The organism is Shewanella sp. KT0246 (genome assembly GCF_019654955.1).
Lineage (GTDB): Bacteria > Pseudomonadota > Gammaproteobacteria > Enterobacterales > Shewanellaceae > Shewanella > Shewanella goraebulensis.
On the sequence record NZ_BPEV01000016.1, the window covers coordinates 1 to 57,671 of the forward strand.

The window sequence follows — 57,671 nt, forward strand, 5'->3', positions numbered from 1 at the left end:
CCTTGCATGTCCGTGGCCACGCCCGAGGCGTTGCCCGCGGCATCAATCACTTGCGCGTCCACATTCACTTGGGTATCGCCGTCAGCCACAGGGACTTCCACGGCTTGGCCATCATCAAGCATCGCTTGAGTCACCAGACCATTAAACAGCTCGTTGCCATCGGTGTCGGTGATGATCAAGGTGTCACCGACTTGGGTGCCGGCAGCTAAAGTGACGGTTGCGGTGACGGTGCCATCGGCGCCAATCTCACTGCTACTGTAAATGCCATCATCGCCCATGCCGCTGAATTCAACGCTTGGGGTTGGTGCTGTTAGATCTATATCGCCACTATCTTCCGCAAAGGCACCATTACCAGCACTATCGGAAACGCCAGCTACAGCAGTGTAATCGCCTTCGGCTAATGGTAAAGGAACCTCAACGCTGTAAGTACCATCTAGGTTTACGATGGTTTCGATAATTTGTTCTTGGCCTGCACTATCAGTAACAATAATTGTGACTGTACTGCCTGGTTCTGCATCTGTTGTACCAGAAATTATTGGCGTCGTATCAGCTGAATTATCAGGTGCACTCACGGTGATCTCTGGAGCTGTCGTGTCTATATCTCCAGTATCATTAGCACTTGCAGAGTTGCCAGCAGGATCTGTAACAACCGCGACTACGTTATATTCGCCTTCAGCTAATGGCTCAGCTACATCAACTTCATAACTACCGTCAGGGTTAACAATTGCCTCTAAGACTTGCTCATTGCCCTCGTTGTCAGTAACGGTAAGCGTAACAGTGCTTCCTGGAGCTGCATCAGTTGTACCCGTAATCGTTGGAGTAGTATCGATGTTATTATCAGGTGCATTTACAGTAATGACGGGAGCGATTGTATCTATTTGACCATCGTCGTTATCTGTAGCTGAATTGCCTGCAGGATCTGTGACTTCTGCAACAACGGAATAATCACCTTCGGCTAAAGGTTGCTCTACGTCTACTTGGTAGCTGCCATTTTCATCAACAATGGCTTCGAGTACTTGCTCATTGCCTTCATTATCAGTGACAACGATAGTGACTGTACTACCTGGTTCAGCATCTGTTGAACCAGTAATTGTTGGCGTATCATCATTACTATTATCTGGAGCAATAACGGTAATCACTGGAGGGACGGTATCTAGTAATGCACTATCAGAACCTTCAGGACTTATATTTCCGGCACTATCAACAATGGTTGCTACTACTTCAATCGTTTCACCTTCAGCAGGTGCTGGTAGTGTTAAATCTATTGAGCCATTATCAATATCTTCTTGGGTAAGAATAATTTCCTGACCGTTAACAACTAAGGTATCTCCGGGCTGTGCACCAGTGGTTGTTAGATCAATGGTTACTGAAACTTCAGTATTACCTGCTAATTCTTCTTCGCTGATAATGCCATCGTTATTGGTATCAGTATTAATAACCACACCAGGAGCACCATCAGCAACAGGTGTTACTTCAATGGTCAGTGTTGCTGTGATATTGGTATTAGTTGTGTATGTAATAACGGGAACTTGGCCATTCCAATCTGCACTGGGTGTAAATAAGTAACTGCCATCTGCGTTTAAAACTAGTATCCCTTCATCTACAGTAACGGATGTGCCAGCAGGGTAGGTTTCACCATTTATTTCAAAACTAGTAACACTCAGAGTGTCGTCATTATCAGAATCGTTAGCTAATACATTACCTTCTGCCACAGTATCTTCAGCAACAGTGATGTTGTCGTTTACTGCAATTGTAGGGATATCATAATCTTCGTTAGCTGTTGCTGTTCCTTTTGCCCCATCTGCTCCGTATCCATAAACAATACCATCAATAACTGTGTCTTCATCGTTTACAAGATCAGCAGCATTAACTTCAACGGAGAACGTACCGTCAGACTGCATAATCGCTTGATATTCCTGACCATTAATAGTCAGCATGACAATACCTGTGGTGATGGATGCATCTGCAGTTACGGTACCAGTAATAGTAACCGTGCCCGTGCTTTCATCTGGGGTGAGTAGGTTATCACCCGTCACTGGATCAATATCTAAAGTGATGGCGGTATTATCAGGTGAATCATTGTCGTAAATACGTAATGTCGCTTGGGTATCACCTAATACTGCATTGGTAACATTAGATAAGTTAATTAGCGCAAATTCAGGACTATCTTCAACGATTAAATCGTCAGTAATAGGTACAGTGATGTAGGCCGTAGTCTCACCAGGAAGGAAAGTGACTGTGCCACTGACATTGGTAAAATCTTCACCAAATAAAGCAGTCAGTTCTTCTGAGCTGTAATCAAGAGTAATAGTTTCAGTACTAGGTTCGCTCAAGGTGAGGGTGAATAAAGCAAACTCCATTCCTTCAACTACAACAGCATAATCAATATCAACAATTGGTAAATCTGAGCCTTCACCATCATTATCAAAAATGGCGAACTCTAACTCTTCATCGTAAACATTTTCACCAGATACAACCGCATTAAAATATTCAGTTGGCTCTATGAAAGCATCATCAAAAATTGGGACGCGTATAAGAATACTATTGTTACCAGCTTCAAGATTGAAACTGAATATTGGTCGCGCTAAATCACCGCTTGAGTCAATTCCACCAATAGTCATTGTTTGCCACGTTAAACCACCATCATTTGAATATTCAAGCGGTACTAAATAGTCATCGGCATATTCAGCAATAGGGTATCCAAGTTGTTCACTGAGTAGTTCACTAGTGAATGTGATGAACAGTTCTTGATCAGTTTCAAATGTGAGTTCACTGTTTAACGTAAATTGGTTAAAACCTACATCTTCGAGCACATCTGGGATTTCAGCAGATAAATGCGATTTATATTGGTCTTGAGTGGCAGAAGTGACGTCTCTGAATACTGTCCAATCTTCGACGCGATAATCAATGCTTAACCCTTCCAGATCGTATTGAGTAACGCCTTCATTCAAGATGATGACATAATTGCCATCACCCAAATCTTGCAAAGTACCAATATCTTCAAATGCAGCGCTAAGGCGGACATTACTCACTAACAAGTTTTGATCGATCACCTGCTGACCAACTGCGCCTTCAAGTAAATCATTAGCCGAAAAAGTAATCTGGCCATCTAATTCATTGTAGTTATATGTAATTAACCCACCTGGCACGTCAAGAGTATCGACTGTACGTTCATCGTGTTCATCTGGTGCTCTATCGCCAGCAATGTCATCGATCGTATCTGCGACGTGCTCCATTGCGATAGTTTCGAACAAGTTCTGTTCATTCTCTTGTCTTTCAGTTTCGCGAGTAAAAATAATTCCAAGTTCAGCAAGTACTTGAGAGATCATTTCTTTACCAGCTGTGGCGATATTAAGAGGCTGACCTGTTGTTGGGTCAATATAATTTGCTAAGGCTTCATGAACAGATAACAGGATATTGATATTGGTGGCATAGCTATCTTCAATATTTATTAAACTATTAGTGTTAAGTATTCCATCATCTACACCGTCTGTGAGGTCGTTGTCCAAGGCTTGTAAAAAAATAGCCATGTTTTCAACGTAATCCATATTAGTGTCGGACAATAAGGTTCCAGCAATATCTTGCAAGAATAAAATCTCACCTTGAATAACATCAGCACTAAATGAGGCAATGGTAACGCCACCGATCATAAAAGTAATTGTGTCACCTGGTAAGTAAGCGAAAGAACCTGGAGAACCAAAGTCACCAGTAAAACCAGATAAACCAGAAGAAGTAGTAAACGAAACACCATTGACAAAATTATCGGTAAATTGAGCAATGTTAAAATTGTTGTTATTTAATGCATTAACGCCTTCATCACCTAAAGATAGGCTGGCTGTTAATGTTTCTGTTGCCTCAAATGAAGTATCAAATCCTGCAGCTGCGATAGTTTCAGAACCTTCACGAGCAAGGGAGACATAGTCACTACCACCTTCATTACCTGATGCTTCACCAGCTGCAGTTTCAGGTAGTTGTTCAGTAGGATCTTCGCCAGATAAAATTAAAGCTTGGAGGGCTTCAATTTCAGATAACTCACCAGAAGTCATATCTGTTGAAAATTGAGCAATTGAATCGTCTGTTGTATTTGCATCTATTTGATCACTCTTTAACGTGTCACCGTTTAACACAGTACCGTCGTCAAAAGTGACAACAAAAGCTAAATCGCTCGCAAATTGGAGTTCAGCTCCTGCAGGAATTTGATTTCCTGGAAGTATACTTTTGGATTGGCCATTTAATGTGAGAGTGATCTCACCGTTAGCCGAAGTCAAAACACCATTTTTAGTTGTTACAACAGAACTCATATTTAGCTCCAAAACCCTAATTAACAATGCGTTTCACTGTTAGATAATAAAAAAAACACATTGTTGTTACTTGTTGTTGTCTGGTTAGTGGTGGGCATTAACCGCAATTTAACAATTTTAGCTTTATTTGTATCGATAGTCAATTTTTTGACCAATGTGGTTATAGTGGTTAAGACTATGAAAAGTAATATATTTGACTTTTTATGTGACAAATCAATGTAACTCAGTGATTACTATTAATTGTTAAAGTTTTAATAATAAATTGTGAGGTTAACCAATGTGAAATTTTAGTCTACTTTTAGGGTGATTCAAATGAGGCTTAAGAAAGGTAGTTATATAAAAAAACCTGCCATTGGCAGGTTATTGAATAAATGAACTATTCGCTTCACTGGAAACTATTCAGTGGAATTCGCAGCTTTACGATAACTCTGTAACGCAGGTGTATTTTCACCAAGTTGTTCTTGAGTTTGGGCTAAAGCTAACCAATATTCACGTTTAGGCATAATTTCACAGACCTGAGACCAATGACTTTTGGCTGACTTAATATCGCGCTGTTGCTGAGCTAGTTTTGCTAAACAAATTTGGTATTCGGCATTATGTTCATGAGTCTGCTTAAAGCGATACAATAGCTTTCGGATATCCTCATCTTCCGAGTCAATTAATAATGGCAATTTAGATAACATATCTGATTCCGGTTCGGATTTAAGGCTCTTAGTTATGAGCTTTAAGGCATCCTTCTTGCGATTATATTGGCATAACCCTTGAGCATATATCGCAATTAACTTAGCTTGATTACGTTCTGATTTACTCAGCCAATGCCAGCACTTTTCTAGCTCTTGCTCGCTAATTTTTGCCGCTGATGTCAGCAAGGCTGTATTGGTTGAGTGTTCAATATCACTAGATGCTTGCTCAGAAACTATTTGTCGTTTACGGATCACGGGTAATAAAATTTTCAGCGCTTGCCAGTCTTGTTGCAACTGATAAAGATCTAATGCCAGCTTGAGAACTGGAGCTTTACTTTTACTGGTTGGATTTAAGGCATCAAGTTCAACGCGAGCTTCAGTTAACTTACCTTGTTGGATCAAATAGCGAGTTTTAGAAGTATTGACTGCTGCTTTCGTTAAAGGATCTTTAGCAGCTTCAGCGAGATACTTATCACGTGCATTAGTATTTCGTTGGTGATGAGCAGCTCTTGCGGCAGCAAAAAGGTTTAAAGCTGGTAGCTCGCCTTTTGCAGCACCTTTTGCCATGGCTTTTTCTGCATTTGGCCAGTCTTCCTCTGCGAGGGCAAGCGCGCCTTGCATGGTATATTTCTTGGCGGCTTCTCTACGCCACCTTTCTGGTAAGTATCGGCTGTTAATGACGATATTAAGTAAAAAGATAATTAACCATTCAAGTAACTGTAAAGCACAATAAAACAGTACTAACCCCAGTAAACCAAAAACTAGGCTGGTTTCAATTTGGTATTCACCTGCTGCGATATAGACATAGCCTGTATTGCCAATAATAAAAGGGCTAATACAAAAACCAATTAGAATGATGATGACATAAGCTAGGATTTTAATCATAGTTGCGGTTCCTCTGCAGGAACCAATGAGCCGAAGGTAATGAGTTGCTGTAGCAACCGAGTCGACTCAAAATTGGTATGTTTTACTTGCTCAATTTTAACAGTAATGAGTGCATCCAAAGCTGTCATGGTCTCTTGAGTTTGCGCTTCATCTAAATCAAAATATTGCTGGATCCAAGTACGGGCAAACCCAATTGATTGACGGTAATTGACTTCATCGTGTTGATATAAAGCCAGCTGTGCTTGCAGTAGCTTATTACGAATATTTTCGATTAAGTACCATTGTTGATCTGGAGCCAGTAACGGCTCCAGATCTGTTGTGCGTTTTCTAATTGTGATGAAACCATCAGTAACCGAATGCCATGTTTTAGCGAGATTGCTTTGCCAATCATCTAACGAATCCGTCATCACATGCTGCTCTGCCAAGTCTTCAGCTGTTTGGGCCTTAGCGCGATTTAATGGCAAGCTATCTAATTGATTTAATATACTATCTATCGAATAGATGGTACCTGCTACATCTGTTGTTTTAATGGCATTAGTTTGGGCTAGGTCATGAGCAAGGGCGCGACGTATCGGTAATAGTGCAGGGTCTTTCATTGCTTCAATACGATCATCTGCCGAGCTCAGTAAACTTGCAGCAGTTTTAGGATCGTTTTCAAGCCATAACTTTCGACCAGCCATACGCACTAAATATTCAGCTTCTGATGCCATCCAATGGTTCGGATTACGCTGAGCAATAGTGGCTACCCGTTCTTGCAATTGTTGATGAGATTTAGCTAATTGATTTTGTTGTTGGTAAGCCAAAGTGTCATTTTGTTGCTGTACTTCTAGCTCTGCAATGCGTCTTTTAGGCTCAATTAAAGCTTCTGTTACTTCATTGCTGATGGCTTGAGTTTGTTGGTATTGAGTCTGTAGCTCAATTTTTTGGCTTTCAAGCTCAATTAGTAATAAGTAGCTAATACCAATGCCAACTAGCGCGATGATAAGACATAATAAAATACTAAGTCTTACCCACCATGAACTTTTTTGTTTCGGAGCCACTTCAGGATCACTGTCGGTGCGATGAGTCTTTTCTGAATCTTTGGCATCCGTTGTCTGGATTTTCTGATGATTTTTACTCGTGGATTTTTGAGTATTAGATGTCTTGCTTTGCTCTAATTCAGTCGAAGACTCAGCCTCATTATTCACTGATTCAACGGTTGAATCTTTCGTACTTGATTGACTTGAATCTTGCTTATTGTTTTCCATGAGCTGTCCTTGAGTGCCTAGTGTGGCTATGTACTAGTGCGACCATCTACTGCGCGACATAAATATTTGAGTGATAGGGTACAAGTCTGGCAGGATTAAACAATATCGCAAATAACGGACTTTGCTTTAATGATTAAAGAGATAACGCTTGTAAAACAGCTTGAGTGTTCGCGCCATTAGCATTGGTGACGTGACAAAATCCTGCTGTTTTCGCCCTTTGTTCCACTCGGTGACTAGGCACTATGATATGACATGATTGCAACCATGCAAATAACTCTTTTGGAACAAGATTAATTAGATTAACAAGGACTTCGCCACTGGTGACGACAATAGTGTCAATTTTAGCAGTTTGCCATTGGCTGCAAACGCTTTGTGCATCAAGCTTTGGCATCACTCTTTGGTAAACTTCCCAATAGTTAACATTGGCTTGTCTTAAGCTTAATTGTTCTGCAATGGTTTCTCTGCCGCCAACTCCTCGAACTATCATGATCCGTTGCTGTTTTACCTCTGCTAACGAAGCAAGTGATAACAATCCTTCACTATCTTGGCTGTCTGCTGGAGCAACTTCGGCGCGGATATTATATTGAGTTAAAGCATCAGCAGTAGCTTGACCAACCGCATAATAGCGACAATTGGGGAATTGACCTTTGAGTGACTGCGCTGCAAAACTTACTGCATTGGTACTGATAAAAATAATGCAGTCAGTTTGAGAAAGTTGTTGAGGTTCAATGGTGAAATGAGTTGGAGCAACAGCTAATAAAGGCGTGACAATAAAGCCGACACCTTTATCTTGGAGCTGTTGCACCATCGCTTGATTGCGCCCTTCAGGGCGCGTTAGCAAGACTTGCATATTTTGATTTTGCCTGATTACTTGTTGTAAACAGCGTCTAATATTGTTTTAGCGCCGCGGCTAAGTAAGTCATCAGCTAGCGCTTCACCTAATGCAATCGCATCAGTTTTAGGGCCAGATACAGCACCTTCAATCACTTGGCTACCATCAGGATTACCGACTAAGCCACGTAAGCTTAATGTGTCACCTTCGATTTCAGCATAAGCACCGATTGGTACCTGACAACCACCTTCAAGGCGAGTGTTCATAGCACGCTCAGCAAGTACGCGGTAACGAGTTTCTAAATGCTCAAGTGGAGCAAGTAGCGCTTTAACACGTTCGTCATTCATACGACATTCAATACCTACAGCACCTTGACCGTTAGCTGGTAGTGAATCTTCTGCTGAGATGAAGCTAGCAATACGCTCATCTAATTTAAGACGAATTAGACCAGCTGCAGCAAGGATGATGGCATCGTAATCACCGCCATCTAGCTTAGCTAAACGCGTACCGACATTACCACGTAAGTCTTTGATGACGAGATCTGGACGAGCTGCGCGAATTTGACACTGACGACGTAAGCTAGAAGTACCAACTACAGCACCTTGTGGTAGCTCTTCAATCGTTTTGTATGTGTTAGATACGAAAGCGTCACGTGGATCTTCACGCTCACAAATAACCTGTAAACCTAACCCTTCTGGGAAATCTACTGGTACATCCTTCATTGAATGAACAGCGATATCAGCGCGATCTTCAAGCATAGCAACTTCAAGTTCTTTAACGAATAAACCTTTACCACCCACTTTAGCCAGAGGCGTATCTAAAATCACGTCTCCTTTAGTGCTCATTGGAAGAAGTTCTACAGTTAAACCTGAATGAATACGTTCAAGCTCAGCTTTAACGAATTCAGCTTGCCACATAGCCAGTGGACTTTTACGAGTAGCGATACGAATAACATTTTGAGACATGCCAGAGAGTTCCATCGATAGACTTAATTGCGACAATGCTAACATTGCCCGTTGGCTTATGTAACAAACCGATAGCGATTGTTTGACCTATGCACATAATTTTTTTGTGACCTAGATCTCATTTACTGGCGTATTTCAATAAAACTGATACCATGAACAAGTTATTACTAATGAATTTAATGCTAATTAAAGTAAGTGATTTCTTTAATTTTTAGTTCGAATCAGTCGTAGAGTGATAGTACAAGGATGGAAGCCTTGATAGAGAATGTTTGTTCTTCAGCCGACATAGCCAATCAACTTAATCTTGTTCGCTACGAACGAGTTCAATCTTTGTTGTCACCAAAACAGCAAAAGCTGTTTGATCTCATTGGATACCTCATTCAACATCATCACCCACAACTTCCTGGCGGTAATTCTGCATTAACGCCTTTTGGTATTAGCCAATATCAAGATTCTAAAAATGATTACCTAGCTTGTGATGCATTCAATTTACCTAAATTGGCATCAAACACTGCAGAACCTTGTGCTTTCGAAGGTGTTTACTCAATGGGCAGTACAGCAAGCTTTGGCCAAAACCCTAAAAGTGATGTTGATGTATGGCTGGTTTATAAAGCCAATTTAAGTCTTGCCGACCTAAGCTTGATTACTGAAAAAGCCACAGCGCTAACTCAGTGGTTTGCTTCCTTTGATTTTGAAGTTAATTTTTACTTAGTTCATCCATTGCAATTTCGTGAATGTAGCGCCTTTGAAAACTGTTATAGCTCGTTAGGCGAGGAACATAGCGGCAGCACACAGCATTGGTTATTACTGGAAGAGTTTTATCGCTCGCACATTCGGCTGGCCGGTAAAACGGTGGGTTGGTGGCCAAATTCAATTCAAGATGAGTCGGTATTGTTTTTAGGTGATGTGCAATCCATGCCTGCTACAGAGTATTTTGGCGCTTCATTATGGCAATTGTATAAAGGCTTAAACAAACCCCATAAAGCCTTACTGAAAGTATTACTGTTAGAAACCTATGCCGCTGACTATCCAGAGTCGCACTTTATTACTGCACAAATTTGGCAGCAATGTGAACAGGGTGATTTTTCAGAGTCCAATGATGCTTATTTGATTTTATATCAACGTATTGAACGTTATTTATTAAGTAAGCGCGATATCAGGCGTTTAGAGATTGTACGCCGCTGTTTTTACCTAAAGTGCGGTGTAAATTTAACCAATGCGTGTGTTGGTAGTGATTGGCGTCGCAACAAAATGCAGCAGTTGGTTAATGATTGGAGTTGGCCGCCCAGCTTGCTAGAAACCCTAGACAACAGCCAACACTGGCACTCTGGTCAGCTGAAATGGTTTAATAAACAACTGAATGAGTTGTTATTAATCAGCTACCGTACCTTGTTAGAGTTTGCCTCAAAGCAAGCATTAAGCGATCGATTCAGAGTTGAAGAACTAGGCATGCTTGCGCGCAAACTTCATACCTACTTTAGTGATGATGAGCACCAGCTGTTGCCATTAAATAAGTTATGGAGCCGCTCGGTATTCGAACCGAACATGACCATTATTCATAGCATTAAAGAATCTCGCTATTATCTTTATCGCCAGCCGCTAAAGTCAGGACAACTATTAGGTGAGTCATCAATTATTAAGGCTGATACCCCCACGGCTCTGATTGCTTGGTCTGCCATGAATGGTATTTCTACTGATGACACTTCTTGGCAAGAATATGGCCGTAAAAAGCACCGTTCTAGTGTGTTAACCGCATTAGCTAGTCGCCTAGTTCCTCTACTCACCACGGCCAATAAAGTCTCAAAGGCGGAGTTATGTCAGCCTTATTTTTACAAAAAAGTCATTGTGGTGGCGAATGTTGATGGCGACCCTACTTTGAAGTGGCAAGGCCAAGAAATCATGATTGACTACATGAATGGCAATGTTTTCTCATTAGGTAAAAAGCAACAAAATATGCTGTCGACTGTTGAACTGATTTGCCTCAACAGTTGGGGCGAATGGCAATGTCATCGTTTTAAAGGAGAGCAAGGTTTATTAGAAGCGCTCGCCTTTGTAGCCTTAGGGCTAAAAGGCACACCTGATCAGGTTGATATTGAGGTTGTGGTGTGTGCTGAAAGACTTAAAAAACAAATTAATGATGCACTATTATCAGTGTTTCATCTTTGCGTTAAATATTGCCATGATGCGAGAGCATCATCAGCGCTAATGCATCCAATTGAGTTGTCAGATAAGCGTTTCGGTTTGTATTTTAATTCAATGGGTATGGTCTATAAAGAGCTTAAAGGGAGAGAAGTTAAAGTTGCTCCAATAAAAGTTGAGCGATTTAAAAAGCCTGAACTAACAGCTCCGGTCGCGGTATTGAAGCAAGATCCTTATCGCAGCATTCCCAGTGTGATTAAATTATATATTTCAAAAGGCGCTAAACAGTACTTTTTAAGACAGCGTCCCGATGCACTGGATGTTTTTATCATTGATGAGGTTAATCAGTTAAAACATCAAATCTTTGATGACCTGTCGATGAAGGAATTAGTTGAAAAAGAAAGTCACAGCTTCGCCTTCGAGCGAGATGATTCGTCGCTGCACTATTTTAATATGCCGCAATTTTTTAAACTGGAAAGAATTGATGGTGAGCTTAATGTGGTGCCATTCGGGGTGGCGATGAATGAATTGAGTTCAGATATCTAAACTCAATTCATCGTCATCCTGGCATTGATTCGATTAGGTTTAAATCAAATCTGATGCGCTAAACAAGCTCACTAGATAGAAAGTGCAATACCGCTTTGCTTAGTAATGGCATCAATAACAAAAGGCATGAATTCACTGTTATTGCGCTCATCAAACCATTTGCCGTCTACAAAAGCAAAATGGTACCCGCCGGTACGACTGGCTATCCACAACTCATGTAAAGGTTCTTGTTTGTTGATGACAATTTGCGAGCCATCTTCAAATTCTAACTGCAGTACATTACCGCTTGCGAAGATATCGACATCGGCATCTTGTTCGTCAATCGCAGCCTCAATGGCATTTTCAATCTTGCTGAACATCTCATCAGCCAACTGATGAAATTCTGTATCTGTCATAGCCATGTATTTCTATCCTTGTACTTCCTAGGTTATGAATGCGATTATAAGGCTATAACTCCCCAGATGCATAGATGTTGAGAAAAATGAGACTGTTTTTATTAGTAATGCTTGCTAGCCTATCCATTATTGGCTGCGGACAACAAGGCCCGTTATATAAATCTCCTGAAGTAGAAACCAATCAGGAAGAGCGAAAACCGCAAGAGCCTACTAGTGAAAAAACCGAACAAAAAACTCAAGAGCAGTCTCAAGAGTCGACATAAAAAATACAAAAGAATTTGAAGGAACCGCATTTTGGATCATTTTACATATCAACAAGATCAACTTTTTGCTGAAGGCTGCTCTGTTGCTGAACTTGCTCGTACCCACGGCACACCGTTATATATTTACTCACGAGCGACATTAGAGCGTCACTGGAATGCATTTGATAATGCAGTCGCTGATCACCCTCATTTGATTTGTTATGCCGTAAAAGCAAACTCAAACCTTGCTGTGTTAAATGTGCTGGCGCGTTTAGGCAGTGGTTTTGATATTGTTTCAGGTGGTGAACTTGCCCGCGTTATCGCTGCAGGCGGCGATCCTAAAAAAGTGGTGTTTTCTGGTGTGGGTAAAACCACAGCTGAAATGGAACAAGCACTGAATACTGGTATTTATTGTTTTAACGTTGAATCAAGTGCCGAACTTGAACTGTTAAACGAAGTTGCTGGTAAATTAGGTAAGGTTGCGCCAATTTCACTACGGGTAAATCCTGATGTTGATGCAGGGACACATCCTTATATTTCTACTGGCCTTAAAGAGAACAAATTTGGTATTGCCATGGATGAAGCAGAGCAAGTGTTTGCTCGCGCCCATGAATTACCTCATCTCGCCGTTAAAGGGGTTGATTGTCATATTGGTTCACAGCTGACTGAAATGCAGCCGTTTTTAGATGCCATGGATCGTATGTTGGCACTTATTGACCGTTTAGCAGCCAATGGCATTGAAATTAAACACTTTGATGTTGGTGGTGGCTTAGGTGTGCCTTATGATGATGAAACACCGCCACATCCAGATGTTTATGCAGCAGCGTTACTTGAACGCTTGGGCGAACGTCCACTTAAATTGATATTTGAACCAGGCCGTGCAATTGCGGCAAATGCAGGTATTTTTGTCACGGAAGTGTTATCACTGAAAGAAAACAGCGATAAACGCTTTGCCATTGTTGACGGCGCGATGAATGACTTAATCCGCCCAGCGCTTTACAGTGCGTGGCAAAACATTATTCCTGTGCAGCTCACCTCAGCGCCAAGCTTTGAATACGATGTGGTAGGCCCTGTATGTGAAACTGGTGACTTTTTGGGTAAAAACCGTCAGCTGAATGTGCAAGCTGGTGACTTACTTGCAGTGCGCTCAAGTGGTGCTTATGGTTTTGTGATGGCGTCAAATTACAATTCACGCCCGAAACCAGCAGAGGTCATGGTCGATAAAGATCAAAACCAAGTGATCCGTGAGCGTGAAAAGCTTGAGCAATTGTGGCAAGGTGAACATCTACTACCTTAATCGTTTGATGGCTTTAATCATTTTATTAAAGCCGATTCGGTTTATTTTTTAGTTCGATAAGGGAAACTCTTTTGATCCAATTCACCAAGATGCATGGACTGGGTAATGACTTTATGGTGGTTGATGGCGTGACACAAAATGTGTTTTTTTCGCCTGATCAAATTCGCCGTTTAGCCGACCGTAATTTCGGTATTGGCTTTGACCAACTCTTGTTAGTTGAGCCGCCGTACGATCCTGATTTAGATTTCCATTATCGAATCTTTAACGCCGATGGTGGTGAAGTCGAACAATGTGGTAATGGCGCTCGCTGTTTTGCCCGCTTCGTGCGTAATAAAGGCTTAATTAATAAGTACAAAATTCGTGTAAGTACCAGTTCAGGTAAAATGACCTTGCGACTTGAACGTGACGGCACTGTTACCGTTAATATGGGCGTACCTGTTACCGAACCCGGCAAAATTCCTTTTCGTGCTAAACGCCCTGAAAAAACCTATTTACTGCAAACGCCAAAGCAAACGTTCTTGTGTGGTGCTATTTCAATGGGCAACCCTCATTGTGTGCTTGAGGTGGACGATGTTGCGACTGCAGAGGTTGAAGATATCGGCCAAATGCTGACTAAGCATGAACGTTTCCCTAAAGGGGTGAATGTAGGCTTTATGCAAGTTGTCGATCGCGGCCATATCAAATTGAGAGTGTATGAACGTGGCGCCGCTGAAACACTAGCTTGTGGCACAGGCGCATGCGCTGCTGTAGCAATCGGAATTATGCAAAATAAATTAGACAGGCAAGTTAAAGTTGATTTACCTGGTGGCCGCTTGACCATTAATTGGGAAGGTGAAGGAAAACCATTATGGATGACTGGGCCTGCAGAACACGTTTTTGATGGACAAATCCAGTTATGAGCGATGCAATCAATACCAAAAAACTATTAGCTGAAAATGCACAATCAGCAGCTTCATTAGGCACAAATCTAGAGATGGAAGACCTTCCGCTAGATGAGTTGATGATCCGTGAATACTTGCTCGACAATCCTGAGTTTTTTAATCGCTACCCTGAGCTACTGTTAGCAATGCGACTGTCGCATCACGAACGCGGTTCAGTGTCGTTGATTGAACGTCGCCAAGAAATGCTGCGTGGGCGCGTTACCCAGCTTGAAGAAGAAATTACCTCTTTAATGAAGATAGCCACTGAAAACGAGAAGATATTCCGTTTTAACAGTGATTTATCGATGAAAATCTTAAAGTGTGAAGATCTGGGTGAACTCAGACAAGTGCTATCTGAAAAGTTAAAGACTGAATTTGGCTTTACTCATGTTCGCTTAATTACTGTCCATGATATCGACAGTGAGTTAGCCAATATCTGGCGTCAACGTATCCAACAAGGTTTTTACTTTGGCCGCCTGACACAGTCTGAATCTAAAAGACTTTTTGGTACAGAAGTCGGTTCGGTAGCATTGACTAAATTATCTGACGAAAACGGCCAAGTTATTTTTGGTGTGGCTTCAGCAGATGCTGCTCATTTTCACCCTGATATGGATCATCTCTTTTTCCAACAAATAAGAGACTTATTGGATCATATGTTGCCAAAATTCTAATTGGCTGCCTATTTAATTCTGTGGATTAAATAGGCATGACTGCAACTATTGGAGGCAGTGTCATGGGGCAACTCAGTTGGCTAGCTGCATTTGAGCGCTACCTTCGTTCAGAGAAACAACTTTCGCCACACACAGTGCGAAACTACTTGTATGAAATTCATCGTGCGGCAGAAATTATCTTTGCGATCCCAAAAGGCACATCTTCAGAGGAATATGACCGCCAGTGGTTAGCGGTCAATCGTGACCAATTGCAAGCTGTGTTATCCAAACTTCATCGCCAAGGCCTAAGTCCTCGTTCGTTATCTTTGTGCTTGTCTTCACTTAAGCAATTTTTTGAATTTCTAGTCCGTGAACAAGCCATAAAAGTAAACCCAGCTAAAACTCTCAATGCGCCGAAACAAGCTAAGCCATTACCTAAAAATATGGACTTGGATGCGGTCACGCACCTATTGGATATCGATGCCGACGATCCTTTAAGTAAACGTGACAAAGCTATTATGGAGCTGTTTTACTCCAGTGGTTTGCGTTTAGCCGAACTGGCGAGCTTAGATATTAATGACATAGACTTTAGCCAAAACGAAGTAAAAGTCATGGGTAAAGGCAGTAAACAACGAGTTGTCCCCATTGGTAAAATGGCCATAGAAGCAATAAATAGTTGGTGTGAGTGCCGTGCTGATTTAGCCAAAATCGAGGCAGGGGATGCGTTATTTATTAGCCAAAAAGGGACACGTTTATCTCATCGTAGTATTCAATTACGTATGAAGAAATGGGGCCAAGAGCAATCTTTATCTGCAAAAGTTCACCCTCATAAATTGCGACATTCCTTTGCAACGCATATGCTTGAATCAAGTGCCGATTTAAGAGCAGTGCAAGAATTATTGGGACACGCTAACTTATCCACCACCCAAATTTATACCAGTCTCGATTTTCAGCACTTAGTAAAAGTTTATGATGGTGCTCATCCTAGGGCGAAAAAAGCCAAGGGGAAATAATGAAACAGTATTTACGACTTCGACCTTTTAAGGCTATCAGTTTTGATTTAGATGATACCTTGTACCATAACGCGCCGCATATTATTAAAGCCGAGTCCAAGTTGTCTCTGTTTATGCAGGAGCAATTTAACGTACCTGATGCATGGGGGCTCACTCAATGGCGCGAATTAAAAGCGAAGGTAATTGCGGTACATGAAGAACTTGCTCATGACACTACCGCTGCGCGTTACGAGGTGCTTCGTCAGGCTTTAATCCAATGGGATTACTCAGAAGTTGAAGCCAGCCAAGGTGCTCAGCAGGGGCTAGAGTGTTTTTGCTTTCACCGCAGTGACTTCAAAGTCGATTTAAGCGTGCTTAAACTACTGACTGACTTAGGCGAACATTATCCATTAGTGGGCATAACCAATGGTAATGTTGATGCTCGCAGAATTGGGCTTGATGATGTGCTTGAGTTTGTGGTTCATCCTGGGCATGGGGTTAGAATGAAACCCTATAGCGACCTGTTTGACTTAAGTTGTCAGCATCTTGAGATTGAACATCAAGACCTATTGCACATTGGCGATCATCCAATCAGTGATGTGTTAGGTTCTCGCGCTGCGGGCTGCCAGAGTTTGTGGTTAAACCTCAACCCTGCAAATAACCAGCAAGCTCGCCATATTCTGCCTCATATTGAAGTCGATGAGCTACAAGAAATCAGTTTGCTTGCTGCGCATTAAGATATTTTAGTATAAGTCGGTTGGTAGGTTGATTTGTGGCTCAGTAGAGTATGTCATTTATAAAGAACTGTGCAGTTGTCGAGGTTTTTGAACTTATTTCATTCAGTTTTAATACTCAACAAGCGCTGCCCATAGTGTTTTATTTTTGATTGCCTTAAACTGTATGGATACAAATGTTGCTACTCTTTTAAATGCTTTTTACTGCCAAGGTAATTGCTAAATTCAGATGAATTTATATCGTGTGATCCGAACTATCATTATGACGTCTCCTGCTAAGCTGGGGCGAATGTTGTTGATCGCGATTTTAACGATGCAGTCTGTTGGTGCAATGGCGGATGATTGTTCATTTGAACATCAAGACTGTGATGATAACCCTGCTGTTAACATGACAGCTGACTTTGATCAGCACTCTGAGTATCTCGAGAAGGCTTCAACTCAAGGCTCTGAGCTGTGTGATGAACAAGTGCAAGTCATTAGTCATATTGAAAGTGATTGCAGCGAGTGCAGTAATAATTGTTGCTCTTGTTGTATGACGTTAATGCACCCTATAACAGTGATGCATGGGGTTAATTCTGCCCCCGACTCTTTTGTATTTTCATTTAACTCTACCGCTGTCGAAGCGCCGTATTTTAGTTTTTTACGCCCTCCCCAAGTTTAACCTTTAATTCAAAATTTTATCTTATGAGCAAATTTTATTAATCAATTTGCTTTGACTCGCTGTGTTTTATGCTTGTAATAGCATTCAGCTTGTCTTGTATTTTTGTATTAAATCGAGGCTAAAACTCAGATGTTTTACAATGTTAATATCGCCCGACCGGGCATTATTTTGCCCAAGCTTATCTTGTGTTGCGTATTAGTGCTGCTTGCGCCGATATCTCAAAACGTTAGTGCTGAAGAGCCTAAGTCAACTCTGTCATTAACGACGGTGCTTGAACGTGTTAAGCAGCAACATCCTTCATTAAAAGTATTCAAATTCCGTCAGCTTGCCTTAGATGGCGAAGCGCACACGCAAGCATTAACTCCTGGCTATGAAATTGGATTTGACGTCGATAATGTTGCAGGTTCAGGAGAGTACCAAGGCGTCGACAGTGCCGAATTTAGCGTGTCATTGTCTTCAGTCATTGAACTGGGTGATAAGTTAGAAGCACGCTCAGGGATGGTGAATGAAAAGCGTGCCTTACTTGAAGCTGAACAAAAAATTGCAGCCCTAAGTCTACTGGGTGAAGCAACTCGTCGTTATATTGATGTGCTAGCTGCGCAATCGCAATTAGAGCTAGCAGCTGACTCCTTAATACTTGCAGAAGAAACCTTAACGGTAGTGAAAAGCCGCGCTGAAGCAGGGGTCACACCAGATGCTGAAGTTAAACGTGCTCAAGCTGCAGTATTCAATGCCAGGCTTGTCGCCGAAACTCAGCTACATCAGCATGATTATGCCAAGTTAGCCCTCAGCATGATGTGGGGCGAGTCCAATGTTAACTTTGAATCTCTGGAAGGCAGTTTATTCGAGTTTACCGACGATGTTGCGTTAGCGCCGTTGTTTGAAAAGGTGAAATACAGCCCAGCGATTGAAGCATATTTAACCCAAGCACAATTAAAAGAGGCTGAACTTCGGTTTGCGCAAACTCAATCGAGTGCAGATGTGAGTTGGTCTGTTGGCGTTAAGCAAATGCAGCAAACTAGCGACATGGCATTAACAGCTGGATTCAGTGTGCCGTTATTTAGTGGTGACAGAAATTCAGGAGCAGTCATTTCTGCACAAGCGGCGAAAGATGAAGTACTGATTAACCGCGAAGTCGCACTGCTTGAACTCTATGCTCAGTTATATCGAGCTTATGCCAGTCGTAAACAAGCAACTGTCACCGTTAATCGTTTACAAACCAGTGTCATTCCTACCTTAACCTTAGCCTTAGAAGATACTCAAAAAGCCTATGAGCAAGGGTTATACAGCTATCTTGATTATTTAACGGCAAGGGAAGAGTTACTTTTTTCTCGACGAGCTTTAATTGATGCAGCTGCTTCAGCACTGCGTTATGGCGTGGATATAGAACAATTAATCGCCGAACCTCTATCTGCTTCTCAACATACCTTTTTTAGAGATTTCCAAGGATTCCCAAAATGAACTTAAGACCATTCAATAACTTTACTATGGTTCATCTTGCTGTAACGGCCGTCTTAATGTTAGCTGTTCCAGTTTACGCTTCAGGCGATCATGGTCATGAAGATGTGCATTCAGACAATCACGCTAATGAACAAATTCATGATGCTCATGGGCATGATGAACATAAAGATACTCACTCAGATAACCATTCAGATGCTCATTCCGATGAACAAGCGCATGATGAACACGGACATGACGAACATGGGCACGATGAACATGAAGAAGGCCAAATTCATATCAGTGCAGAACAACTATCTGTATCCGGGATTGTCACTCAATTAGCGCAGCCTGGTGATATCAAACAAACAGTGACTTTATATGGTCGAACAGTGGTACCAGAAACGGCCATAAGTCCAGTGAAAGCTAGATTTTCAGGACTCATCACCGAATTTAATTTTGCGGTAGGTGACAGCGTTAAAGCGGGACAAGTGATTGCCAAAGTTGAATCTAATGCAAGCTTAAAACATTACTCAATTTCAGCGCCGATTTCAGGTGTCGTGGTAAGTCGACATGCTAATGTCGGCGAACTAGCTACAGACAATGTGCTGCTTACAATTATGAATGACGCTGAGTTGTGGGTTGAGTATCAAATCTTCCCTGGACAGTTAGGTTCAGTATCGGTTGGTCAGCACCTTATTATCGAATCAACTCCTGCTAATGCTAATAAACTGCAAGTGCAGTCAACAATTCAACACCTTCTCAATTCAACGAACAACCAAGCTTATACATTGGCTCGTGTGCCACTAGACAATAGGCAAGGGCAATGGGCTGTAGGCGCTTTATTATCAGGTGAATTAACCTTGAGTCAGCAATCTGTGTCGATGGTTATTGATAATCGTGCTGTGCAGGTTATGGAAGGTCAACAAGTGGTTTTTGTCCGCAATGAAGAGGGCTTTGAAAAACGCATTGTTGAGTTAGGTCAAAGTGATAGGCAATTGACAGAAGTGTTATCAGGTTTAGCTATTGACGAAGAGTATGCCGTAGAGAAAAGCTTTCTTCTTAAAGCGGATCTTGAAAAATCTAGTGCTGCCCACGTCCATTAAAGGAGACGATAAATGATTGAATCAGTTTTGCGTCTTGCGATTAATCGACGCTGGATGATGATGTTTTTAGCTTTATTGCTGGTTGCTGTTGGTCTTTGGAGTTATCAGAAGTTACCGATTGATGCCGTACCAGATATTACCAATGTACAAGTGCAAATAAGCACGCGTGCTGCGGGATACTCACCACAAGAAACCGAACAACGGATTACTTATCCGATTGAAAATGCCCTAATGGGTATTCCGAATTTGTCTAACACTCGTTCATTGTCGCGCTATGGATTATCGCAGGTGACAGTCGTGTTTGATGAAGGTACGAACCTTTATTTTGCTCGTAACCTCATTAGCGAGCGTTTAAATGGCATAAAAGGAGCTTTACCTGCTGGAATTGAGCCTGAAATGGGGCCTATTTCTACTGGCCTTGGCGAAATCTTCATGTACACCATTGAAGCAAAACCGAATGCTAAACAAGCTGATGGAAGTGACTTCGATGCTACAGCGCTAAGAGAAATCCAAGACTGGATTATTAAACCGCAATTAGCTCAAGTAAAAGGGGTGACTGAAATAAATACCATTGGGGGCTTTGATAAGGAATATCACATCACGCCTCAACCATTGAAAATGTTGACCTATGGGGTTTCCTTTGTCGATATTAAAATGGCGCTGCAAAGCAGCAACAGTAATCGCGGTGCAGGTTATATTGAGCGCGAAGGACAGCAACTTACAGTTCGTTCAGCTGGGCAGCTTAAAACCATTAGCGACATTAAACAGGTTGTGGTTAAGCGCATCGATAGCGCACCAATCTTAATTAGTGATGTGGCAGAGGTTGGCATTGGTAAGGCATTAAGAACAGGCGCAGCCACTAGAGACGGAAAAGAAACAGTATTAGGCAGCGCAATGATGCTGGTGGGCGAGAATTCACGCCAAGTATCATTAGCCGTAGCCGAAAGACTTGAAGACGTTAAAGCGTCATTGCCTGATGGGATTAAAGTTGAGGCTGTATACGATCGCACAACATTGGTCGATAAAGCGGTATATACAGTCCAAAAAAATCTCGTTGAAGGCGCATTGCTGGTCATTGTGGTGTTATTCATCCTACTCGGTAACGCTAGAGCTGCATTAATCACTGCTGCGGTAATTCCGCTGGCAATGTTAGCGACGATGACTGGCATGGTGCAAGCGGGCGTTTCAGCAAACTTGATGAGCTTAGGAGCATTAGATTTCGGCCTTATTGTCGATGGTGCAGTCATTATTGTCGAAAATGCCATTCGCAGGCTTGGCCAAGCACAGGCGAAAAATGGCGGGAATATTCTGCCTCGTAAACAACGTTTACAATTGGTGTATGAGGCAACAAATGAAGTCATTCGCCCAAGCTTATTTGGCGTATTGATCATTACCGTGGTTTATATTCCATTATTTAGCCTCACAGGTGTCGAAGGCAAGATGTTCCACCCAATGGCTGCCACTGTTGTGATGGCGCTTTTAGCAGCATTAGTGCTGTCGTTAACGCTTGTTCCTGCCGCAGTTGCTTTGTTCATGACAGGTAAGATTAGCGAAAAAGAAAGCCGCGTTATTACCGTAAGTAAATCTTTGTATAAGCCATTGTTGATTGTAGCAATGAAGTTTCGCTGGTTAGTGTTGAGTGCTGCTGTTGGATTGGTGGCATTGTCAATTTGGTTAGCCACTACACTGGGTTCAGAGTTTATTCCACAGCTTAATGAAGAAGATATTTTACTGCAGGCGATTCGTATTCCTGGTACAGGATTAGAGCAATCTGTAGAGATGCAAATGATGCTTGAGGATAGAATCAAACACTTCCCTCAAGTGCTGAATGTATTTTCTAAAATCGGAACCCCAGAGGTGGCGAACGATCCTATGCCGCCAAATATTGCCGATACCTTTATTATGCTTAAACCACGTAATGAGTGGCCAAATCCTAAAATGAGTCATGATGCGCTTGCCGCAGATATTGTCGATGCTGTTTCTGGTCAGCCTGGTAATAACTTTGAGCTCACTCAGCCAATTGAAATGCGTTTTAACGAACTCATATCAGGTGTACGTGCCGACTTAGGCATTAAAGTGGTTGGCGATGATTTACAGCAATTATTGACTTCGGCCAATGCCATTCATGAAGTGCTAGAGAAAATTGAGGGGGCGTCAGATCTTCAAGTTGAACAGGTAACTGGTTTGCCAATGCTGTCGATTCAACCTGATCGCATGGCGTTAGCACGCTATGGTTTAACTGTCTCCGAGTTGCAAGACTTTGTAGCAACCGCAATCGGTGGTGAAGAGGCAGGACTTATTTTTGAAGGTGATCGTCGCTTTAAGATTGTTCAGCGTTTACCTGAAAATATTCGTAAAGATGTAGAGCACTTACAAGGGTTACCTATTGTGCTGCCATCGGGGCAGTATGTGCCTTTATCTGAAGTCGCGACATTAGATATCGCGCCATCTCCAAATCAAATCAGCCGTGAGAACGGTAAACGCCGTATGGTCGTGACTGCTAACGTGCGCGGTCGTGATTTAGGCTCATTCGTCACTGAAGCAAAACAACAAATTAGTCAGCAAGTAGATTTACCTGCAGGTTATTGGTTGGAGTATGGTGGCACATTTGAGCAACTAGAATCAGCAAGTCAACGATTATCCATTGTAGTGCCTTTGACCTTAGCCATTATCTTAGGTTTATTAGTCATGGCGTTTAGCTCTGTAAAAGATGCGTTGATTATTTTTACAGGTATTCCGCTTGCACTAACAGGTGGGGTCATTTCGCTGTGGATAAGAGACATGCCATTGTCGATTTCCGCTGGAGTGGGCTTTATAGCATTGTCGGGTGTTGCTGTACTTAATGGATTAGTGCTACTGAGCTTTATTCGTCAGTTATATCATGAGAAAGGCGAGTTACTTAATGCCATTATTGATGGTGCATTAATCAGGTTAAGACCCGTATTAATGACGGCGCTAGTGGCCGGTTTAGGGTTTGTTCCTATGGCGCTGAATATTGGCACTGGTGCAGAGGTACAGCGACCTATTGCTACGGTAGTGATTGGCGGTATTATCTCGTCAACGTTACTCACTTTGTTTGTACTGCCTATTTTGTATCGGATGGCACATCAAAGAAGCGAAAAGAAACATCACTAGATTGTGGTGTTAACTAAAAAGCCTCGCTTAATGCGAGGCTTTTTAGTTTTGAGTGTTTCATCTTGGAGTGTATTAACCCCATAAGAAAAAATGGCTCTGCTGGGGGAGCGAGAGCCAAGGACCTGATGAAACTTTTTATTTAGCCAAACGGTTAAGGTTTAGATTGCGAGTGCTTTTGGAAACAGTAACTCATTTTCAGTATGAATATGTACCTGTAAATCAGCATCAAATTCAGCCAAGGTTTTGTAGCATTTTTGCCAAGTGCTACATGCGCCTTCAGGAGTTTGGTAGTTATTGGTGAGTTCACGTAACTGCTGTAAAACACTGCCAGCATGATCATGTTCATGCTCCATGGCATTAATTGGATTACCAATATGGCCAAAGCAACCATTCACTTCTTCGCCAGCAGCTAGTCTTCTCATCGCTGGGAATAAAATCTGTTCTTCTTTCATTAAATGCGGCATCAAATCAGCAATCAGCGCACCAATTAGTATGGCTAATGGCTTAATCTCGGCATAATCTTCGCCATGGGCTTGTACCATTCTTTGCGAGTACTCCACTAAAAGCGGCGCAGTTTCACGAACATATTGGTGATGCGTTGCTTCAAGGTGGTCAATTAAAGCGGGAATTGATAAAGCTTGTAATTGCTCAAAATTGGTAGAAGACATGATTGCTCCAAAGATGCATTAAATTATAGATGTATTTTAAATGCATCTTTTGTGTGGGCAATCATATTGATGAGTAATTGCTAGTTGGATCACATAATTTTAAGACGAGTATCTCTTACTGAGTACACTTTTGCCCATTCAATAGTGGACTCACTAACACCTGTTTACTGACTTGTTGTTGCTCAAGCATGCCGCCAACTCGCAACAACTTGCCCTGATGACAAATTAAGCCACGATGATCCATGCTTGGTGTTTCAAGTTGAAGTGGTTTAAGCCATTGCATGGTGTCAAAGTCAAAGATGTATTGTTGGCTGTATGGCTCGCTCGGCTCGCCGTTATATCCAATGCCACTGTAGTTATAGGGGTTGTCACTGCCCGCCATAAAGATAGCTTGTCCAGATTTACCTGACTTCAATCCTGTTGCAGCCATACGATAATGAGCAACTGGTGTTTTTTGAAGATTATTAGCTAGAGAATGGTTAGCTAGAGAATGGTTAGCTTGAGAGTCGTGTTCAGCTTGTTCATTTGCAACAGAGTAGTGAGGCAGTAATTGCCAACTTATTCTTAAATGGTTTTGAGGATTAATTTCGCCATATAAGCACACAGGTGATGACTGGTAACTGCGACGTTTGCCAATATTAGCCTGTACTTTCACCCCATCACAGAACACGATTTTGTTGCCTGTCATAGCAACTGCTTGGCCAAAAACAGCTGGGGCTGGCATAGGGCTCGCTTGATTCCAGGTATTCGTTTTGGTGTCGTAAATTTGGACTAGGTTGACGTTTCCGTCGTTATGCCAGCCGCCAAACAAATAGATATATCTCTGCTGATATACACTCGCTGCAGTATCATCAACAGCCACTGGCATATCAGCAATGCGTTGGTATTGGTTATTTAGTACATCAAATTGGTAGTTATCGATAGTGCTTATTTCTTCATGGTTTTTGGCAACGGTATAGCCGCCAAAGACATAAGCTTTATCATTAAGCCCCACGGCGATTGAAGCAAGGCGACCTGCTAATGGCGCGACAAAAGGAACTGGGTTTAAGGGCTGCCATAGTGGATTAGGCGCAGAAAGATTAACCCCCCAAACCTTGTTATGCACAGCTTGATAACCTTTACCTTCTGCCAAGCCAGTAAAACTCAATAAGTAGTCGCCTTTTGCTGTCGTCACTTTGGCTACAGCGTTGTTAGACACACCTTCGGGTAACTGGGGATAACTCGCATTTGCTGCAGGCATAAAACTCACAAGCGCTGTGATAACAGCGCCAAGCTGGCTTAATCGACTCATTCTCAATCCTTGTGATTTCTAATATTTTTTAGTTTTAATTTTCTATTTCTAGTCATGCACATTTAAACATATTTGTTATCGCAGCAGTAAATCAAAGCTAATACAGGTAAGAATTACTGCTGATGGCTTTGATAGTTAAATTTGTAAGTTTGACCTCTTATTTAAATGCTGTTTTATAGTCAATTTTACGGTAAGTTAGTTTTTTCTGAATTAATTTGCTCACTGTTGTGAGAAACCCTATTCACTCAAAATAGAATAATAAATCACGGGCAATTTGTTACTTTGAATCCAAAAAAAGCAGTCAATAAAACCCTTAAGAAGGTCTCCTCAGCTCAGTTTATTCACCGATGGCTCATGTTGATATTTGCAGTTCCAATTATTATATGGGGCTTTACTGGCAGCTATTTTGTATTGATGGATATTGGTTTTATCCGCAGCGATCATGTTGCAGTGAAACAAGCAGATAAAATATCACCATCTTCTATCTCTTACCCAATTTCTGAGCTTTATCAAGCATACCCTGATGCTCAAGCGGTCATTGTAAAACCCTTACTTAAACAAATGGTGTATCAGCTTAAGTTACCAGAAAAGTCATTATTGATTAACGCGCAATCTGGCCAGCCTTTTGGCAGTATTACCGAAGCGCAAGCAAAAGCCATTGCATTAACATTTCAGCATCAGGATGCCATTTCACCTTCTGCTAGTATCGTTTTAATCAAGTTACTCAACACTCAAGCCCCGTCAGAGTTAGCCGCAAGACATTTACCTGTCTGGCAAATCAGGTTTGATGATATTGCCCAATCAACACTGTATATATCGGCACAGACAGGCGATGTGGTGACAAGGCGTCATGAATATTGGCGCTGGTTCGATCTATTTTGGAAGTGGCACATAATGGATTATGACGACGGTGAAGCCATTGATAACGCCTTATTATTTTATACAGCGATAGGATCGTTTATTGCTGTATTCGCTGGTGGGATATTGATTTGGCAACGGCGTAAGAGGTATAGCTAATGAAAACCAAAAATATAAAACGTTGGCTAAGGTTTTGTCATTACTGGTTGGGCACTATTGTTGGTATTCAATTATTAATCTGGCTAGGGACAGGGATTTATTTCAATATCACCCCAAGTGAAGATCTTAAAGGCAGCCATTATTATCGCAGTAAAGCACCGTTAGATTTAACTCTATTTAGCCGTCATGAGCTAGAACCTTTATCGTCTATTCTCGAGCGATATAAGCCGATGGAACAGGTTAGTACTATTGTGCTTAATGACCGACCTATGTATTTATTAGACGAGCAAGTGCAGCGATATCAGCATAATTGCCAACAGCAAGTCTTAGTTGATGCGTATAGCGGCAAAGAAGTCCTTATTGATGTCGACTTGGCAGAATCCATAGCCTTGCAAAGCTATACCGGAGCAGGCGAGATAATGAGTCATCGACAATTATCTACCAGCTTTAAAGAGTGGCCAAAAGAATGTAATCCATTGTGGCAAGTCAGCATGAATGATGATTTGAATACACGAATTTACATTAACGGTATAAATGGTCGATTAGTTGGCCATAAAAATGATCACACTGATTTAGCCGATTTGATGTTTAAGCTGCACTTTATGGATTACCTGCACCAAGGCAGTTTTAATAATCCCTTTAGTTGGCTATTTGGGTTAATGATGCTGACTTTATCGCTTACAGGTTTGTATTGGGTAATTGAAAATGTGGTGATGAAGCGGTATCGATTTAAGATTACTTAATTCGTCGAGCAGTAGGTAAAACATGGAAAACAAAAAAGGCTAATCATCTCTGATTAGCCTTTTTAAATACAACGAATTAAGAATTGCTTCTTAGTTCATGCCGTATTTTTTTAATTTCTTACGTAAAGTACCACGGTTGATACCTAACATGTTCGCAGCACGTGTTTGGTTACCACGAGTGTGTTGCATGATGATGTCTAGTAATGGTGCTTCAACTTCACTTAAAACCATTTCATATACTTCAGACGCTTCTTGACCGTCTAACTGAGAGAAGAAGTTTGTTACTGCACGCTTTACTGCGTCACGTAATAGTTGTGGCTTGATAGTACCGTTAGCGGTTTCAATCTTACCTACGGTTAGCTGGTGAACTTCTGTGTTAGTAGTTGTCTGATCAAACATTCTATTCTGCTCTTTATATTAAAAATTTACTAATTCATCAAAGTAACATTCCACTAAGGAATATTGCTGTTCAGCGGTTTCAAGCCTATTAAAGTCAGCACGGAACTGTCGCTGTTCTTCTTGGTTTAGGTACCATCCCATATGCTTTCTCGCAAATCGGACACCTTTGTATTCGCCGTACAATTCGTACAATTTGTTCAGGTGTTCGAGCATGATTTCTCGCTGCTCGCTCGCCTCAACTGGCGGTAATTTTTTACCTGTTTCCAAGTAGTGGTGAATTTCTCTAAAAATCCACGGTCTGCCTTGGGCTCCTCGTCCTACCATCAAAGCATCGGCGCCTGTGTAATCTAAGACAAACTTAGCCTTTTCAGGACTGTCGATATCTCCGTTAGCAACAACAGGGATTGAGACATTTTGTTTTATTGCTTTAATCGTGTCGTACTCGGCAAAGCCTTTATACATGCATTGTCTCGTTCTACCGTGAACGGCGAGCGATGCAATACCACAATCTTCAGCAATGTGGGCAATTTCAACACCATTACGATGTTCAGGTTGCCAACCTGTGCGGATCTTTAATGTCACAGGAACATCAACTGCACTAACAACAGCCTGTAAAATCTCTTTTACTAGCTGGGGATCTTGCATTAATGCCGAGCCTGCGAGCTTTTTGTTTACCTTTTTTGCAGGGCAGCCCATATTGATATCAATGATATGCGCACCTTGTTCTACGTTGAACTGGGCCGCGTTTGCCATTAATTCAGGATCTGCACCTGCGATTTGTACTGAGCGAATACCTTCTTCACCAGAATGCATCATGCGCTGGCGACTTTTATCTGTATCCCAAACTTCAGGATTCGATGAAAGCATCTCTGAAACAGCTAGACCTGCGCCATAGCGTAAACAGAGGTTTCTAAAAGCGCGATCGGTGACACCTGCCATTGGTGCCACAATCAGCTGATTCTTCAGTTGATACGGGCCAATTTGCATTGAGTTATTCACCTTGCTCGTCAAAGGGGCGCTATATTAGCCCTTTTTTGCCTTCCTGAAAAGGTCAATAAATGAACTAAATGTAACTTTTTTGCTTGACTTTTAGTTGGAGAGTATTCTGCACTCCCTTAAGCGCAGATCTAGCTGCCATAAGGGGTGCAATGCCTTTACCGTTATTTGCGGGTACCTGTCAAGCGACTCCAGTCTTCTTTGTGAGCCGCTTCATCCATGATGAACCATTGGCTATAAAACTGTGAGATTTCTTCTGCTTGTTCTTCTAAGAGGCCTGATAAAGCTAATTTCCCGCCAGTTTTAACTTTTTCTGCAATTAGTGGAGCTAACTCGCGAAGTGGGCCTGCAAGGATGTTAGCAACCAAGATATCCGCTTGCAGATTTTCTGGTTGGTTTTCTGGTAAGTATAAAGCTAGCTTGTCTGCAACGCCGTTACGTTCAGCGTTCGCGGTCGATGCATCAATCGCTTGGTAGTCAATATCAACGCCGGTAACAGTTTTCGCGCCAAGTTTAAGGGCGGCGATTGCCAAAATGCCTGAACCACAACCAAAATCGATCACTTCTTTATCTGAAAGGTCTAAACCGTCTAACCACTCTAAACATAAAGCGGTGGTAGCATGGGTGCCTGTACCGAAAGCTAAACCAGGATCAAGAATGACGTTTACTGCCTCTGGCTCAGGAATGTCGCGCCAGCTTGGGCATATCCATAAACGTTGACCGAATTTTATTGGGTGGAAGCTGTCCATCCATTCGCGAACCCAGTCTTTGTCTTCAATCTGTTCGATTTTATGTTTAAACCCTTTACCAAGATAAGGAAGGGTTTCTAAAAAGCTCACCGTTGGGCTTAAGTCAGTACCAGCATCAAATAAGGCAATCACAATGGTGTCTTGCCATAACGGTGTTTCACCTAACTTAGGTTCAAAAATAGGGGTGTCTTTACCATCTTCATAGGTAATTGATACTGAACCTTGCTCCATTAAAAGGTCACCGAGCGCGTCGGCATGGTCGCTGTTAGTACTAATGCGAAGTTGAATCCAAGGCATGGAGTTTTTCCTATGAGAATAATTTAATGGCGCATTGTACCTGCTGGGCGGGAAAAACAGCAGCATTTGATAGTGAAATATTGCTTATTTGCATTGAAACGGCTGTTTTAGCACTTTTATCGTATGGTTAATCTTTAAGCTATTAATATCCATGATGAAATCACTTAAACATTGGTTCTGTTTGAATGTCACTATAAATTAATGAAAGTTAAGTAAAATTTTGAGTTCTTATATTTGAACAATATGTGACTGTGATCAAGTTCTAAAAGCCGATGAATGGTAGGTGAGCTTGATCACGGTTTAATTTTTATAGCCGAGGAGAAGTAGGGATAGCTGATAAGCTGATTTCACCAGAAATATGTCATACAGGCATGGAAACTATGACTGCTTCATCGCAAACTCAAACACAAAAAATTCATGACGTTTCGTCAAAAGGGTATTTGAACCCGATTTGGGCAGCCAGAGCCGATAAATTACAAAGTGCTACCGGGTTGTTGTTAGGCTTCTTCATCATTATGCACTTGCACTTTGAGTCGAGCATATTGATCAGTAAAGAGGCCTTTTATCATGTTGGTCACTTTCTAGAAGGTGGCATCTTTAGCGAAACAGGACATGGTTTTCCTGTGCTCACTAAATTTATTTCCGCGTTTATGTTGCTGGTGGTGATCATCCATGCAGCGTTCGCGTTAAGACGTTTTCCTGCGCAAATTCAACAATGGCGAGCACTACGCAGCCAAATGACTATTATGCCGCATCAAGATACTAAAATTTGGTTCTGGCAGCTGATCACTGGCTTCTTATTATTCTTCCTCGCGCCAGTTCATCTCTACGACATGATCACTAATCCTGCGATTGGTCCGCATTTATCAGCAGAGCGTGTTTACCACCAAGATGTGTGGATGCTTTATGTGTTGTTACTGCCAGCTGTGGTTATCCATGCAATGTTTGGCCTATACCGTGTAGCTGTTAAGTGGGGCATTACCACTAAACGTATGGCTGCTTTAAAACTTGCCAAGTTCATGGTGATTTACTTGATGATTATTGGTATCGCAAGTTTGATGACTTACATCGTGATTGGTCAATCGTTGGAGTTACCAGTGACTCCTTTTGTGCCGAGCTAGAGGCTTAAGAGTTTTAGGTTAATGAGTCACATATGCCATTAACCTCGTATCGAATTTAAGGAATACCCGTGAAAATAATTTATACAGACTCATTAGTCGTTGGCGCAGGCCTTGCTGGTTTGCGCGTTGCTATTGCTTCAAAAGAACGTGGTTTAGATACCGTGGTGTTATCGCTAATCCCTGCTAAGCGCTCTCACTCTGCAGCGGCTCAAGGCGGCATGCAAGCTAGCCTTGGTAATACAGTTAAAGGTATGGGCGACGATGAAGATGTCCATTTCCAAGATACTGTAAAAGGGTCTGATTGGGGCTGCGATCAAGACGTAGCAAGAATGTTTGCCCATTGCGCACCAAAAGCAGTACGTGAACTGGCTAACTGGGGCGTACCTTGGTCGCGTATTACTGCTGGCGATCGCCAAGTGGTGGTAAATGCAGAAAAGGTCACCATTACCGAAGCAGAAAAAGCCCATGGCTTAATTAATGCCCGTGACTTTGGTGGTACTAAAAAGTGGCGTACATGCTATACCGCTGACGGTACAGGCCATTCATTGCTATACGCAGTAGATAACAAAGCCATTGAAATGGACATTCCTGTTCATGAACGTATTGAAGCTTTATCACTTATCCATGATGGCAAACGCTGTCATGGTGTGATTGCACGCTGTTTAATTACAGGTGAATTACGTGCCTATATTGGCAAGGCAACCACTATTGCTACTGGCGGCTATGGTCGTATTTACGAAGTGTCTACCAATGCAATTATCTGTGAAGGTATTGGCCAAGCATTGGCATTAGATACAGGCGTTGCCACGCTAGGGAACATGGAAGCGGTGCAATTCCACCCAACAGCCATTGTGCCTGTAGGGATTTTGACAACTGAAGGGTGTCGTGGTGATGGCGGACTGCTTAGAGACAAAGATGGTCATCGCTTTATGCCTGACTATGAGCCAGAAAAGAAAGAGCTTGCATCACGTGACGTAGTATCACGTCGTATGACCGAGCATATGCGTAAAGGTAAAGGGGTTGATAGCCCTTATGGCCCACACTTATGGCTCGATATTACTCTGCTTGGCCGCAAGCATGTTGAGACCAATTTACGTGAGGTCAAAGAGATTTGTGAAAACTTCCTCGGTATCGACCCTGCGAAAGATTGGATTCCAGTCAGACCAACTCAGCATTACTCAATGGGCGGCATACGCACGAATGCTACCGGTGAAAGTCCGCAGCTTGCAGGTTTATTCAGTGTCGGTGAGGCAGCCTGTTGGGATATGCATGGCTTTAACCGTTTAGGCGGTAACTCACTAGCAGAAACCGTGGTTGGCGGCATGATTATCGGTAAGTATGTCGCTGATTTTTGTGAGAAGAATACCCTTGAAATCAACACTGGTGAGATTGAAGCCAGCATGAGCAAGATGCAACATGAAATTGATGAGTTGTTAGTGGGTAAAGGCACTGAAAATGTCTTTGAAATTAAATTAGCCATGCAGCGCATTATGATGGATTACGTGGGTATTTTCCGTAACGGTACTGAACTTGAAAAAGCGGTAACTGAGCTAAAAGACCTGCTGACACGCAGTAAAAATATCGGTCTTAAGTGCAAAAAACGTCACGCTAACCCTGAGCTAGTTGAAGCCTTGAGGGTGCCACGTATGCTGCGTGTTGCCTTAACCGTTGCATGTGGTGCAAATGCGCGCACAGAAAGTCGTGGCGCTCATGCCCGTGAAGATTACCCGCAACGTAACGATAAAGAGTGGCTAAACCGCACATTATCAACGTGGCCAGATGAAAATGCTCTAGAACCTAAGTTAAGTTATGAGCAACTTGATGTGATGAAAATGGAACTGCCACCAGGTTATCGCGGCTATGGTAATGATAATGCGGTGGCGCATCCTGATACCGCAGCGCGTGAAGCGCAGATTGCCGATATTCTTGCCGAATTAGGTGATGATGCCGACCGCTTTGATAAGCAAGCAGCCATCATGCCATTCGATTTACCTGAAACTTTACGTCCTCGTAATGAAAGATTAAGTGACACAAGCCCTGTGTCGGGAGAGAAGTAATGAGTAGCCCACGTACTATCAGTTTTGAAATCTTTCGATACGATCCACAAGATCCTAACGATAAGCCGAAGATGGTGACATACGAGATCACTGAAGCGCCAGGAATGACGGTGTTTATTGCATTAAACTTGCTACGTGAACAACAAGATCCTTCTTTGCAGTTTGATTTTGTTTGTCGTGCAGGCATTTGTGGCAGCTGCGCCATGGTGATTAATGGTAAACCAACACTGGCGTGTCGCACGCTGACGGCTAATTTCCCTGATGGCAAAATTAAACTTATGCCATTACCAGGATTCGAGCTAATTGGCGATTTATCGGTGAATACTGGTAAGTTTATGCGTGAGCTGGCAGAGCGTTTACAACTGTGGCTGCAACCAGACAGTAATGACATCGACATTCACCGCTTAGAAAACCCAATGGATCCAGCTGAAGCGGCTAAGTTATATGAATTAGAACGTTGTGTTGAATGTGGTGTGTGTGTTTCTGCGTGTGCGACCAAACAAATGAAAGACACTTTTGTTGGCGCAGTGGGTATGATGAAAATCGCTCGCTTTGAAATGGATAGCCGTGATACCCGCACAGCGGAAGATTTCTATCACGTCATTGGTAATCAAGATGGTGTATTTGGTTGTATGACCTTATTGGGTTGCCAAGATGCTTGCCCGAAAGACTTACCGCATATGCAGCAAATCGCTTACCTAAGACGTAAGATGGCGCAAACGATTGTGAGCTGTTAATAAATCGCTAAACATTTTAAAGCCGCATATCTGCATAGGTAAGCGGCTTTTTTGTTTGTCATTTTGAACAAATTAACGTCTTGGTACTTAGTTAATATCAGTTTTAGACATATGGATTTCATACTGGATTTCCAAACTCCGTTTGAATTAACGTCGTGGCGCTTCGCCCACACCAGACGAAAGGGAAACAACAGCATTTCCCTTTTCGATATCCCTTGCCGCCCCAACGAAATTACTCTTTCAAAGCGAGTAAGCCTCATGCTTATTCGAAAATAGCTAACGCTTTAGATAGGCCATCCATGGCCAACTAAAGCTAGCCTGACGTCCTGTCAGGCTTACGCCATTTTCTTCAACGCATTTCAGCAATTTCAATGGGGATTTATTGCACCCGCAGGTTCATTTGTATCTACAATTATTTCTTGAAATTATTCTTAGGCTTAAATACTCAATTTGAATTGAGGCAAGCAAGAAAATTGCGTGAGTCTAGCCATGGCCTTTCTCGCTCATCCATGTGCTTCAAGGCATTTAGTACATCCTGTACTTAAGATTCTGGCTAGCTTTCGAGGGGAAGGGACGCCCCATCGTAAGCGTTAGAGCTTCATTAAACCAAAGTTGCAGCTTGCCGAAGCGGGCTACATTTGAAATTAAACGCTATAAGGTACTCCGTTGGAAATTTTGCTGTTTAAATTTCGCCGGAGCTGCGGGGCATAGCTCTTAGTGAAAAGTAAGAGGGAGTCGCAGTTCACTCCCTTTTAGTCTGGTGTGGGCGAAGCGTCACGACGTTAACCCAAACGAAGTTTGGAAATAAAAGATGAGGTGACGATCAAAATCAAAAATGCACTATACAAATTTAAAATCTAGCTCATTTCTGCTTCGAAACTTGTTAGCTTCTGCACTTGCTTCTCGTTATGTAAAAGAAAATTTCTCAGTTTTACCAAACGAATAAATCTATACTGTTGAAATATATATACTTTGCATTTAAAAAGTTTACATAACGAGAGTAAATCATTCTCGGTTATCTCAATTCTCGGTTTCACATTGATTGAAACGTGATTGATTCAAGATATTTAAGCTGATAAGTTACTAAAAATATTAATAATTAAAGTATCTTTGCGAGTGAAATATCGAAGAGTACCTAAGGGTGTTTATCAGAACTCTCGTTAATACGCTGTTATAACTCAGGGAGATATTGGCGATGTCATCATGGGAACAAGACATAACTCAAGCACTTGAAAATCTAGGCGGGGTTGCCACTTATGATGACATCTATTCAGAAGTATCTAAACTAAGAGATGATCTTCCCAAAACTTGGAAAGCAGTAATCCGTCGAAGAATTCAAGATCTGTCATCGGATTCTGATGGCTTCAAACACGGTCAAGACCTGTTTTATTCGGTAAATGGCTTAGGTGCTGGAATGTGGGGGCTTAGAAATAAATTAGCTTACACCCCTAAAGCTGTGGATTTACCGACAGGCACTAATGAACCAGAGCGGGAATATACAACAACCTATCGAGTTTTACGTGATACAAACTTAGCTAGAAAACTAAAGTTGCTCCACAATAATTCATGTCAAATCTGCGGTCTACAAATTCAACTACCAAGTGGTAAATTGTACTCGGAAGCTCACCATATAATTCCATTAGGTACTCCACACAATGGTTCTGATACACCAGATAACATTATTGTTTTATGCCCAAATCATCATGTGATGTGTGACTATAGAGCTATCAAGTTATCGCTTAAAGAAATTAAGCAGGTATCAAGCCATAGTATTTCTCAAAAAAGCATCGATTATCACAACAAGGTAGTCCGTGAAACTGAGTTATAACAAAGCGCTCAAGGGTGGACACAAAAAGCTTGGCTTGTGCCGCTTAGCGCGGCGTTAAGTTCCTAAAGAATTTAATTATGAGAATTAAGTAACGTGAAAAAAGAAGAAATCCCTGACTGGAAAGCTCTTGAAAATTTGGTCGTAATGATCCAAAAGCAATTGTCGCCAGATGCTAAGGTACAGCATAATGTTATGCTTGAAGGTGTTGAAAGTGAAACCAAGCGACAAATTGATGTTCTTGTAGAGCAAGATATCGGTCAATATACGATGCGAATCGTCATCGATTGCAAAGACTATGCAAAACCAGTTGATGTTAAAGGGGTAGAAGAGTTTCATGGGCTTGTTCAAGATGTTAAAGCTCAAAAAGGAGCTCTAGTTTGTCCGTCCGGATTTACCAAATCAGCGTTAAATAGAGCTAAAAAATTACAAATTGATTTGTATAGACCAGTATCTACAGGCAATCACAAATGGAAGGCAAATATTACTGCACCGGTTCTTTGTGATTTCAGAAATTCTTTTATGTCCTTCGGCATTAGCTCATCTGATCCCAAACCGCTGATGATAGCTCAAGAATTCTATAAATTGAGCGTTACCGATGAACACGGATCCGAGCTTGGCAATGCACTTGAAACTGCACAGCAAAAGTGGGATCAAGGTAAACTTCCAAGTGAACCCGGAGAACATGACGCAATATCTATATTCGGTGAAAACAATGTTTTCATCGACAACGGCTATGGTGACAAGGTCAAGGTGAATTTGACAGTGCGGTTACTTGTTAATCAAAACTTATATCTTGGTCATTTACCTGTCGAAGATTTGAATGGTCTTCAGGATGAGCATTCGGGAGAAGTCCTTACAAATGCATTTACGCTAGGTGGGTTGAACCCAGAGGAAGTGCAAGATTCATGGAAAGTAGTCGAAGATATCAATAAGTTGGACTTTCAACCGTTATTTAAAATAGCTGGTTTTAACTGCTATGGTATCGGAACTTAATAAAGCAATTAAGTCGGATTCCATACGCGTGCCGACTCGTTCACGCTCAAACATAGCATGCGTATGTCACCGCTTATTGCGGCGTTTGAAACTCATTTCTGTCCAAAAATAATCTTCCAACTTTACCCATTGAAGACATTGGTAGATATCTAAACCAAAGGCGCCAGCTTCATTAACTCGGCAATATTTTGCACGCCTAACTTTTCCATTAATTTTGAACGGTGAACCTCGATGGTTCTGACTGCCACACATAATTCGTTAGACATTTGTTTGTTGGTGTTGCCTGCAATGACCAGTTTGAATATTTGATGTTCACGCTCAGATAGGGCATCAATCAAAGCCAAATTGTGCATTTTCCAATGTTGTTTAACGCTGTATAGCAGCCCTTTTTCTATGGATTGCGCTAGCACTTTGCCTTGTACTGGTTTCTGGAAAAAATCAAAAGCGCCTTGTTTGAAGGCATCCACTGCCATGGGCACGTCGCCATGTCCTGTTAAGAAAATAATCGACAATGGGCTTTTCGCTTCATTCAATAATTGCTGTACTTCTGGGCCGCTAAGGCCTGGCATTCTGGCATCTAAAATAACGCAACCTGCTAATGACAAATCAACTTGAGCGAGAAAGGCGTCTCCAGAGTTAAAGCTGGTTAGCTGATAACCGAATCCTTCCATTAAAAAGCATATTGAATCGATAATGGCTTCATCATCATCGACTAAATAGACTGGGCAATGAATGTCAGTTTGCATGTGTATTCCTTGCAATGTTTTGAATGCATCATTGATAAGTATCTCAGTTTGAATCGATATGCTAACTAATTTTATACAAACCATGAAATCCATCACGTTGCGTGATTGCCGCTCATCGTAAGCTTATTATAGTTTTCTAATGAAAGGTTTTATTGTGCTGCGGATATTGCTTTGTTTTATCGCCATTAGCTTTTTGTCACCAGTTTGGGCTAAACCGCAAGAGCTTTATGTCGGTGTGCTTGCTAATTGGGGCGATCAACAGGCGATTGCTCGTTGGACGCCGATGATGGATTACTTGAATGAACAGGTACCAGATACCCGATTTCATGTTTATCCAGGTAATTTCGAAGCCTTGAATGCGGCAATGGAATCAGGAAAAATCCAGTTTATTATTACCAACCCTGGGCAATACCTTTATTTATCCAATCAGTTCCCTTTGTCTTGGCTGGCCACGATGCGATCAAGGCGTCATAACGGCGCTACATCTGCTATTGGCTCAGCCATTATTGTTAGGGCTGACAGTGATTACCGCACCTTGTACGACTTAAAGCAAAAAACCATTGCGGCTAGTGATCCTCATGCTTTAGGAGGCTATCAAGCTACCATTGGCTTGATGCATAAATTGGGCATGGACACTAAAAATTACTTTAAAGAGATTAAGTTTCTTGGGTTCCCACTCGATCCATTATTGTATCAAGTGCGTGACGGCAACGTGGATGCGGCGATAACGCCATTATGTACCTTTGAAGATATGGTCGAGCGAGGGCTGATTAAAGCGGATGAGTTTCGTATATTGAACCCGAGTCGTCCGAAAGGGTTCGACTGTCAGTGCAGTACTAATCTTTATCCTAACTGGTCGTTTGCTGCGAATGAGAGCGTGGATATTGAACTCAGTAAACATATCACTCAAGCGCTAATGGATTTACCTTCAGATCACCCTGCTGCAATACAAGCAAAACTGAAAGGGTGGACCTCACCTATTAGTCAGCTGGCAGTGATTCAGTTATTCAGTGAGCTTCATGTTGAAGCGTCAGAAGTAAACCGCTGGGACACTTTACTAAAATGGCTTAATGATAATCGTCATTGGGGTGGTTTGGCGGTGTTGTTATTTATCGTCGCGACGGTTTACCACTTATGGATTGAGTATCGCTTTCATCAAAAAAGTGAGTCGTTAATTGAGTCTGAGCGACAACTAAAACAGCAAGAGCTTGCATTAGAGAAGCTACAAAGTACTGCCATTATTGGTGAGATTGGTGCAGGGCTCGCACATGAGATTAATCAGCCCATTGCGGCGATTACCAGTTACAGTGAAGGCGCTATTATGAGGCTGGAAAATAATCAGCCTTTTGATGAACAATCAGCCAAAGCATTGCTGACTAAAATCCATCAACAATCCACCCGAGCTGGTGAAGTGGTGCATCGTATTCGTGGCTTATTAAAGCGCAAAGAAGCGGTCATGGTGGATGTCAACATTTTGAGTTTGGTCGATGAGAGTGTGTCATTACTCAAAATTGAATTGGCTAGACACGATATCAGTGTTGAAAACAATATCAAAGGTGAGCCATTTTTTATTACCGCCGATAGAGTTGGCCTGTTGCAGGTGCTGATTAATCTAATTAAAAACAGTATTGATGCGATAAGTGATAGTGCTGAGGCTGTAAAACGAGCCAAAATTGTCATCGCAATGGATTTTAAAGAGCATCAGGTGGATGTTTCGATAATCGATAATGGCCCAGGCTTACCTGAAACATCAGATGCGTTAATGGCAACCTTTTATACCACCAAAGAAAATGGTTTAGGCCTTGGACTTGCGATTTGTAATGAAGTCATCAAGGAGCATGAAGGCGCCTTTAGCCTTAAAAATCGACAAGATATTCAATCTGGTTGCATTGCCAAAGTCAGTTTGAAGAAAAGAGGCTCTGAGCAAAAAGTGATTGGATAAAGTAAGCTGACTTTATCTGCAGATATAAATTTAGTAGTTTGATTTAATAACAAAAAGACTTCCTTTTAGGCAGTCTTTTTTATTATCTGTTCGAAATGTGGTTTACCACAATAGCTAAAATAAAAGGGCTGTGTTGGTGTTTTTTTAAACCGTGAACACAGTCACAAAGCCGAAATACCCACCGTAGATATGTGGTTTACCACAATATTCAATTCGCTTCTTCTGTTTGAGAATGATGAAAACCTTAGAACTGCTTAATCGTTCTGTAGTCCTGCTAATCCGGATGTAAAGTACGCCGATTAAGGTTCTTGGGTATCGTTGTCAATTGGGAGAAGTACCATGAAACTAGATCGGCGAACCTTTATCAAAGGCGCAGGAGCTGGCACAGCAGGTTGTGCATTGGCTGCGCTGCCAGGCTCGATTGCCGCCTTGGGCAGTGTCTCAGTAAAAGGCAGTGAAACATCAATCGCAAGTAGCTGCGAGATGTGTTCTACCCGCTGTCCTATCTCTGCACGTGTTGTTAACGGCAAAAACGTCTCTATCTTAGGGAATAAAAAAGCCAAATCTTTTGGCGGGGCAGTGTGTGCCCGTGGTGGCGCAGGTCATAGTTTACTTTACGATAAGCAGCGTATTGTTAAGCCGCTTAAGCGAGTTGGTGAACGTGGCGAAGGCAAATGGGCTGAAATCGAATGGGATGAAGCTTACCGTCTTATTGCTGAAAACCTCAATAAAATTAAAGCCAAACATGGCGCTGAGTCAGTCGCATTCTCATCGAAATCTGGCTCACTCGAAGGTCACCTTTTCCATCTTGCTAAAACCTTTGGCAGCCCAAATACCTTTACTCACGCATCGACTTGTCCAGCTGGTTATGTGGTCGCGGCTAAAGCCATATTCGGTGGCAAAATAAAGCGTGATTTAAGTAACTCAAAGTACATCATCAACTTTGGCCATAACTTGTATGAAGGCATTAATATGTCTGAAACCCGTGGCATGATGAATGCGCAAATGGAAAAGGGCGCCAAGCTTGTGGTATTTGAACCACGCTTTTCTATTGTGGCTGACAAAGCCGATGAGTGGTACGCCATTAAACCAGGTACAGATGTAGCGGTTGCCTTGGCGATTTGTCATACCCTGATTAATGATGATTTATACGATAAAGACTTCGTCGCACAATACGTTGAAGGCTTTGATGAGTTTGCCAAAGAAGTCAAAAACTACACGCCTGAGTGGGCTGAAGCCATCAGTGATGTGCCTGCTGAAGATATTCGCCGCATTACTCACGAGTATGCTGCAGCCGCGCCTCACGCATTAGTTGACTTCGGTCACCGTTCATCTTTCACAACCGAAGAATTTGAAATGCGCCGCGCACTTTATGCTGCCAACGTATTGGTGGGCAATATTGAACGTAAAGGCGGGCTATATTTCGGTAAGAAAGCCTCTAGCTACAATAAATATGCGGGTGAAAAAGTAGCGCCAACCTTGTCTAAGCCTGGCGTTAAAGATTTACCAAAAATTGATGCTAAACGCATTGATATGGTGGATGAACAGTATTCATTACTCTGGTCATCTGGGGGGATATACCAAACTATTTTAGATGCCACATTAGAAGCAGTGCCTTATCAATTGCACGGCTGGGTAATGAGTCGAACTAACCCAATGCAAACCATGACGGATAGAGCGCGAATTGTTGAATCTATGCAGAAACTGGATTTCGTTGTGGCCTGTGATTTATACATCACTGAAAGCGCAGCTTATGCTGATGTGTTCCTTCCTGAATCGACTTACCTTGAACGTGATGAAGAGATCAAAGATAAGTCAGGTAAAAACCCGGCTTACTATGTGCGTCAGCGGGTGGTCGATACCATTGGCGATACCAAGCCAAGCTGGCAGATCTGGAAAGAGGTGGCTGACAAGTTAGGTCTAGGTGAATACTTCCCTTGGGAAAATATGCAGACCTTGCAAATGTTCCAAGTGAACAAAGATGTCAGCTTATTAGACAAAATTAAAAATGATGGTTGGGTGAGTTACGGCAAGCCACTAATGCTACGTGAGCCAAGCATGGTGAACACCTTTGTTGCTGAGTATCCTAATGCTATCTCACCAGATGAAGATAAAACCTATGCAAGCCACCTGAGCTTCAAAACACCATCAGGCAAGATTGAATTAAGTTCGAATAAAGTTGAGAAAATGGCGCCTGGACGTGGTGTGATTAAATATCGCGAAGTCACCATGAAAAAAGCCGATGAGCTGTTTTTCATTCAAGGCAAGGTCGCTGTGCATACCAACGGTGCGACTCAAAATGTACCAATGCTTGCTAGCTTAATGTCAGATAACGCTCTGTGGATCCATCCGATTACAGCGGGACATATGGGGATTTCGAGCGGCGATAAAATTCGAATTTATAACGACACAGGCAGTGAAGAAGGTCATGCCCTAGTCACGCCAGGTATTCGCCCTGACACAGTGTTTGCTTATATGGGTTGCGGTTCTAAAAACAAAGAGCTTGCTCGTGCTACTGGTAAAGGTATCCATTGCGGCAACTTACTTCCTCACGTTACGTCTCCGGTTACAGGTATGAACTTACATACTACCGGCGTCAAAATAGCCAAGATTTAATCGGAGTTCATTATGACTAAACGTTATGTCCTTGTGCACGATGAAAACAAGTGCATTGGCTGCCAAGCGTGTAATGTCGCTTGTCGCAGTGAAAATAATGTCCCTGAGTCGGTGACCCGAATTCAGGTAAGAGTCGAAGGGCCTTATGGCAATTTCCCAAACCTTCATTTTAAATACAATCGTGTGTCGTGTGAGCAATGTGAAGATGCACCTTGTGTGAAAGTTTGTCCTACAGGCGCTGCTTACGTGAATGATGACGGCATCGTGTCTATCAATGAAAAGAAATGCGTAGGTTGTTTATATTGCGTTGCGGCTTGCCCATACAAAGTGCGCTTTATTAATCCAGAAACGCGAGTGCCTGACAAGTGTGATTTCTGTAAAGAGAGTCGTCTTGCTCGTGGTGAAGATCCAGCTTGTGTCTCAGTATGTCCAACTCAAGCATTGGCTTTTGGTGATGCCAACGATTCAACCTCAGAAGTGAGCCAATTACTGGACACCAAAAATCATTACCAACATAAAGTGAACCTAGGCACAAAGCCAAGAGTTTACCGAATTCCTAGCCGTAAAGGAGGGATCAAAGTATGAACAATATCTGGGGCTCAATGGAGCAATATGATCCAGTCGTCTGGAACTGGATAATCGCTGTTTATTTATTTATGGCAGGTCTATCTGCTGGCTCAATGATGGTTGCAATAGGGCTTAAATGGTACCGGCAAAGTCGTGGATTGCCCACTGAAGGCTTACCCGTTATCAAGGCTGCAGCCGTTGTTGGACCGATATCTATTTGTGTTGGTATGGCGCTGTTAATGCTTGATTTGACTAAGCCATTTGAGTTTTATCATATTCTGCTGAATTACAATTTTACTTCGGTAATGGCTTGGGGGGTATTAGCGTTATTGTTTTATATCCCACTGGTGTTCGTATTTTCTGGTTTGATATTTGAAAAGCAATTACTCAGCCTTGCACCTTGGTTATCAGGCGTAGCTAAAATATGTCGCAAACTTGAAAATAGACTGAATAAGCTGATTTTTGTACTGGCGATAGGAGTTGGGATCTACACAGGTTTCTTACTTTCAGCATTGATTAGCTATCCCATTTTGAATACGGCGGTTTTACCTGCATTGTTCTTAGCATCAGCGTTGTCGGTGGGATCTGCTGGTAATGTTTTAGTGGCAACCTTGTTTTTCAGTAAGAAAGAATCTGACTGTATTGAACAAGTGCATCGCATTGAATACCCTGTGGCATTTAACGAAGCCTTATGTTTGGTATTATTGTTTGTTGGACTTAACTTTTCAGGCCCAGCAGCACAAGCGGCAACGGCGGCGATTACCACAGGTACATGGGCAAGTGTATTTTGGATAGGTGTTGTCGGCTTAGGCTTAGTGGTACCAGTACTGGCTAGCACAATATCACCTAAGTCATGGCGCCATACTAAAGGCTTTTTGGTCACAGTATCGTGTAGCACTATTCTTGGTGTATTGGCACTAAGACACTTCGTGGTATACGCAGGTCAAAGTTATATAAGCTAGGTTATTTATTGTAGATTGATAACTCAAAGCGAATAAAAAGGCCGTTTAACATGATTGTTAAACGGCCTTTTAGTGAAAATAGGTTTTACAAGGCTGTCCCAGAGTCAGTGGTTCTATTATTTGTAGAACCTTGTATTTCAGCTTTTAATGCTGGATCAGATAGAATTTGTAATAACTGATCTCGATATGCTCTTAGTACATTATTTTGTGGCGATTCATCGGATTTCTCATCAATAACGTCTCTTTCTTTGAGGTTTGCTTGATGCGATAGACCCTGATCTTTATCAAATAAATAAGTATTTACTTCGGTATCAAAGTTAAACGACGATACCCAGTTTAAATTGATACTGAAAAACCACTCTTGTAAATCAAGTACAAGAAGGTGTTGTGATTCTTGCTCTACTAGTACATTACTCGCAATTGTTTCAGTTGGAACAGCATCTAAATCTGCTGGTTTTACCTGCCAACCTTTATCCGTTAAACCGAGAATAATTCTTTTTTGTAGCCATTCACTAAGAGTAAGCGATTTGTCATCTTTTTCCGTGGCAAGTAATGCATCAACATTCCAATCAACTGGAATGCCAAATGTTGCATGAGCTCGGCCAATAAACGTTTCAGGTTTACCTTCTTTTACTCTTTTTCGATTATCAATAACGCTGATCATTATGGGTTGTTGATTTTGATATTCGGGGGAAGGGGTTTGTTCTTGTAGGTTAATAGGGGTAACACAGCCAGTAAGCGTAACAATGGTGAAAAACACCATGATAAATTTAAACACATCAAATCCTTTTTGTTGGTTAATTTTTAGTAAATCCGTCTGATTCTACATAAAAAAATGCCGCTAACTCAATGGAGTTAACGGCATTTTTGAATTTTGTTTTAAAAACCTATTAGCTCTTAGCGCGTTTCATCGCTGTGAAGAACTCATCGTTTGTCTTGGTCATGGCCAATTTATCGATAAGGAATTCCATACCTGAAACTTCATCCATTGGATTAAGGATTTTACGTAAAATCCACATCTTCTGAAGTTCATCTGGCGTGGTGAGCTTCTCTTCACGACGTGTACCTGAACGGTTGAAATCAATCGCTGGGAAAACACGTTTTTCAGCAGCTTTACGAGAAAGGTGTAACTCTTGGTTACCTGTACCTTTAAACTCTTCGTAAATAACTTCATCCATTTTAGAACCAGTATCAACTAGTGCTGTTGCGATAATAGTTAAGCTGCCACCGTGTTCGATATTACGAGCTGCACCAAAGAAACGCTTTGGACGATGAAGGGCGTTAGCATCAACACCACCGGTAAGAACTTTACCTGATGATGGGATTACAGTGTTGTATGCACGTGCTAGACGAGTGATTGAGTCTAATAAAATCACCACGTCTTTTTTGTGCTCAACTAAACGCTTGGCTTTTTCGATAACCATTTCTGCCACTTGAACGTGACGCGATGCTGGCTCATCGAAAGTAGAAGCAATAACTTCACCTTTAACCATGCGCTGCATTTCGGTTACTTCCTCAGGACGTTCGTCGATTAGCAATACCATTAACACCACTTCTGGGTTGTTATGGGTAATGCTTTGCGCCATGTTTTGCAGTAGTAATGTTTTACCTGCTTTTGGCGGTGCAACGATCAAACCACGTTGACCTTTACCAATCGGAGAACATAAATCCAGAATACGTGAAGTGATGTCTTCAGTAGAACCGTTACCACGTTCCATACGCAGACGGTCTTCAGCATGCAGTGGGGTAAGGTTTTCGAATAAGATTTTAGAGCGAGAATTTTCAGGCTTGTCGAAGTTAACTTCGTTGACTTTTAGCAGAGCAAAATAGCGTTCACCGTCTTTTGGCGGGCGGATTTTACCAAAGATGGTATCACCGGTACGCATATTGAAGCGTCTGATCTGGCTTGGTGAGACATAAATGTCATCTGGGCCAGCTAAGTAAGAACCATCTGAACTTCTTAAAAATCCAAATCCATCTTGGAGGATTTCTAATACACCGCCACCAAAGATATCTTCACCGCTTTTGGCGTGGGCTTTCAGAATGGAGAAAATGATGTCCTGCTTGCGAGCACGGGCCATATTTTCTAATTTCATGCTTTCTGCTAGTGAAACTAGGTCTGATATAGACGTGTCTTTTAATTCAGTTAAATTCATGTTGGGGGTCTTGTATTACGCGACGATGCTTACCGCAATCAATCAAAGGGTATAACAATGTAGAAAAGTGTGATTGATAAGCGAGTAGGAGTTTAGTTGAAAAAATCTGCTGAATAAATTAGCACTATATGGACTGGGCGTCCAGAATTTTAGCAAAATATCGGCACAAATTGTTCACATATTGTGCCGATAATCACTATTCAAGCTTAAAATGCGCAGCTTTGCCATGTCATGTGTCGGTTGAGTTAACTAAATATTGTTAGTTTAAAACAACAACGAGCTAACTGAGTTAACTCGTTATGAATAAAATTCACCTTACAAACTGATAAGCTGTGATTCTAATGAGAGGCTTGATTAAGCTTGTGCGTCAATGAACTCTTTTAATTGAGTTTTTGATAATGCACCAACTTTAGTGGCAACTAACTCGCCGCCTTTGAACATTAATAATGTAGGAATGCCACGTACGCCGTACTTAGCAGGTGATACATTATTTTGGTCAACGTTTAGTTTAGCTACAGTAATCTTACCAGCGTACTCTTCAGCTACGTCGTCTAAGATTGGGGCAATCATTTTACAAGGACCACACCATTCAGCCCAGAAGTCTACCAATACAGGCAATTCTGAGTTAATGACGTCATTTTCGAAGCTGTCATCGCTTAGGTATACAATTTTATCGCTCATGTAAATCTCCAGATTTGGCACCATTGCTAGTTTATTAATGGCTTACCATGTATATTGGGGCGGTTAAATAGTTTTCAAGTAAACGTGTGGGCTATTTCAAACGATTGAGTCTTTTTTTGCAACACTTAACGAGTATGCTTGAGCTATGAGCGAAACACATTTATCTACCCAAAAGTTCGCTGACTTCCCTTTGAAACCAGAGGTAATTCAGGCTTTAAACGAAAATGGCTTTGAATTTTGTACGCCAATTCAGGCGTTATCTCTCCCCATTTTATTACAACAAAAAGATATTGCAGGTCAGGCACAAACAGGTACTGGCAAGACAATGGCTTTTTTGGTTGCTACTTTTAATCACCTTTTATCTGTTGCCGTTCCGGAAGGACGACAAGTCAATCAGCCACGTTCTATTATCATGGCGCCGACTCGCGAATTAGCGATTCAGATTGCAAAAGATGCCAAATTACTTGAAAAACATACCGGCCTTAAAGTCGGTATCGTTTATGGCGGTGAAAGTTACGATGTACAGCGTCAAGTGCTTGATGCTGGTGTTGATATCCTTATCGGTACAACAGGTCGTATTATTGATTACGTTCGCCAAGGTGTGATCAGTCTGAACTCTATTCAGGCGGTGGTGCTTGATGAAGCGGATCGCATGTTCGACTTAGGTTTCATTAAAGACATCCGTTTCTTGTTTAGACGTATGCCAGATGCGAAATCACGTTTGAATATGCTTTATTCTGCGACGTTATCGATGAAAGTGCAGGAACTTGCTTACGATCATATGAATGATCCTGAAAAAGTCGAAATAGCACCTGAACAAAAAACATCTAAGAATATTAAAGAAGAAATTTTCTACCCATCAACAGATGACAAAATGCGTTTGTTGTTGACCTTACTTGAAGAAGATTGGCCTGAAAAAGCCATTATTTTCTCAAATACCAAGCACAGTTGTGAAAAGGTATGGTCGTGGTTAGAAGGTGATGGACATCGTGTTGGTTTACTGACGGGTGACGTGCCGCAAAAGAAACGTATTCGTATTCTTGAGCAATTTACTTCAGGTGCACTTGATTTGTTAGTGGCGACTGATGTTGCTGCGCGTGGTCTTCATATCTCTGATGTATCTCATGTATATAACTATGACTTACCAGATGACTGTGAAGATTATGTTCACCGTATTGGTCGTACTGGCCGTGCTGGTCAAAAAGGCGTGTCAGTGAGTTTTGCATGTGAAGAATATGCATTGAACTTACCTGCTATTGAGACATATATTCACCATTCAATTCCGGTGACTAATTACGATCGCGAAGCATTGCTTGATGATTTACCGCCTCCTGTGCGTATTCATCGTAAACACCCAACGACTCGTGGTCGTGATGGTGGTAATCGTAATGGTGCACACCGCAGCGGTGGTCGTCCACCTCAAAGGAATCGCAGACACTCGTAAATGACGTTTTCAGCTACATTACCTTGTTATGCCGCGATAACGCTTGGCTCAAATAGCTTTAATATGTTGGTTGCCCAAACATTGGATGGCCAACCAACGATTATTGCTAAATATAAGCAGAAAGTGCGTTTGGCTGAAGGTATTGGCGAGGATAATCGCTTAGCTGAAGATGTCTTGCAACGAGGCTTAGATTGCTTGCAGATGTTTGCTGACATGCTTGATAAGCATCAAGTGGCTCAGCAACACGTTGCTGTTTTTGCAACCGCTACGCTCCGTGTTATTTCTAATGCTGCAGAATTCCATCAACGTGCGTTACCAATATTGGGGCACCCTATTGAGGTGATTAGCGGTCTGCGTGAAGCAGAGCTCATCTATCAAGGCATGGCAGCTACCACAGAAGGTGATGGTCAGCGTTTAGTGATAGATATTGGCGGCGCAAGTACCGAGTTTATCATTGGTAATGGCAATGAAGTGCTGTTTAAAACCAGCTTAGACTTTGGTTGTGTTCGTTTTAATCAACAGTTTTTCAATCAAGTCCCTCATCAACTTCAGCACTTTGAACAAGCTAAAGCAGCGGTGTCTGATGCGTTGCTTCCTCATAGTGAATTACTTAGAGAGCTAGGTTGGCAAGGCGTGGTTGGTGCCTCTGGTGCGGTTCAGTCCGTGGTTTCGGTACTGAATCATCGTGAGCTGTCTGAAATCATCACCCTTAAAGTGTTGTATCGATTTCGTGAAGAAGTGTTGGCGCAAAAACAGCAATCTTTGCATCATATTCAGGGGCTATCTGAAGAAAAGGCACCGACTTTTGCTTCAGGTATCGCCATATTAATCGCGTTATTTGAATTGCTTGATATTGAGTCGTTAAATTTATCTGGCGGCGCACTTCGAGAAGGGGTGCTGAAAATGTTGGCTGACAGAGTTGAGCTGGGCTAAGATTTGAAAAGTGCTTGTTATGAGCGATCAAAAAAAGGACCTAAATAGGTCCTTTTTTTTGTGGCGTATTTTGATTTACTTAACGATATTCAATAAATCTTGCTCTAAAGTCACTTCTGGTCTTTCAACAATTCGGCCAACTTCTTTATCGTCTTGTTCAACGATAAAGGTAGGAATACGAGAGAACTCATAGTTCGCTGCTAAACCTTCAGGATCAAGCTTGCTGCGATCAACACCAATGTAGGTAACGGTGATATTCGGGTTAGCAACTTCTTCGATTAGCTTCATGAAACGTGGTGTTTCACGATGACAATCAGGGCACCAAGTTCCAATAATCACAACCACATTTGTTGGCGTGGTAATGGCTTTTAATGCTGAGATAGTCGCGGCATCTGTTTGATAGTTTTCAAACTCTTCTGCATACCCTGGTAAATCTTTTTCTAATGCTGAAATTTCAACAATACCTGTGATAATCACTTCTTGTTTCTCCTCGCTACATGTTGCCATGAAGCCTGATTGCTCTTCATCAAACGCACAGCCGCTGCTAGCTAAGGCTGAACCTACAACCAATTGGCTGCTAAAGAAAAGGGCGGTTGTGGCTAATAATGTTTTAACAGTTTTATGCATGATAAAGTCTCATGAAAGAAGAATGCAATAATTCAATCATTTTGACGTAAGTTAGGGAAGTTGAATATGAGCGACCTGTTAGCTAGATCACTCACAAGGGCAATAATTCAAAGAGAACTTTGAACTTGCCCATAAGTGCGATAAATACTGTTACAGATATAAGAATTTTATTGCATATCATATTCCTGATGCGCGGTTTTTATCTTTTTGGGGCAGTTTTTCTGTTGAGAAAATATGCCAAGACTTTTCAATTCCTGATTCTTGCCACTTAGCCACAGCAACCAATCTGTGCTCACGTCCCTTGATGGCTGCTGGGATCATATTATCTTCAAAATACACTTGCGAAGTAATGTTTTGCTTGTTGATCCCTTGCGCCACAATCAAGCGGGTAATTTCTTCGGTGCGCATTTTAGCGAGTTCATGGTTATAGGTATCGCTACCCTCGGGGCTTGTATCACCAATCAAATAAACCTTCGCGTCTGGGTGGTGTTTGACTGCGTTTACCATTTTAGCCAAACGATTCGATTCATACTCAGTCAGTGTGTATTTATCAAATTCAAACATCACCACACGGCTAGCTTTTTTCTCCACTGTGACGGCATTCTCGCAGCCATCGTTATTGATAACTGAACCGTCAGGAGTCGTTAAACACAGATCTCGAGCTGTGATAACGCCATCGGCATCGACATCGGTTAAATCACGACTTTGCTGTTCAACCATGGCTGGTTTAGGTGTTTCAATACAGGCTGATAGCATCAATGCCACGAGGCAAAGCGGAAGCATGTTACGGTGTTTCATATTACTTCTCCTCTTGCCATTGTGTTGGGGTGTCGACTCTAAATGATTCAATGAGTTGACCTGTGGCGTTAATTAACCGATACGATGCAATATGATAATTGTAATAGGCGCTAAGGTAGTTTTTTCTGGCTAAATAGACTTCTACTTTGGCATCTAACACATCAAGAAGTGAACGTCTTCCTAGCTCAAATTGACGTTGATAGCCTTGCTCTGCTTGCACGGCTTGGTCCACATTCACTTGATAAAACTTACGTTGCTGGCCAACAAATTCATAGGCGTTCCAAGCAAGTCGAGTGCCTTCAATTACTTGTTTTTCAGTTTGCTGACGAATTGATTTTGCTTGTTGTACTTGCCAGGCCGCGGCTTCTGCTCGGTCATTAGTTGAACCACCGTTATAAAGATCATAACTTAGCATTAGCATGGCTCGTGCATCTTCATCAGGACCTTCGATGCCACCGATATTGTCATTTTTATTGGCTTGTAACTCGATTGATAACTTAGGCCAGTAGTCACTTTTTTCTCGCTCATACTGTGACGAAGCAGCTTGAGTATCGTTGATGGCCGCATCAATTTCTGGATGGTTCTTAACGGCTTGCTCTAGTGCCAGCTTGAGTGATGTAGGTACATAATTAAAATCGGGTTTGGCATCATGCAGCTCTGTGGGAAGTTGGCCAACTAGGTCGTAATAACGAGCTTGTAAATCCATTTGCTCATTGCGCGCAGCAAGGTATCCCGATTGGCTTGTTGCTACACGGGCTTTGACTTGCGCGACGTCTGACTCACTACTCAGGCCTTTTGCTTGACGCAAAATAATGTCTTTTAAGATGTCTTCGTGTTCGGCGATATTACGTTCAGCAAGCCCTACTACACGGTTAGACAGCATTAAATTGAGATACACTGTTGCGACATCTAAGCTGAGGTTTTCAGCTTCAGAAATTAGCCCAAAGCGTTCAGCCTCTTGTTCAAATTCGAGGCGGTCAATTTCTGAAGTGGTTCTAAAACCATCAAATAACAGCTGCGACACTTTCACGCCTAACTCGGTGCGATTTAAATCAGTATCGACGCGTTGGCCGCTGTTATAGCGCGCCTCTTCATAGCCTACACCACCATACAACTTCACTTGGGGTAAATAGTCTCCTACTGCGGCTTTTTTATAGCGAACAGCAGCTTCAAAGCTAGCGTATTTTTGCTGCAGCCTAGGGTGATGATTTATCGCTTCAGCCACCGATTGTTCTAGCGTCATTGCTTGAACTTGAGTGGACATCACTAAAGCAGAAATGAATAGCAGTTTTTGCATAGTATCCTTACCTTCTGGTACCTTTACGGTTCTCTTAGTGCATTTGCTTTGGCTCGTAATAATGGTTTAAGCCAGTAATTTAAAACTGTTTTTTGACCGGTCAAAATATCTGTAGAAGCTTGCATTCCGGGGATAATTGGCCAGCCATTGAGCTGAGTTTCATCTGTTTTTATGTGCGCCTCATAATAGGTGGTGCCATCTTCTAGTTGCTGGGCATCTGGACTGACATAAATCACCTCACCTTTAATGCCACCATAAATGACAAAATCATAAGCGGTGAATTTCACCATGGCTTGCAGCCCAGTATGGACAAATGCGATATCCTTAGGCGCTATTTGGCTTTCAATAATCAGTTGATCATCTTGCGGCACTATTTCCATGATAACTTGCCCCGGTTCAACCACTTGACCAGCGGAGCGCACCAGAATATTCGACACGCTACCTGTGACTGGCGTAGTGATTTGGGTGCGTTCGAGCCTATCGGCTAGCGCTTTCATGTTTTCGGTTAACGCTGAGAGTTCGTTACTGGTTTTATTGCGCTCATCAGTCATGCGATTAATAAAATCGAGTGCCACATTGCGACGTTCTGCAACCGCTTGACTGATCGCGGCCTGAAGCTGTCTTTCACTGGCTTGCGAGGCAGATAACTCTCCCTGTAAACGAACTGCGTCTCGCTCAAGTTTTAATAGTTCAAGTTCGGCAACGGCGCCTTCATTAACCGCTTCACGGGTCATACGGATTTCTTGTTTCGCCATGCTAAGACCACTACGTTGAGCCTCGATATTAATATTCACTTCTTCTTTGGCTTGGCGTTTTTGCTCAACGATTTGCGCTGTTTGATCTAATTGCGATATCAGTTGTGAGAGTTGCGATGAGTATATTGCTTGAGCACGACGATTGGCTGAAGGGTCTGCAATCTCAAACTGTTGCGGACTGACTTGCACTTGTGAAAACCATAACGGTTCATTGTCATTGATTTGCACACTTTCAAGTAATGCCTCTAATCGTGTGAGTTGGTTTTTTAAGGCTACGCTATTTAGTCTTGCCTCATGGAATGCTGAGGCAAATCGTAACTCATCTATCACTAATAAAGTTTGTCCCGCATTAACGGTATCGCCTTCTTTGACTAAAATTTCTTTTAAGCTGCCGCCATCTAAACTTTCTATTTGCTGAACGGCTGTGGCTGGTACCACTTTGCCTTCGCCAACCACCACCTCTTCTAAGGTGGCGAAGGCAGCCCAAGTAATCGTGGCCAAAAGCAAGGCAACAGTCAGCATGATGACAGTGTTGGCACGTTTTGCCCCTTCAAGGTGTTTGATGTGCATGTTGGCACTCATGATTTCACCTCATTGCTTGTGTGCTGGCGCACATTGACCGCTTTAATTCGGCGCTTACTGGGCTCAATAAATTCACTGGCAGATTTCTCGCCGATTATCGCCCCTTTATCCATTACTATGATGCGATCACAAAGACTCAATACTTTGGGGTTATGGGATGAGATTAACAGGGTGCAATCAGCGGTATTCATTTTCAGGCTACTGATAATTTGTGTTTCACTGCGCTCATCCATGGAACTTGTTGGCTCATCTAATATCAGTAGTTTTGGTTGCCTGAGTAAAGTACGGCAAAGGGCAATAGCTTGACGTTGTCCGCCCGATAATTGGCGGCCAAATTCACCCACTTGGCTGTTTAAACCACTGCCGAGTCTATCCATTAACTTATCGATACCCGTATTCATCATGGTTTTAGCCAGTAATGCTTCATCCACGTGCTGGAGTCCGTAAAGTAAGTTGTCTAGGACGGTGCCATAAACTAAACAGGGTTGCTGACTCATATAACCGATATGGTCACGAAGCCGATTAACTGACCATTGTTGCGCTTCGAGTTGATTGTAAAAAAGTTGACCTTCATTTAATTGATACTGCCCTGCAATGAGTGCCAGTAATGTTGATTTCCCCGCACCTGCAGGGCCATAAAAACCGACTTTTTCTCCTGCTTTAATATCAAGGGATATGTCATTAAATGCAGTTAGTGGCTGCTCTGGGTAACTGAAACTTGCGTGTCGTAGATGTAGGCTGCCATTAAATGGAAATTGCGACACACTCATTGATTGCTGCTGGTTTTCTTGGGGTAAAGACAAGATAGATTCAACCGAAGTAATTGCTGAGCGAGTCTGTTGGTATTTTAGTAATAGCATGGCTATTTGGTTGATAGCACTTGAGGCGCGTCCGCTGAGCATGACGATGGCGATAAGCCCGCCCATACTCAAGTTACCCTGATGAATTTGATAAACGCCAGTAATAATTAGGCCAATGGACACTAGCTGCTGACAATTCATCACACTATGGCTTAGGGTATTTGAGCTAATACGGGACTCATTTTGCCAATCTGCAAGACTACTGACGGTTTCATGCCAAATACGTGAGGCTTTAGCTTGACCGTTATTTTGTTTAATTTCGGCTAGCATATTTAGGCTTTCGACTAGATGTGCTTGGCGCTGAGTAGACAGTTTTGATGATTCTTCTATGGTCACTGATAAGCGCTTTTGCATAAAAACACTCAGTAAAATGAGTACGAGCATGCAGGTTAATGGCACAAACACCATGACGCCACCTAACCATGCAATTAAGAGTAAAAATAATAGGGTAAAAGGTAAATCCACTGCCGTGACAAGGGTAACTGATGTGATGAAGTCACGAATGCTATCAAATTCTTGTAATTGTTTAGCGAAAGCCCCAGATGATGCAGGGCGGTTTTCAAGCCGCATTCCGACGACTTTTTCAAATAATGTGCTTGAAAGTTTAATATCAACTTGCTTGCCAGCGACGTCAGCAAGACGGGTACGAGCTTGGCGCAGTAACCAGTCAAAAACAATCGCAATGGATGCACCGCTAGCGAGGACCCATAAGGTATCAATGGCTTGGTTGGGCACAACGCGGTCATACACATTCATGGTAAATAATGGTGTGACTAAGGCGAGTAAATTAATGGCCAGAGAACCAATCAGAAAGCTGCCGTAAAACGGTTTTACTTCATCAAATGCGGCTAAAAGCCAATGTCTTTTGGTCTCTTTGTGGTGCTCAGTACCTCGCTCGTCGAGTTGTTCGAGTGGCTTGAGATACCAACACAGGCTGTTTATTTGAGGAAACTGTTGGCTTAATTGTTTGGGTGAGATTGTTGATTGTTCACCAGCAGCATTGAGTAAGGTAAAACCTGCAGCTTGTTTTTGGGTAATGAGAAAAACCTGTTGATTAGCATCGGTCAGGAGTGCAGGTAGCGCTAAATGCTGGCTATCAATTTTTTGCGAAGCAGCGTCCAAGCTTATTTTGGCCATCGCCGTGGTGAGTTGGAAGGCGATGTCCTTTTGTACGGGCAGTGCCTGCTGCACTTGTTCAGTGCTAATGCTTAAGCCAAAGTGAGCTTTGGCTAATACTAGAATATTAACTAAGGCTTCATGTTGAGCTATATCGGCATGACTGCTATCTGTAACTGACATTGTAATATTGCGTATCCTTATGCGTTTTTAGTTTTTGATTCTAGCTTTGATTTAATAAGGCCTGATGGGCGGCTAATTGGTTTATTTCATCCAATTCAGTTTGGCTTAAATGGACATCTGTTTGCACATCGAATAATGAGATATCTTGCTGATGTGCTATGGACTGTTTTATCGCATCAGTGAGCGCTAATAGGTTTTCAGCTTCTGTTTGATTCTCTGATGTTGCATTCATTTGGGTGTCGTCTGGTATTGGCTGTATCTCATCAAAACCTGGCTGCTGAATAAGCTTGTCATATGAATGAGTTTGTTGCATATCGATTGATAATTGACTGGTTGGCTCAATCGTTATTGTTGATAAACCTTCATTGGGCAGTGCTGGTTCCAACAGCTCTTGCGCTACTGGGCTTATTTCATTGAATAGGGCTAAGTTATTATCGAGATGACTAAAAATTGGCTCTACAGTTTGAGCTTCAGCGTCGGTAATAGGCTGCGGATCTTGATATCCGTATTCAGGTTTACCGCTGAGCAATGGTTCAGACTCTGGTTGAAACTCTGGTTCAGATTCTGGTTCAGACACTGGTTCAAAGTTTGGTTCAAAGTGGGGCTCAGAATCTAAGGTAAATTTATTGTAGTCATTAGACGCAACAGGGGGCATCGTATCTTGATGAATCGGTATGTCATCTGATATGACTGGTTCATCAATAGGTAAAATGGCGTCTATAGGTTGGCTTGATAATGGGTTACGCGACTGCTCATATTGATAACGAGCGACGGTTTGTTCCATTAACTCGATTTCAGCAAATACAGCAGCGGCAGTTGGAGTCAGGTTTCGATAGCCATGTTCATAATGCCGCACTTGCTCAAATTGTGCTCTTTCATGAATTTCTTGCATGATATCGAGCTGCATCATCTCTAACGCTGCTTCATCATTAAATGGATGGACTATCGGATCGTCGAGTTCCGTTGGCTGTGTAACCGTCATCGTCATTGCCATATTGAAAGCTGAAACGTAGGCGGCATTCGCTGCAAATGTATTGGCTGCAAATGCATTAGCCACAACGGCGTTGCTATCAACGGTAATTGTGATGGTTTCAAGCTCACCATCAGCCACATCAGAACCTAATGTCGCAATCGGATCGAGTGATAAAGTAATTGTTTCCCCGTCTGTCGCACCGCTTAATGTAAGCCCTGCGACATCTTCGATATTAACAATCCATTTATTGCCTTGTTTTTCACCTTTCGAAAGCGTCATGCCATCTGATAGGCCAAGAATCGTTAATGTTGCGGTTTCATTTGGTGCAGGGTTTTGCAGCTCTAAGCCCAAGTTTAAAGCGATATTGTCTGTTTGATTGGTCGTGAAGTCGGCAAATTGAGTCCAAATAGGCGGATCGACCTCTGGGGTTAATTCAATATCAAAGGACACGGTTTGACTTTGACTTCTATCGAGCTCTTCCGAGCCGAGGACTTCCGCAGTATCAATACTGGAAATTGCCATTTCAACATTGAGCGTGCCAAAGGCAAGTTCACCAGGTAATATTTTGACTTCTGCTAAGCTGACTGCTTCAACAATTAAGCTGGCGATATATCCACCTGAACCATTAGCGGTTAAAGCGACAAATTGCCCATCAATTTCTACCCCTTCAAGGTCGACAAGGGCACTGGCGTCACTGGAGGTGATAAGAAAATCAACAACAAAGAATTCACTCCCATCGAGATTAAGTAGTTCTGCGGCAATTTCTACTTTGATGTCATCGCCTTCACTACCCGTATAATCGTCTGGAGCAGAAATGATTTGTACGCCATCTGCGATAGGGCTGACGCCAACAATAAAGTCCATTGAGGTAGTCACAAAATCATCTGTGCCTAACTCTTGGGTGATGATGGATAAAGACAGTGGCATATCACCGTTAAAGTTGTGTGGAGGCTTAACGACTATGCTATCTAGTTGATCGGGTGTGACAGTCCAATAGGTTGTCGGAGTACCATTGAGTTGACCGCCATCAGCGCCATTGTTTGGCAGAATGTGTAAATCACCACCTGCATCTTGGTAATAGACAGTCGCCCCTTCTGGCACGCCATTAAGAGTGATGTATTGCACCTCTGAACCATCTAAATCAATTAAGCCGATTACTGAGCTATTAATGCCACTAAGCAAAATATCAGTATCTTCTGTACCGTTGATAGTGATTAGGCCTGCTGGAATATCAGCAGCGTCGGTTACTGGGTTTACATGAATCGTAATAGTGTCACTGAAATTGGTGGTATCGATGACATCTGCTGAGTCAATATCAGCGGTGTCACTGACTGCACCTGATATCTGTAACCTAAAGTCTCCACTTAAATGCTCGGGAGGCGAAAATTGTAATAAGGCCAGCGCTGTATTTAATGCAGCATTGGTAGAACCTGTGAATTCCCATGTATCTGTGGTGCCAGACTTCAATTGGAATAATCCTGAGTTATCAATTAGCTGACCGCCATCGAGCAGTTGTATGGTGAATAATTGGGCGGGATTATCAAGCACCACTTTTTCAACGCCACCATTATCAGCAGTTGGATCTAGATCCTCATAAGTAAGGAATAAGCCAAGTGGTGTCGGATCGTCCTCATCCATAGTATCAACTAATACATCCAACGAGAGGCCATCAGCGATAGGGGAGATATTAATATCCAGACTCTGGCTATCATCAACTAGGGTGTCACCACTGAGTGAGTCCGTTGCAATAATGCGTATAGGGATGACCATGTCTCCGGCAAAGTCGTCGGCAACATTGTGCAGTGTGAGGTTACTTAATGATGCTGTGGTAAAGACATATTCAATCACGTTTTCACCGCTGGCATCATAAAGTGCAATGACATCACTGCCACTGAAATAGCCCCCTTGTGGGAGATCGCTGGCAAGCACTCTAAAGCTAATCACATCATTATTATCGCTCGTGATGGATAGGTTTAAGTGGCCAGCAAAACTGATGGCGTTATCTTCGGTAGCCTCTACGGTCGTCGATTGCAGTGCCGTCACAGTTGAAGCTGTTGAGGTTGAAGTGGGTTGATCAAAGGTGACAAAAATATTGGCAGAAATAACTTCTGGGTCATCTCTATCTAGCACTCTGGCTTCTACATGAATAGCTTGCAAGAGTGTGATGTGGTCACTTGATATGGTCATTCCTTCTAAAATCGCCAGTGATTGTTCTTGAACTGAGTCACTGGTCATATTATTGCTAGGAATTATCCATCGGCCATCACCGTCGTTAATTGCGCCATTTGGATGGGTGACATACCAGCCGTCAGCACTTGGCATAGTAATAACGATATAGTCGAGTACTTCAGAGCCATCAATGTCCCCATC

At 42.2% G+C, this 57,671-nt stretch carries 44 protein-coding genes and 1 pseudogene (1 of these 45 running past the window's edge); 24 read left to right on the forward strand and 21 right to left on the reverse strand.

Annotation, left to right across the window (positions count from 1 at the left end; translation table 11 throughout):
• The 5 genes from K5Q58_RS09615 to hemC form a co-directional block, all read right to left on the reverse strand.
• Nucleotides 1–4,301: retention module-containing protein (locus K5Q58_RS09615; protein WP_220753718.1), on the reverse strand; the 4,301-nt coding region annotated here is incomplete at its 3' end.
• Between the two features lie 395 nt (nt 4,302–4,696).
• Nucleotides 4,697–5,869, reverse strand: coding sequence for a heme biosynthesis HemY N-terminal domain-containing protein (locus K5Q58_RS09620; RefSeq protein WP_220753719.1), 1,173 nt, complete (start codon nt 5,867–5,869; stop codon nt 4,697–4,699).
• Nucleotides 5,866–7,116 carry a uroporphyrinogen-III C-methyltransferase gene (locus K5Q58_RS09625; protein WP_220753720.1) on the reverse strand — a complete coding sequence of 417 codons (1,251 nt, stop codon included), beginning with the start codon at nt 7,114–7,116 and terminating at the stop codon, nt 5,866–5,868. The genes K5Q58_RS09620 and K5Q58_RS09625 overlap by 4 nt, the downstream gene beginning before the upstream one ends.
• A 133-nt stretch (nt 7,117–7,249) precedes the next feature.
• Nucleotides 7,250–7,966, reverse strand: coding sequence for a uroporphyrinogen-III synthase (locus K5Q58_RS09630; protein WP_220753721.1), 717 nt, complete (start codon nt 7,964–7,966; stop codon nt 7,250–7,252).
• Nucleotides 7,967–7,983: 17 nt separating this feature from the next.
• The gene (gene hemC, locus K5Q58_RS09635; RefSeq protein WP_220753722.1) at nt 7,984–8,913 is read right to left on the reverse strand and encodes a hydroxymethylbilane synthase; all 930 of its coding nucleotides are present in this window, start codon (nt 8,911–8,913) and stop codon (nt 7,984–7,986) included.
• Nucleotides 8,914–9,168: 255 nt separating this feature from the next.
• On the opposite strand from hemC, the gene K5Q58_RS09640 reads away from it, so the two are divergent.
• Nucleotides 9,169–11,598: a class I adenylate cyclase gene (locus tag K5Q58_RS09640; RefSeq protein WP_259651304.1), complete on the forward strand. Its 2,430-nt coding sequence runs from the start codon at nt 9,169–9,171 to the stop codon at nt 11,596–11,598.
• A 71-nt stretch (nt 11,599–11,669) separates the two neighbouring features.
• On the opposite strand, the gene cyaY is transcribed toward K5Q58_RS09640, so the two are convergent.
• Complete coding sequence (gene cyaY / locus K5Q58_RS09645; protein ID WP_220753724.1) at nt 11,670–11,999, reverse strand: iron donor protein CyaY; 330 nt, start codon at nt 11,997–11,999, stop codon at nt 11,670–11,672.
• A gap of 80 nt (nt 12,000–12,079) precedes the next feature.
• On the opposite strand from cyaY, the gene K5Q58_RS09650 reads away from it, so the two are divergent.
• The 10 genes from K5Q58_RS09650 (at nt 12,080) to K5Q58_RS09695 (ending at nt 23,167) form a co-directional block, all read left to right on the forward strand.
• Nucleotides 12,080–12,256, forward strand: coding sequence for a lipoprotein (locus tag K5Q58_RS09650; RefSeq protein ID WP_259651305.1), 177 nt, complete (start codon nt 12,080–12,082; stop codon nt 12,254–12,256).
• A gap of 31 nt (nt 12,257–12,287) precedes the next feature.
• Complete coding sequence (lysA, locus tag K5Q58_RS09655) at nt 12,288–13,532, forward strand: diaminopimelate decarboxylase (RefSeq protein WP_220753726.1); 1,245 nt, start codon at nt 12,288–12,290, stop codon at nt 13,530–13,532.
• 71 nt (nt 13,533–13,603) lie between these two features.
• The gene (dapF, locus tag K5Q58_RS09660; RefSeq protein WP_220753727.1) at nt 13,604–14,431 is read left to right on the forward strand and encodes a diaminopimelate epimerase; all 828 of its coding nucleotides are present in this window, start codon (nt 13,604–13,606) and stop codon (nt 14,429–14,431) included.
• Between the two features lie 74 nt (nt 14,432–14,505).
• A complete protein-coding gene (locus K5Q58_RS09665; RefSeq protein WP_220753787.1) occupies nt 14,506–15,123 on the forward strand; it encodes a DUF484 family protein in 618 nt (205 codons plus the stop codon).
• Nucleotides 15,124–15,158: 35 nt separating this feature from the next.
• On the forward strand, nt 15,159–16,115 hold the full coding sequence (gene xerC / locus K5Q58_RS09670) for a tyrosine recombinase XerC (protein ID WP_308443225.1): 957 nt from the start codon (nt 15,159–15,161) through the stop codon (nt 16,113–16,115).
• Nucleotides 16,115–16,831: an HAD-IA family hydrolase gene (locus K5Q58_RS09675; protein ID WP_220753728.1), complete on the forward strand. Its 717-nt coding sequence runs from the start codon at nt 16,115–16,117 to the stop codon at nt 16,829–16,831. Before xerC ends, K5Q58_RS09675 begins: the two co-directional genes overlap by 1 nt.
• A 226-nt stretch (nt 16,832–17,057) precedes the next feature.
• Nucleotides 17,058–17,489, forward strand: coding sequence for a hypothetical protein (locus K5Q58_RS09680; RefSeq protein WP_220753729.1), 432 nt, complete (start codon nt 17,058–17,060; stop codon nt 17,487–17,489).
• A 129-nt stretch (nt 17,490–17,618) separates the two neighbouring features.
• Nucleotides 17,619–18,950, forward strand: a complete 1,332-nt coding sequence (locus tag K5Q58_RS09685; RefSeq protein WP_220753730.1) for a TolC family protein — start codon at nt 17,619–17,621, stop codon at nt 18,948–18,950.
• Nucleotides 18,947–20,032 (forward strand): efflux RND transporter periplasmic adaptor subunit, encoded by a 1,086-nt coding sequence (locus K5Q58_RS09690; protein ID WP_220753731.1) that lies wholly within the window; start codon nt 18,947–18,949, stop codon nt 20,030–20,032. The genes K5Q58_RS09685 and K5Q58_RS09690 overlap by 4 nt, the downstream gene beginning before the upstream one ends.
• A gap of 12 nt (nt 20,033–20,044) precedes the next feature.
• Nucleotides 20,045–23,167 (forward strand): efflux RND transporter permease subunit, encoded by a 3,123-nt coding sequence (locus K5Q58_RS09695; protein ID WP_220753732.1) that lies wholly within the window; start codon nt 20,045–20,047, stop codon nt 23,165–23,167.
• 158 nt (nt 23,168–23,325) lie between these two features.
• Here K5Q58_RS09695 and K5Q58_RS09700 read toward each other — a convergent pair.
• A pseudogene (locus K5Q58_RS09700) lies at nt 23,326–23,793 on the reverse strand (hemerythrin domain-containing protein); the annotation flags it as partial.
• Between the two features lie 157 nt (nt 23,794–23,950).
• Nucleotides 23,951–25,126: a kelch repeat-containing protein gene (locus K5Q58_RS09705; protein ID WP_259651306.1), complete on the reverse strand. Its 1,176-nt coding sequence runs from the start codon at nt 25,124–25,126 to the stop codon at nt 23,951–23,953.
• Between the two features lie 354 nt (nt 25,127–25,480).
• Here K5Q58_RS09705 and K5Q58_RS09710 point away from each other — a divergent pair, with 354 nt between their 5' ends.
• Nucleotides 25,481–26,143, forward strand: coding sequence for a peptidase (locus K5Q58_RS09710; RefSeq protein WP_220753734.1), 663 nt, complete (start codon nt 25,481–25,483; stop codon nt 26,141–26,143).
• Nucleotides 26,143–26,886, forward strand: a complete 744-nt coding sequence (locus K5Q58_RS09715; RefSeq protein WP_220753735.1) for a peptidase — start codon at nt 26,143–26,145, stop codon at nt 26,884–26,886. Before K5Q58_RS09710 ends, K5Q58_RS09715 begins: the two co-directional genes overlap by 1 nt.
• Before the next feature lie 90 nt (nt 26,887–26,976).
• On the opposite strand, the gene fis is transcribed toward K5Q58_RS09715, so the two are convergent.
• The 3 genes from fis to prmA all read right to left on the reverse strand — a co-directional run bounded on the left by fis (nt 26,977) and on the right by prmA (nt 29,327).
• Nucleotides 26,977–27,285 (reverse strand): DNA-binding transcriptional regulator Fis, encoded by a 309-nt coding sequence (gene fis / locus K5Q58_RS09720; RefSeq protein ID WP_055023591.1) that lies wholly within the window; start codon nt 27,283–27,285, stop codon nt 26,977–26,979.
• 18 nt (nt 27,286–27,303) lie between these two features.
• Complete coding sequence (dusB, locus tag K5Q58_RS09725; protein ID WP_220753736.1) at nt 27,304–28,272, reverse strand: tRNA dihydrouridine synthase DusB; 969 nt, start codon at nt 28,270–28,272, stop codon at nt 27,304–27,306.
• A 173-nt stretch (nt 28,273–28,445) separates the two neighbouring features.
• The gene (gene prmA, locus K5Q58_RS09730; RefSeq protein ID WP_102529535.1) at nt 28,446–29,327 is read right to left on the reverse strand and encodes a 50S ribosomal protein L11 methyltransferase; all 882 of its coding nucleotides are present in this window, start codon (nt 29,325–29,327) and stop codon (nt 28,446–28,448) included.
• Between the two features lie 380 nt (nt 29,328–29,707).
• On the opposite strand from prmA, the gene K5Q58_RS09735 reads away from it, so the two are divergent.
• From K5Q58_RS09735 to K5Q58_RS09755, 5 genes are all read left to right on the forward strand, one after another.
• Entirely contained in the window at nt 29,708–30,448 is a 741-nt protein-coding gene (locus tag K5Q58_RS09735) for a fumarate reductase cytochrome b subunit (RefSeq protein ID WP_220753737.1), read from the forward strand.
• A gap of 68 nt (nt 30,449–30,516) precedes the next feature.
• Nucleotides 30,517–32,505 carry a fumarate reductase flavoprotein subunit gene (locus tag K5Q58_RS09740; protein ID WP_220753738.1) on the forward strand — a complete coding sequence of 663 codons (1,989 nt, stop codon included), beginning with the start codon at nt 30,517–30,519 and terminating at the stop codon, nt 32,503–32,505.
• Nucleotides 32,505–33,242 (forward strand): fumarate reductase iron-sulfur subunit, encoded by a 738-nt coding sequence (locus tag K5Q58_RS09745; RefSeq protein ID WP_192021647.1) that lies wholly within the window; start codon nt 32,505–32,507, stop codon nt 33,240–33,242. Before K5Q58_RS09740 ends, K5Q58_RS09745 begins: the two co-directional genes overlap by 1 nt.
• 1,195 nt (nt 33,243–34,437) lie before the next feature.
• The gene (locus K5Q58_RS09750; protein ID WP_220753739.1) at nt 34,438–35,070 is read left to right on the forward strand and encodes an HNH endonuclease; all 633 of its coding nucleotides are present in this window, start codon (nt 34,438–34,440) and stop codon (nt 35,068–35,070) included.
• A 93-nt stretch (nt 35,071–35,163) separates the two neighbouring features.
• Nucleotides 35,164–36,063 (forward strand): restriction endonuclease, encoded by a 900-nt coding sequence (locus tag K5Q58_RS09755; RefSeq protein WP_220753740.1) that lies wholly within the window; start codon nt 35,164–35,166, stop codon nt 36,061–36,063.
• A 149-nt stretch (nt 36,064–36,212) separates the two neighbouring features.
• Here K5Q58_RS09755 and K5Q58_RS09760 read toward each other — a convergent pair whose 3' ends face one another.
• Nucleotides 36,213–36,809, reverse strand: a complete 597-nt coding sequence (locus K5Q58_RS09760; RefSeq protein WP_220753741.1) for a response regulator transcription factor — start codon at nt 36,807–36,809, stop codon at nt 36,213–36,215.
• 139 nt (nt 36,810–36,948) lie between these two features.
• Here K5Q58_RS09760 and K5Q58_RS09765 point away from each other — a divergent pair, with 139 nt between their 5' ends.
• The 4 genes from K5Q58_RS09765 (at nt 36,949) to nrfD (ending at nt 42,896) form a co-directional block, all read left to right on the forward strand.
• Nucleotides 36,949–38,751 carry a sensor histidine kinase gene (locus tag K5Q58_RS09765; protein ID WP_259651307.1) on the forward strand — a complete coding sequence of 601 codons (1,803 nt, stop codon included), beginning with the start codon at nt 36,949–36,951 and terminating at the stop codon, nt 38,749–38,751.
• A 339-nt stretch (nt 38,752–39,090) separates the two neighbouring features.
• Nucleotides 39,091–41,367: a thiosulfate reductase PhsA gene (phsA, locus tag K5Q58_RS09770; protein WP_220753742.1), complete on the forward strand. Its 2,277-nt coding sequence runs from the start codon at nt 39,091–39,093 to the stop codon at nt 41,365–41,367.
• A gap of 12 nt (nt 41,368–41,379) precedes the next feature.
• Nucleotides 41,380–41,952, forward strand: coding sequence for a 4Fe-4S dicluster domain-containing protein (locus K5Q58_RS09775; RefSeq protein WP_220753743.1), 573 nt, complete (start codon nt 41,380–41,382; stop codon nt 41,950–41,952).
• Nucleotides 41,949–42,896 (forward strand): NrfD/PsrC family molybdoenzyme membrane anchor subunit, encoded by a 948-nt coding sequence (gene nrfD / locus K5Q58_RS09780; RefSeq protein WP_220753744.1) that lies wholly within the window; start codon nt 41,949–41,951, stop codon nt 42,894–42,896. The genes K5Q58_RS09775 and nrfD overlap by 4 nt, the downstream gene beginning before the upstream one ends.
• A gap of 85 nt (nt 42,897–42,981) precedes the next feature.
• Here the strand turns inward: nrfD and K5Q58_RS09785 are convergent, their stop codons facing one another.
• From K5Q58_RS09785 to trxA, 3 genes are all read right to left on the reverse strand, one after another.
• The gene (locus tag K5Q58_RS09785; protein ID WP_220753745.1) at nt 42,982–43,674 is read right to left on the reverse strand and encodes a hypothetical protein; all 693 of its coding nucleotides are present in this window, start codon (nt 43,672–43,674) and stop codon (nt 42,982–42,984) included.
• Nucleotides 43,675–43,786: 112 nt separating this feature from the next.
• A complete protein-coding gene (gene rho / locus K5Q58_RS09790) occupies nt 43,787–45,052 on the reverse strand; it encodes a transcription termination factor Rho (RefSeq protein WP_102529368.1) in 1,266 nt (421 codons plus the stop codon).
• A 354-nt stretch (nt 45,053–45,406) separates the two neighbouring features.
• Entirely contained in the window at nt 45,407–45,733 is a 327-nt protein-coding gene (trxA, locus tag K5Q58_RS09795; RefSeq protein WP_102529367.1) for a thioredoxin TrxA, read from the reverse strand.
• Nucleotides 45,734–45,878: 145 nt separating this feature from the next.
• On the opposite strand from trxA, the gene rhlB reads away from it, so the two are divergent.
• Entirely contained in the window at nt 45,879–47,177 is a 1,299-nt protein-coding gene (gene rhlB, locus K5Q58_RS09800) for an ATP-dependent RNA helicase RhlB (RefSeq protein WP_220753746.1), read from the forward strand.
• Entirely contained in the window at nt 47,178–48,110 is a 933-nt protein-coding gene (locus K5Q58_RS09805) for an exopolyphosphatase (RefSeq protein WP_220753747.1), read from the forward strand.
• A gap of 75 nt (nt 48,111–48,185) precedes the next feature.
• Here K5Q58_RS09805 and K5Q58_RS09810 read toward each other — a convergent pair whose 3' ends face one another.
• From K5Q58_RS09810 to K5Q58_RS09835, 6 genes are all read right to left on the reverse strand, one after another.
• On the reverse strand, nt 48,186–48,737 hold the full coding sequence (locus K5Q58_RS09810; protein ID WP_220753748.1) for a thioredoxin family protein: 552 nt from the start codon (nt 48,735–48,737) through the stop codon (nt 48,186–48,188).
• 177 nt (nt 48,738–48,914) lie between these two features.
• Entirely contained in the window at nt 48,915–49,535 is a 621-nt protein-coding gene (locus K5Q58_RS09815) for an OmpA family protein (protein ID WP_220753749.1), read from the reverse strand.
• A 1-nt stretch (nt 49,536) separates the two neighbouring features.
• On the reverse strand, nt 49,537–50,832 hold the full coding sequence (locus tag K5Q58_RS09820) for a TolC family outer membrane protein (protein WP_220753750.1): 1,296 nt from the start codon (nt 50,830–50,832) through the stop codon (nt 49,537–49,539).
• 23 nt (nt 50,833–50,855) lie between these two features.
• On the reverse strand, nt 50,856–52,169 hold the full coding sequence (locus K5Q58_RS09825; RefSeq protein WP_220753751.1) for an HlyD family type I secretion periplasmic adaptor subunit: 1,314 nt from the start codon (nt 52,167–52,169) through the stop codon (nt 50,856–50,858).
• On the reverse strand, nt 52,166–54,328 hold the full coding sequence (locus tag K5Q58_RS09830) for a type I secretion system permease/ATPase (RefSeq protein WP_220753752.1): 2,163 nt from the start codon (nt 54,326–54,328) through the stop codon (nt 52,166–52,168). The genes K5Q58_RS09825 and K5Q58_RS09830 overlap by 4 nt, the downstream gene beginning before the upstream one ends.
• A 40-nt stretch (nt 54,329–54,368) precedes the next feature.
• On the reverse strand, nt 54,369–57,671 hold the final stretch of the coding sequence (locus K5Q58_RS09835) for an adhesin (protein ID WP_220753753.1). 9,264 nt of this gene lie beyond the right edge of the window; the window shows 3,303 of its 12,567 coding nt (coding positions 9,265–12,567); the start codon falls outside the window, past its right edge; it ends in the stop codon at nt 54,369–54,371.

Coding starts and splice junctions, on each gene's coding strand:
- K5Q58_RS09815 (WP_220753749.1), bottom strand. CDS start 49,535: ATGAAACACCGTAACATGCTTCCGCTTTGCCTCGTGGCATTGATGCTA.
- K5Q58_RS09650 (WP_259651305.1), top strand. CDS start 12,080: ATGAGACTGTTTTTATTAGTAATGCTTGCTAGCCTATCCATTATTGGC.
- K5Q58_RS09760 (WP_220753741.1), bottom strand. CDS start 36,809: ATGCAAACTGACATTCATTGCCCAGTCTATTTAGTCGATGATGATGAA.
- K5Q58_RS09775 (WP_220753743.1), top strand. CDS start 41,380: ATGACTAAACGTTATGTCCTTGTGCACGATGAAAACAAGTGCATTGGC.
- K5Q58_RS09620 (WP_220753719.1), bottom strand. CDS start 5,869: ATGATTAAAATCCTAGCTTATGTCATCATCATTCTAATTGGTTTTTGT.
- K5Q58_RS09745 (WP_192021647.1), top strand. CDS start 32,505: ATGAGTAGCCCACGTACTATCAGTTTTGAAATCTTTCGATACGATCCA.
- K5Q58_RS09690 (WP_220753731.1), top strand. CDS start 18,947: ATGAACTTAAGACCATTCAATAACTTTACTATGGTTCATCTTGCTGTA.
- fis (WP_055023591.1), bottom strand. CDS start 27,285: ATGTTTGATCAGACAACTACTAACACAGAAGTTCACCAGCTAACCGTA.
- K5Q58_RS09625 (WP_220753720.1), bottom strand. CDS start 7,116: ATGGAAAACAATAAGCAAGATTCAAGTCAATCAAGTACGAAAGATTCA.
- K5Q58_RS09710 (WP_220753734.1), top strand. CDS start 25,481: ATGTTGATATTTGCAGTTCCAATTATTATATGGGGCTTTACTGGCAGC.
- K5Q58_RS09820 (WP_220753750.1), bottom strand. CDS start 50,832: ATGCAAAAACTGCTATTCATTTCTGCTTTAGTGATGTCCACTCAAGTT.
- K5Q58_RS09735 (WP_220753737.1), top strand. CDS start 29,708: ATGACTGCTTCATCGCAAACTCAAACACAAAAAATTCATGACGTTTCG.
- K5Q58_RS09765 (WP_259651307.1), top strand. CDS start 36,949: ATGAAAGGTTTTATTGTGCTGCGGATATTGCTTTGTTTTATCGCCATT.
- K5Q58_RS09825 (WP_220753751.1), bottom strand. CDS start 52,169: ATGAGTGCCAACATGCACATCAAACACCTTGAAGGGGCAAAACGTGCC.
- K5Q58_RS09685 (WP_220753730.1), top strand. CDS start 17,619: ATGTTTTACAATGTTAATATCGCCCGACCGGGCATTATTTTGCCCAAG.
- K5Q58_RS09680 (WP_220753729.1), top strand. CDS start 17,058: ATGAATTTATATCGTGTGATCCGAACTATCATTATGACGTCTCCTGCT.
- K5Q58_RS09750 (WP_220753739.1), top strand. CDS start 34,438: ATGTCATCATGGGAACAAGACATAACTCAAGCACTTGAAAATCTAGGC.
- xerC (WP_308443225.1), top strand. CDS start 15,159: ATGACTGCAACTATTGGAGGCAGTGTCATGGGGCAACTCAGTTGGCTA.
- K5Q58_RS09695 (WP_220753732.1), top strand. CDS start 20,045: ATGATTGAATCAGTTTTGCGTCTTGCGATTAATCGACGCTGGATGATG.
- hemC (WP_220753722.1), bottom strand. CDS start 8,913: ATGTCTCAAAATGTTATTCGTATCGCTACTCGTAAAAGTCCACTGGCT.
- cyaY (WP_220753724.1), bottom strand. CDS start 11,999: ATGGCTATGACAGATACAGAATTTCATCAGTTGGCTGATGAGATGTTC.
- rho (WP_102529368.1), bottom strand. CDS start 45,052: ATGAATTTAACTGAATTAAAAGACACGTCTATATCAGACCTAGTTTCA.
- K5Q58_RS09715 (WP_220753735.1), top strand. CDS start 26,143: ATGAAAACCAAAAATATAAAACGTTGGCTAAGGTTTTGTCATTACTGG.
- K5Q58_RS09675 (WP_220753728.1), top strand. CDS start 16,115: ATGAAACAGTATTTACGACTTCGACCTTTTAAGGCTATCAGTTTTGAT.
- dusB (WP_220753736.1), bottom strand. CDS start 28,272: ATGCAAATTGGCCCGTATCAACTGAAGAATCAGCTGATTGTGGCACCA.
- K5Q58_RS09705 (WP_259651306.1), bottom strand. CDS start 25,126: ATGAGTCGATTAAGCCAGCTTGGCGCTGTTATCACAGCGCTTGTGAGT.
- prmA (WP_102529535.1), bottom strand. CDS start 29,327: ATGCCTTGGATTCAACTTCGCATTAGTACTAACAGCGACCATGCCGAC.
- K5Q58_RS09810 (WP_220753748.1), bottom strand. CDS start 48,737: ATGCATAAAACTGTTAAAACATTATTAGCCACAACCGCCCTTTTCTTT.
- K5Q58_RS09665 (WP_220753787.1), top strand. CDS start 14,506: ATGGAAGACCTTCCGCTAGATGAGTTGATGATCCGTGAATACTTGCTC.
- trxA (WP_102529367.1), bottom strand. CDS start 45,733: ATGAGCGATAAAATTGTATACCTAAGCGATGACAGCTTCGAAAATGAC.
- phsA (WP_220753742.1), top strand. CDS start 39,091: ATGAAACTAGATCGGCGAACCTTTATCAAAGGCGCAGGAGCTGGCACA.
- K5Q58_RS09630 (WP_220753721.1), bottom strand. CDS start 7,966: ATGCAAGTCTTGCTAACGCGCCCTGAAGGGCGCAATCAAGCGATGGTG.
- rhlB (WP_220753746.1), top strand. CDS start 45,879: ATGAGCGAAACACATTTATCTACCCAAAAGTTCGCTGACTTCCCTTTG.
- K5Q58_RS09830 (WP_220753752.1), bottom strand. CDS start 54,328: ATGTCAGTTACAGATAGCAGTCATGCCGATATAGCTCAACATGAAGCC.
- nrfD (WP_220753744.1), top strand. CDS start 41,949: ATGAACAATATCTGGGGCTCAATGGAGCAATATGATCCAGTCGTCTGG.
- K5Q58_RS09805 (WP_220753747.1), top strand. CDS start 47,178: ATGACGTTTTCAGCTACATTACCTTGTTATGCCGCGATAACGCTTGGC.